This is a genomic window from Mycoplana rhizolycopersici (assembly GCF_013378445.1).
In the GTDB taxonomy this organism is placed as follows: Bacteria; Pseudomonadota; Alphaproteobacteria; order Rhizobiales; family Rhizobiaceae; genus Mycoplana; species Mycoplana rhizolycopersici.
The window spans coordinates 57672-114636 of record NZ_JABXYK010000007.1 but is presented as its reverse complement, the minus strand read 5'-3'; the positions used below and the strand labels follow the sequence as shown (position 1 = coordinate 114636).

The following is a 56965-nucleotide window of genomic DNA, read 5'->3' as shown; positions in this document are numbered from 1 at the left end:
GCTTCTGCGTGTGGATGAAGTCGGGGAACTTGTAGGGATCGCGGACGAAGAAGACCGGCGTGTTGTTGCCGACCAGATCCCAGTTGCCTTCCTCGGTGTAGAACTTCAGTGCGAAACCGCGCACGTCGCGCTCGTGGTCGGCGGCCCCAAGTTCGCCCGCGACGGTGGAGAAGCGGGCGATCATCGGCGTCTCGGCGCCGGGCTGCAGCGCCTTGGCGCGGGTATATTTCGAGATGTCGCCGGTGATCTTCAGCGTGCCGTATGCACCCCAGCCCTTGGCATGAACGACGCGCTCGGGGATGCGCTCGCGGTTCTGGTGGGCGAGTTTCTCGAGGAGCTGGTAGTCCTGGATCATCACGCCGCCGCGCGGGCCGGCCGTCAGCGAGTTCTGGTTGTCACTTATCGGCGCACCGGCCGTGGTGGTCATTGTCGGTCGATCTGACATGGGATCCTCCTGTTTCTCGTCGCATCCATTGCCGAAAGGCTGCCCGGCCGAAGCCGCGGCCCTTCCAACCTAGGGCAGGCTTTTGGCATTGCCATGAAGCCCGGCCCACTCTGGAATTTTTCTAACAAGTCTTTGTCCCACCGCGAGACGATAATTTCCAATTGTATTTCCCTTTATTTTCGATCAGAAAATCCTATCATGATTACCGTTCGTCAAATGCGCTATTTCGAGGCGCTCGCCACCACCCTGCACTTCGGCCGGGCCGCCGAGCTTGCCCATGTCAGCCAGCCGGCACTGTCGGCGCAGATCCTGGAAATGGAGGCGAACCTCGGCGTCAAGCTCGTCGAACGCAGTCGCGGCAACACGCTCTTGACCCGCAAGGGCGAGGAGGTGTTGGCGCATGTGCGTTCCATCCTGGTAGAGCTGGACCGGCTGGAACAGACAGTCCGGCGCAGCGACGGCCTGCTGGGCGGGCTGATGCGGCTCGGGATCATCCCGACGGTGGCTCCCTATCTCGTGCCGCGCCTGGTGCCGCATCTGCGCGCCGCCTATCCGGCGATCCAGATCGAACTGCGCGAGGCGGTGACCGATCGCCTCGTCACGGCTCTCTCCGAGGGTCGGCTCGACCTCGTGATCGTGGCACTCCCGATCGAGAACGATACGATCGCAACGCGTCCGCTCTTCCGCGACCGCTTCTTCATGGCGATGGCAGAGAATGACAGCGACGTGCTGATGTCGCCACTTTCCGAATCCGACGTCGACGTCGATCGGCTGCTGCTCCTGGAGGAAGGGCATTGCCTGCGCGATCAGGCGCTTGCGGTCTGCGGAACGGCGGGCAAACGCAGCCTCGTCAATTTCGGCGCGACCTCGATGGCGACGCTGCTCCAGATGGTGTCGCACGACATGGGCATGACGCTGATCCCGGAGATCGCGGTGCCGACCGAGACGCTGCGCAACCCCATCCGCATCGTCCCCTTCGCCGACCCGCAGCCCGCCCGCGAGATCGGGCTAGCCTGGCGGCGGGGGATCCTGCAGGCGGAAGAAACCGATGCCATCGCCGAAGCGGTGTGCGCCTGCGTGGAGGTGCAGGGCGGCGGGAGGTAGTCCTACGGGCTATCCCAGGTTCTTCTTCAGAAACGCCACCGTTCGCTGCCAGGCGAGTTCCGCCGCGGCCTTGTCGTAACGGGCGGCGGAGGTGTCGTTGTTGAAGGCATGGTTGACGCCTTCGTAGACGAAGAGCTCATAGGGCTTGCCGCTGTCGTCCAGCGCCTTCTTGTAGACATCGATGCCCGCGTTGATGCGCTCGTCGAGGCCGGCATAGTGCAGCATCACGGCCGCCTTGATCTTCGGCACGTCCTCCGCCGGCGGCTGGGCGCCATAGTAGGCGACGCCAGCCTTCAAGTTGGGATCGGCGACGGCCAGTTGGTTGACCAGCCCGCCGCCCCAGCAGAAGCCGATCGCGCCGACCTTGCCGTTCACCCAGTCGAGTTCGGACAGATAGGCGACGGTGGCAACCGCATTTTCGACGGTGACGGCGCGGTCGAGCTTACCGAACATCTCGCGCGCCTTGTCCTCGTCTTCCGGCGTTCCACCTTCCAGAGACAGGAAATCGGGGGCGAGTGCCACGAAGCCTTCCAGCGCCATGCGGCGGGCGACATCGCGGATATGCGGATTGAGGCCGCGGTTCTCGTGGATGACGATGACGCCGCCGAGCGGTCCCGGCGCATCCTTCGGCCGGGCGATATATCCCCTCATCTGCCCCTTGGGCGCTGCCCAGCTGACCTCTTCGGTGGTGAGCCGCGCATCGCTTTCGGCGACGATCTGCGCACTGGCGCTGTTGGCAGCCAGAAGCGGCGCGATGGCAGCAGCGCCCGCTGCCGATCCAGCAAGCGCCGTCAGCCGTTCCATGAAGCGACGGCGGTCGAGCGAGAGGTGGGTATATTCGTCATAGGCGTCGATCATCGCCTGGGTGATCTTCGGCGTCCGTTCCATGATGGCTTCTCCCGTGATCTCCTCGCGCCCTGCCGGCGCGCCAATACCAAAATCGATGATAGGCGATGGAGAGGCGAATGCCAGACGGGCATCCTCACGGTTGCGTGATTCCATGCCACGCCGACCAAGCGCCGGCGTGGTCCGCAAATGATCACGCCCTCAGGCGTTCAGGTCGAGCACGATGCGTCCGTCGATCTTGCCCTGCTCCATACGTTCGAAGATGTCGTTGATGTTTTCGATCTTGTCCCAGGAAAAATGGGAGGCGACCTTGCCGTCGCCGGCGAACTCCAGCGCTTCCTCGAGGTCCTGACGGGTCCCGACGATCGATCCACGCACCGTGATGCGCTTCAGCACCGTGTCGAAGACCGGCAGGGAGATGAAGCCCGGCGGCAGGCCGACCAGCGCCATCGTTCCCCTGGAGCGGAGGAAACCATAGGCCTGCTCCATCGCCTTGGGCGAGACGGCCGTCACCAGCGCACCGTGCACCCCGCCGGTTTCCTTCTGCACCGTCTGGATCGCATCGGTCTTGCGCGCATCGACGACGAGGTCCGCGCCGAGCTTCTTGGCGAGCGCCAGCTTGTCCTCGAAGATATCGGAGGCAACGACCTTCATGCCCATGGCCTTGGCATATTGCACGGCCATGTGGCCCAGCCCGCCGATGCCGGAAATGACGACCCATTCGCCTGGCCTGACCTCGGTTTCCTTCAACCCCTTGTAGACCGTGACCCCGGCGCAGAGCACCGGCGCGGCAGGGCCGAATTCGAGATTGGCCGGCAGATGGCCGACGAACGCGGGATCGGCGAGGCCGTACTGGGCGAAGGTGCCGTTGACGGAATAACCCGTGTTCTGCTGTTCGGCGCACAGCGTCTCCCAGCCGGTATTGCAATAGCCGCAGCAGCGGCAGGCCGTATGCAGCCACGGCACGCCGACACGGTCGCCTTCCTTGATCCGCTTGGAACTGACCTTGGAGCCGATCCTGGCGACATAGCCGACGCCTTCGTGGCCTGGAATGAAGGGCGGGTTCGGCTTTACCGGCCAGTCGCCGTTGGCGGCATGCAGGTCGGTGTGGCAGACCCCCGTCGCCTCGTACTTGACGAGGATCTGGTCCGGGCCGGGCTCGGGGATGTCAAGCTCCTCGATCACCAGCGGTTTGCCGAACTCCCGCACGACGGCGGCCTTCATCTTGCTTGCCATGGCTCTCTGCTCCCTTAAGCGTACGCGCCTGCCTGATACGTCCGGCATGCAGGCCGCCTCGTTCGTGCAGCGGATCGACCGGGTGTCGTCCGCCTGCCGGTGGCGCCGCCGATCCTTGCGGCGGGCCTGTGAACACTATGGGCGATGTCGAGCGATGGGAAGTTGACCGAGGTCAAGGGGATGCTGTGCCTGTCGCAGATGTGCGACGGCGGCCGTCGATCAGATCGACGGCCGCCGTGCGGAAGGTTTGGCTTTCAGGGACAGGACCTGGCGATCAGCCGGCGCCACCGGGATAGTTCGGGCTTTCGCGCGTGATCGTCACGTCGTGGGCGTGGCTTTCGCGCAGGCCCGCGCCGGAGATGCGCACGAAGGTGGCGCGCTCCTGGAACTGCTTGATGTCGGCGCCGCCGACATAGCCCATCGACGCCCTGAGGCCGCCGGCGAGCTGGTGCAGGACGCCGGAGACCGGTCCCTTGTAAGGCACCTGGCCCTCGATGCCTTCCGGCACGAGCTTCAGCGTGTCACGCACCTCGGCCTGGAAATAGCGGTCGGCCGAGCCGCGCGCCATCGCGCCGACGGAACCCATGCCGCGATAGGCCTTGAAGGAGCGGCCCTGGTAGAGGAACACTTCGCCCGGGCTTTCGTCGGTGCCGGCAAGCAGCGAGCCGACCATGACGGCCGAGGCGCCGGCTGCGATTGCCTTGGCGAGATCGCCCGAGAACTTGATCCCGCCATCGGCGATGACCGGAACGTCGGCGTGCTGCCCGGCTTCGACTGCCGACATGATGGCTGCGAGTTGCGGCACACCGACGCCGGCGACGATGCGCGTGGTGCAGATCGAGCCCGGGCCGATGCCGACCTTGACTGCGTCCGCACCCGCGTCGATCAATGCCCTGGTGCCGTCGGCAGTGGCAACGTTGCCGGCCATGATGCGCACCGAGTTGGAGAGCTTCTTGACGCGGCTGACGGCGTCGAGGACGCGCTGGGAATGGCCGTGCGCGGTATCGACGACGAGCAGGTCAACGCCCGCATCGATCAGGCGCTCGGCACGCTCGAAGCCGTCGTCACCGACGGAGATCGCCGCGGCGGCGCGCAGGCGGCCCTGCGCATCCTTGGAAGCATTGGGATTGAGCTGCGACTTCTCGATGTCCTTCACCGTGATCAGGCCGACGCAGCGGGCGTCACCGTCGATCACGAGCAGCTTCTCGATGCGGTGCTTGTGGAGCAGCCGCTTGGCTTCCTGCTGGTCGACGCTTTCCTTGACCGTGATCAGATTTTCACGCGTCATCAGTTCGTAGATCTTCTGCTTCGGATCCGAAGCGAAACGCACGTCGCGATTGGTCAGGATGCCGACGAGGCGGCCGGCGACGCCGGCCTTGGCGTTCTCGACGACCGGAATGCCGGAGATGCCATGCGCCTTCATCAGCGCCAGCGCCTCGGCGAGCGTCGCGTCGGGACCGATCGTCACCGGATTGACGACCATGCCGCTCTCGAACTTCTTGACCTGGCGGACTTCCTCGGCCTGTTCGGCCGGGGTGAGGTTGCGATGGATAACGCCGAGGCCGCCGGCCTGGGCCATGGCGATCGCCAGCCGCGCCTCGGTGACGGTGTCCATGGCGGACGACAGGATCGGCAGGTTGAGTTCGAAATCCCTGGCGATGCGGGTGGCGATATTGGTCTGCCCCGGCATGACCTCGGAGTGGCCGGGCTGCAGCAGCACGTCGTCGAACGTCAGTGCTTCCAGTCCGGTTGCGGTTTCTATGATGCGCGCCATGGCCAATTTCCTTCGGTGTAAAAGGCTGCGGTCCAAGGGACCTCTTGGGAACGGTCCACCTGGTCGCTTGCAAGATAAGTCTTGGAAGTTGGCGAGGGCTCGTAACACGTTCATGACGGAATGGAAATAGCAAAAACGCCCGGGACCGATCCCGGGCGCACTGGGGCCGTTGCTGAATGTTCCGTCGTTCGACCGGTCAGATATCGAACTGGTAGCTCATCGGCACGAAGCGGTAGCCCTCGCCCGCCTTTTCAACGTAGCCGATTGCCGGAAACGGCATGTGGTAGCCGACGAAGGGGAGCCTGTCGGTGGCGATCATGTCGAACACCGTCTTGCGGGTGGCGGCGGCCGCGGCCTTGTCCATGTCGAACCGCACTTCCCAGTCCGGCCGCTGCAGCGACAGCACAAAGTGATTGGCGGTATCGGCCGTGAGCATCAGGACCTTTCCGTCCGATTCGATGCGATAGATCATGTGCCCCGGAGAATGGCCGAAAGCGTTCATGCCGGTGATGCCGGGCACCACCTCGCCGCCGTCCTCGATGAAGGTGATCTTCTCGGCCAGCGGCTTGACCTTGGCGAGCACGCCCTGGTGCCCCTGCTCGGCGCCGGTGCCGACGCGATCGGCGCTGACCCAGAAATCGTACTCCGTCCGGCCGGTCACGTAGCGCGCGTTGGCAAAGGCGGGCTTCCCCTGCTCCATCAGGCCGCCGATGTGGTCGCCGTGCATATGGGTCAGCACCACCACCGTCACCTGCTCCGGGGTGTAGCCGACGGCGCGCAGGCCTTCCGCAAGGCGGCCGAGGCCATTCTCACGACCGCCCTCGCCCATGCCGGTGTCGAACAGGACGACCTCCGAGCCGGTTTCGACGACGGTCGGCGTGAAGCTGTTGACGAAGCTGTCGGCAGGCAGGAAGTTCTCGGTCAGCAGAGCGCCGACGGTATCGGCCGACTGGTTCGTGCCGAACGTCTCGTTCGGCGCGCCGGAAGCGCGCATGCCGTCGCGGACGGCGGTGACGCGGAACCCGCCGAGCTTGAAGCTGCGGGCCTCGACTGGCGAAACGGTCATGTCGGTCTTGGTCTCCGAGGCAGCGCGTACCATGCTGCCGTTCAGGATGAAGGGGGCTGCCAGCGTGCCAAGGCCGGCCGTGTAGAACAAGGACCTGCGTGAAATATTCATGGTCGCGGCACCTCCCGCAAGAGTGAACACAGAACTGTGGTCGCGGCGCCGAAAATGCGCCAACGGCTCGCAAAGATGGCATGTCTGCAGGTTGAAGGGAGGTCACGAATGCCACCTTTGGCATCACGGGTTTGTGAGAACGCGTATCCCTGGCGGGTTTGACAGATCCCGGCCGCAGGCGCACAAGCGGCAGGCCGGAACGAAACCGGGCATAGCCCGTTCACGTCCAGTCCTCCGGCGCTCCTGCCGACCCGTCCGCGTTCGTCACCATGAATCGTATTGTTCCCCTGATCCTTGCCGTCGCGCTCTTCATGGAGCAGATGGATTCCACCGTGATAGCCACGTCGTTGCCCGCGATCGCCCAAGACCTCAATGTCGGGCCGATCACGCTGAAGCTCGCGTTGACGGCCTACATGGTGTCGCTTGCGATCTTCATCCCGCTGTCCGGCTGGATGGCGGACCGGTTCGGGGCAAAGCGCGTCTTCCGGCTGGCGATCCTCGTCTTCATCTTCGGGTCGATCCTCTGCGCAGTTGCCGACGGCCTCGTCTTCTTCGTCGTCGCCCGCTTCATCCAGGGCATGGGCGGGGCGATGATGACACCGGTCGCCCGCCTCGTGCTCGTGCGCAGCACTTCGCGCAGCGAGCTCGTATCGGCCATGGCCATGCTGACGATACCCGCCCTTGTCGGGCCGCTCGCAGGCCCGCCGCTCGGCGGCTTCATCACCACCTATTTCACCTGGCACTGGATCTTCCTGATCAATGTTCCGGTCGGCATCCTCGGTTATGTTCTGTCGGGGATCTATCTGCCCGACATCCATTCCGCGCCACCCGGGCCGCTGGACCTGAAGGGTTTCGTGCTCGGTGCGATCGCCGCAGGCGGCACGATGTTCGGCCTCTCCGTCATAAGCCTGCCCGCCCTGCCGCCCGCCGTTGGCCTGGTGTCGACGCTGTCAGGGCTTTTGGCCGGCTGGCTCTACGTGCGGCACGCGAAAAGGCATCCCTCGCCGCTGCTCGACCTGAAGCTCTTCCACGACAGCGCCTTCAGGGCGGCGGCCATCGGCGGGACGCTCTTTCGCATCTCGATCGGCGCCATCCCCTTCCTCATGCCGTTGATGCTGCAGGTGGGCTTTGGGCTTTCGCCCTTCCAATCGGGCATGGTCACCTTCACCGGTGCGATCGGTGCGATCACGACGAAGTTCATCGCCAAGCGCGTGCTCTCGCTTGCCGGCTTCCGCACCACGCTGATCATCGCCAGCCTCAGCGGCGCGGCCTTCACCGCCGTCAACGCGCTGTTCACGCCGCAGACGCCGGTGTGGATCATCTCGCTCGTCCTGCTTGCCGCCGGCTTCGTCCGTTCGTTCTTCTTCACCAGCGTCAACGCGCTGTCCTTCGCCGACATCGCCGACAGGGACGCCAGCAAGGCAACCTCGATGAGTGCGGTGCTGCAGCAGATGAGCCTGGCGCTGGGCGTCGCCGTGGCCGGCACCATCCTGGAGATCGAGACGACAATGTCCGGGACGCCGCTGAGCCTTGAGGACTTCCACCTCGCCTTCGTCATCATTTCGGTGCTGACGCTTGCGGCGGTCGTGCCCTTCCTGACAATGGCCAAGAGCGCCGGCGCCTCGGTATCCGGACACCGGCTGATGCAGAAGGAAGAGGAAGTCACCGCCGTCAAATAGCGCGGCCGGGCCTGTCGCTGCCGGAACTTGCGCTACTCGGGCCGCTCGCAGACGGCAGACAGCTTGTTGCCGTCGAGATCGCGAACGAAGGCGGCGTAGAAGTTGGGATGGAACGGCCTTATCCCCGGCGCCCCCTCGTCGGTTCCGCCATGGGCAACAACTGCCGCGTGAAAGGCATCGACAGCCGCACGGCTCGGCGCGTCGAAGGCCACCGTCGCACCGTTGCCGAACGTCGCCGGCTCACGGTTGAAAGGATCGACCACCCAGAAGCGACAGCGCACGTCTCCATCCGCCGCATAACCGATCTCGCCTTCCGCCTGCTTCTGCCTGACATAGCCGATGAGCGGCAGTACCGCGTCGTAGAAACGGCCGGCGCGCTGCAGATCGTTCGTGCCCACGGTGACGTAGAGAAGCATCACGCCTCCAGCTCGGCGGCTTCGCCGGGCGCTTCGCCCGCCGCCTCATCAGTGGCGCCGTCAGCGGAGACGGCCTTGCGTCCCTTGAAACCCTTTGCAAGCAGGAACATCTCGACCGATTCAGCGCGCGAGGCACCCGGCTTGACGTGGATGACCTGCTTGAAATTCTGCTTCAGCAGGTTCAGGAGGTCGCGCTCCGTGCCGCCCTGGAAGGTCTTGGCCAGGAAATGGCCGCCTTCGGCCAGCACCTCGATGGCGAAGTGGGCCGCCACCTCGCACAGGTGCATGGTGCGGATGTGATCGGTCTGGCGGTGACCCGTCGTCGGCGCCGCCATGTCCGAGATCACCAGGTTCGGCGTGCCGCCCACCGCTTCCTTCAGCTTTTCCGGCGCCTGCGGATCGAGGAAATCCATCTGCAGGATCCGCACGCCCGGCAAGGGATCCATTTCCAGGAAGTCGATTGCTGCCACGCGCGGATCGGCATCCGTCGAGTTGGTCACCTTGGCGGCGATCTGCGACCAGCTGCCGGGTGCCGCACCGAGGTCGATGATGCGCCGGGCACCGTCGAGAATCTTGTGCTTCTCGTCGATTTCGAGAAGCTTGAAGGCAGCGCGTGCGCGATACCCTTCCAGGCGGGCGCGCTGCACATAGGGATCGTTGATGTGCCGCTCGATCCAGCGCCGCGACGACGCCTTCAGCTTGCCCTTCTTGACCTTCTGGCCGAGTTTTCTTCCGGTGCGGCTGCCGCCGGCTGGGGGCTTCGTCATGTCTCAAGTCCTTCGGGCCGGAACGGGTGGCGGAAGCCGCTGCGGTTCTGCCGGCGGCTGCGGCCGCGCCGCCACACGCCGTCATCGGCCATCATTTCCGTCAGGAGGCCTTCGCGCAGGCCGCGGTCGGCGACGCGCATGCGCGTCGAGGGCCAGCGGTTGCGGATCGCCTCCAGAATGGCGCAGCCGGCAAGCACCAGGTCGGCCCGGTCCGGACCGATGCAGGGGTTGGCGGCACGGGTGGAGAAATCCCAGGAAAGCAGCCGTGCCTGCATGGCGCTGACTTCCGCATCCATGAGCCAGACGCCGTCGACCTGACGCCTGTCGTAGCGCGGCAAGTCGAGATGGACGCCGGCCAGCGTCGTCACCGTTCCCGAGGTTCCGATCAGGTGGAAGTCCTCCGGCGCCTCGACGTGGGCATGCGACGGGCAGTCAAACCCGGCCAGCATGGATTCGACTTCGCGGACCATGCCGGCAAAGCTCTCCGGCGTTACATCGCGGCCCCCATGCCGCTCCGACAGCGTCACGACGCCGACCGGCAGTGACGTCCAGTGTGTGATATGGTTCGCAAGCCGGTTGGAGCGGTTCTCGCCGATGCGGATCACCGCGATCTCGGACGAGCCGCCGCCGATGTCGAACAGAACGACCGACTTCGCCTCGCGCCCGACCAGCGAGGAGCAGCCGGAAACGGCCAGCCTTGCCTCTGTCTCGCGGTTGATGATCTCCAGTTCCAGCCCCGTCTCCGCCTTGACGCGGGCGAGGAAAGCCTCGCCGTTTTCCGCCCGGCGGCAAGCCTCGGTGGCGATCAGCCGGCTGCGACGGATATCGCGGTTGCGCAATTTCGCAGCGCAGATCCTGAGCGCCTCGATCGAGCGGTCCATTGCCTCGTCCGACAGGCGGCCGCTGGCGGCAAGCCCCTCGCCGAGCCGCACGATACGGGAAAAGGCATCGACGACGCGGAACTGGCCCGGCCGCGTCGGCTGGGCGATTAGCAGCCGGCAATTGTTGGTGCCGAGGTCGAGCGCGGCATAAAGCGGCGCGTCGTTGAACTGAAACTCGCCGCGCGCAGCACCCGGATTTGCCCCCTCGCGACTGCCGGCGGGCTTGCCTCCCTGCGTTCCACTGGCGGCCGGCGCCGCCTTGGGCGCCGGGGAAACGAAGGCGGGCAACTTTTCGGCGGGCCGCATCGGGCGGCCCTGCAGTCCGCGCTGGTGGTGCGCCTTCCTGCGGCCGGCTGCCCCCTGCCCGGCTCCGCCCTGCCTGCCGCCCACGTGCCCAGCACGCGCCTGGGCGTCGGCCGAATCGCGATCGCTTTCAACGGAATGAGGCTGCGGCTTCGCACCGCCCTTGCCGCGGCGGCGACGCTTGCGCTTGCGCACGGCTTCGCCATCCTGGGCGACAGGCTGTGCCTGCGCGGTCTGCTGGGGGCGCGTCTCCGGGCCGTTGCGGCCGGATTCGTTGCTCGGTCCAAGGGAGGCGGAAGACGGAGCCTTGGCCCGCTTGTCCTTTCCCTTGCGGCGGCGCGACCGCTTGGGTCCTGCCGGTCCGCCCGTGCCCTGCCCCCCGGATACGGACGGCTTTGCGCCGTGTTCGGGGTCGCTCACGTGTCTGCCTATCGCGCCGCGCAATTCCGTTTCCGGCTGCAGCAGGCGCTTTCTCGATTTTTCGTTGCCGCGACCTTACCAGCGACCGTCGTTTTCGACAATTGCTTTGTTCGACAACGTTCGACACGCATTCGACAACCGTCGGCATGGGCGCAGATCACATTGTCAGGCTACGCACGGTACCAGGGTGCGAAGCAGCCGGGCCTGCCCGTCCGAGCGGCGTCCCACCACGCAAACGAACCGCCACCAGACGCCCCATCCGCAGCCATCCACATAATTCAAAAAAATCGAAAGAAACCTATTTGCAACTTCCGACCTTTTGGTTATAAGCCCCGCACACCGACGGGACGCCGCTTCGCAGCGCCTCTTGTTGGGGAATAGTTCAATGGTAGAACGGCGGACTCTGACTCCGTTAATCTTGGTTCGAATCCAGGTTCCCCAGCCAATCGCTTTCTAACTCACTGAAATCGTTAGAATACCTCACGCCAACGTCGGCGGAGCGAGGCTTTTTGCTACAATCCGCGGCTACAAGATGCCGCCACCCCTTCGCCCGCCTCGCCGTCGCCCAAAACCGAACCGGCAGCGCAGACCGGGCCGATATTCTCCACAATCTATCCAGCCTTCACGAAAGCGCAGGTGGCGCGTGGCGACTGGCGGCAGCAGATGGCCAATCAGGCAGATGCCACATATCGATTATTCGTGGGCATCTGTGGTGACCGCCCCCTTTCCGACTACAGCCGCGCGGATGCCATGACGTTCCGCAAGACCGCCGAAAGGATGCCTTTCGACTACGGAAAAGCAGCGGCCTACCGCGACCTCAGCCCCGCCGAGGTTATTGCGCGATACGAAGCCCTTCGGAAGCGATTTCCGGTGGCGACGTAACTGCCAACATCTTCTCCAGCTTCAAGTTCGCTGGGACAATCTCCGCACCTGCCCGCGAAATGCGATTGATCGCCGACCACAACATGAACATCTGGTCGAGGGGAGCCACGACGAAATCCGTGTGGTTCGTCGGATGTAAACCCCCATCGATCGCATCGCGAACCGGACTGATGTACATCGCCTGTTCCTTGCCACATTTGGCGATGTGGGCATCGGCATAGAGCATCTGACCCGCCCTTGTAGCAGCAATCTTTTCGTTCGGCGTCATCGGCTCGGATTGCTCCAAGGCCTGCATGAAGGCGCTCTCCATGATCAGACCGTACAGCTCGTTGGAACCATCCTTGCGCACGATCACGCCGCCTGGGGGCGTCACGGTCACCTTCGTGCGCAACCTACTCCTCGAAACGGCTTGTGGCGTCACGATCGCGGTCGTATTGCTTCGTCATCGGAAAAGGCGGCAGCCAGGTTTCGCGACGGATGGTCCAGAGTTCATAGGTGGGCGTCAGCTGGCCGGGGGCGTCCAGGGACCCCAAATTCACCTCGACTTCGTCGCCGCTGCGCCCGAAAACGGGCGACCCGCAACGCGGACAGAAAAATCGCCCGGCGTAGTCGCTCGTTTCGCCACTAACCGTCACGGCATCCTGCGGAAATATAGCGGAGGCGTGAAAAAGGGCTCCGTGATGCTTGCGGCAGTCGAGGCAATGGCAGAGGCCGACCCGATACGGGCGCCCCGACGCTATAAATCGAACGTTGCCACACAGGCAGCCCCCGGAAAACTGGTCCATGCTGCATCTCCTCCACAGTCGAGCGGCTCTCATCTATGACGAACGGTGCAGTCCGTGCAATTTTCCGCAGTCTGCGCGCATCCGGCTGAACCTTGTCGGCCTTGTCGACGGGTCTTTCCGGTCGGGACGTCAGAAGGCGCTAGCGCCGCATAGGGATCTCATGCGGATCATGACCTTCGCGAGCCAAAGGGAATTTGGCCGTTGCCAATGAACACGGCAAGACCGTTCCGGTTCCGATATCGCGGAAAATGCGAATGGCATTTTGATTTGGCAGTGCGCCGCTCGGAAATTCTGCAAGCAGACCATCAAGAACCATTGGTAGCGCAGCCGGCGCGAAAACCGCGCCGGCCCGCACACTGTCCCGCAGAGTGTTCCGCCACTCAGCCGGCTTGCGCCTGCCGGCCGGGGCGGCGGATGGCGCGGATCCTGCCGCTTGGCCCGCCGCCGCAGTAGAAGCGGTCGCGGCCATCGGCTTCCAGCCCGGATACGCCCGTGTCAGCCGGCATGTCCAGCCGCTCCAGCACCGCGCCGGTGTCGGGATCGATCCGCCGCACGTCGCTTTCGCCGCCCTCCCATGTGCCGTGCCACAGCTCGCCGTCGCACCACGTCACGCCGGTGACCATGCGATCCGACTGGATGGTGCGCAGGATCTTGCCGGTCTCCGGATCGATCTCGTGGATCTTCCGCTCGCGATGCTGCCCGACCCAGAGCGTGCCCTCGGCCCAGGCAAGGCCGGAATCGCCACCGTTTCCGGGCGCGGGGATCGTCGCCAGCACCTTGCCGGTCGCCGGTTCGATCTTGCGGATCACGTCTTCGCCGATCTGATACAGGTGCTTGCCGTCGAAGGCGGTCCCGGCATGGGCCGCAACCTCTATGCTCTGAACCGTGGCGCCGCTTTCCGGATCGAGCGCGTTGAGGCTCTCACCGGCCGCAAACCAGACGTTGCGGCCGTCAAAGGTTACGCCCGCGACGTCATTACCTGGGAAGGGGCCGTATTCCCTGAGGATTTCCGCTTGTGAACGCTTCATGTCCTGCTCCTTTCGTCAGGCATGACACCGTCATGCCGAAGGGTTGATGTTCGACGCTTCAAGCCTAGCCGCCCGGGAGCGGACCGGGGAGTAACAAGACTGTCGGGAAGCCGGCGACGGGCGCTGTCAGCCAGCGCCGTGCCCTGCCCTTGCCGAAAAACTGCACCTTGCCGCTTCGTTCCAGATGCTCCAGTGCGCGCTGAACGGTGCGCGGGCTCGCCCCGAGCGCGATCGAAAGCGCGGAACTGGACCAGGCCTCGCCATCGGCAAGCAAGGCGAGCACGGCCGAAAATCTGTCCTCCTGTGGCGGGGCAATGACGACGACGCCCTCCTTGCCCGAGGGCGTCAAGGCGAAGCCGTGCTTCGTCGCCCTCACCTCAGCAAGGCCCTTCAACTCCGCCCGCAGGCGGCCGATCTCCACCCGCAACCGGGCGCGATGGGATTCGTCGGCATGCTTTCCGCGGAAGGCACGCGCGATCAGAAGGCTGCGCCTCTCATCGTTGGGCCAGGCTTCGGCCAGGGCGCGCGCAAGCGAAAAGAGGACCGGACGGCTTGCAAGCGAGACGAGCGCGCCACCCCGGCGGACGACATGCCTGCAGGCATCGACGACCAGCGCCCCCGAGGCGAACTGCGCCTCCACGTCCCGGAGCTGCAGCAGGCGCTCCGTGCCGAGGCTGATGAGGCGGGCCGCAGGTGCGTGCAGGATGCGGGCGGCATTGTCGATCTCCGCCGACAGCGCCGGAATGCCGGCCGCGCGCGCGGCAAGCCTCGCCTCCTCGAATGAAGCGGCGGCCGCACGCGTCCGCAGGCGCCGCACCATGATGCCCGCCGTCACGAGCGCGCAGGCTGCCCGGGTCGCCGGCGGCAGCAAGGCAGGCTCCAGGCCGTCCAGCGCCCGCTCGGCCTCGTCGAGCCGGCCCACGAGAAGCAGGCGGCGAACCTGCAGGATACGGGCATGGGCGGCATTCACCGGGTCGCCATGCGCCTCGAGCGTCGCGCGTGCAGCGGCGAGTGCTGCTTGCGGCCAGCCGAGGTCGCGCGAGACCAGCGCGATCTCCGACTGGGCGACGACGCATCGCGCCCTTGCGACGGCTTCGCGCGAACCGAAGGCGCGGGCAGCGCTTTTCAAAAGGGCGCGGGCGCGCACGAAGTCGCCGAGTTGCGCCATCGCGATACCGCGCAAGGCGAGTGCCGGCGCATCGTCGCGCAGCGCCACCCGCTTCAGGGCCGAAAGCGGATCGCCCGCGGCAAGCGCCCTTGCTGCAGCCGTGATCAGCGAGTCCATCGAAATCCCGCCAGACTTGTAACTCCCACCGCAGGCCCGACCGACGCTAAGCCTTTAGGGGGCGGGCAATCGCCGGAAGCATCGTTGGCAAAATGGATAGCCGAAAATGACGCAATGGATAAGCACCGGACATCAAGACGAATGCAGAAGCCGCCAGACTTCCGCAGCCGGCACTCTCGCCTGCGGGCTGGCACTGGCAGCGGCACCGGTCTTCGCGCTGATGGCGCTGGTATCTGCGGTGAGCCCGGACACCGGCGCAGCCGGAATGCTGTGCTCTTCGGCATCAGGGTGGGGATCCTGGAGCGGCATGACGTTCATGTATCTCCTGATGAGCCTGTTCCATTGCGCGCCGTGGCTGAAACGCTTCGCCGATCGCCCGACACCCTCGAAACATCTATCGACAGGAGGCTGATGATGGAAAACCAGGTGGTTTCACACGAGCAATGGCTGCAGGCGCGGATCGACCTGCTGGCAGCCGAAAAGGAACTGACGCGGCAGCGGGACGCCGTGAGCCGGCGGCGCATGGCGATGCCCTGGGAGAAGGTCGAGAAGACCTATCGCTTCGAAGGGCCGAAAGGCGAGTTGACGCTCGAAGAACTCTTCGACGGGCGTTCGCAGCTGATCGTCTACCATTTCATGTTCGGCCCGGACTGGGAGGAAGGCTGCAAGTCGTGCACCTTCTGGGCGGACAATTTCGACCGCATCCCGATGCACCTCAACCACCGCGACGTCACGTTCACGGCGGTTTCCCGCGCGCCGCTTGCGAAGATTGAAGCCTACAAGAAGCGCTTCGACTGGAGCTTTCCGTGGGTTTCAGCACTCGGCAGCGACTTCAGCTTCGACTATCAGGCGGCCGTCACGCCGCAGCAACTGGCGGAGGGCAAGGCCTACTACAACTACGAGATCCAGCGCACGCACGCCTCCGACATCGTCGGCATCAGCGTATTCGCCACGAATGGGACCGGCGAGGTCTTTCACACCTACTCCTGCTACGGACGCGGCGTGGAAATGGTGAACGGCGCCTATGCGTTTCTTGATCTCGTCCCCAAGGGACGGGATGAGGACGGCCTCGACTTCCCGATGGCATGGGTGCGACGGCGCGACCAATACTGAAGCGGGCAATGAAGGTTCGGCCCGGCTTGCAACAGGCCGGCTCGAGATCCGGGGCCGCCGTCGCTCAGGCGGCCTTGCTGTATGTCCGGCCCGAGGTGCCGAGATAGGCATCGAAGGCTGCGGCAACGGCGCGGACGACGAAGCGGTACCGCTCCTCGACCTCGACCGTGGCGCCATCGATCACAACAAGCCCGTCGCTTCGCAGGGCATCCAGCGCGACGTTGCCGGACAGGATGGTGGCAGCATCGAAACCGTGCCTGCCGGCGACGGCTGCGACATCGACGCGGAAGTCGCACATGACGCGTTCGATCAGTTCGGCCCGGAAGCGGTCTTCCGCCGTAAGACGATAGCCGCGCGAAGCGGCGAGCTCGCCGCGCCTGACATGCTCCTGATACTGGCCGATCGGCACGGCGTTCTGGACATAGCCCTGCTCGAACCGGCCGATCGCCGAGGCGCCGAAGCCGATCAGGGTGCGGCACTCGTCGGTGGTATAACCCTGGAAGTTGCGATGCAGGCGGCCGGTACGCTGCGACACGCTGAGCTCGTCTTCCGGCAGGGAAAAATGATCGAGCCCGATCCGCTCGTATCCCGCCGCCACGAGTGCCGTGGCGATCGCCTCCGCCTGCTCGTGGCGCGCGTGTGCGTCGGGCAGCACCGTTTCGTCGATCAGCCGCTGGTGCTTCTTGAAACCCGGCACATGCGCATAGCCGAAGACGGCGAAGCGGCTCGGGCGCAGCGCGATCGCGGCCTCGACCGTTTCGATGCAGGATTTCACCGTCTGATGCGGCAGGCCGTAGATCAGGTCGAAGCTGAGGCTGGAAATGCCGGCATGCCTCAATCTGTCGACGGCCCGGGCGGTGGCATCGACGCTCTGGATACGGTTGATCGCCTTCTGCACGACCGGATCGAAACTCTGCACGCCGAGGCTGGCGCGGGTGACGCCGGCGGCGCCGAGCGTCTCGGCCATGTCTGCCGTCAGCGTGCGTGGGTCGATCTCCACTGCGATATTCACATCGCCGGCAAAACCGAGCCGGTCGCGCATCGCCGCGATCAGGGCTGCAAAGGCATCAGGCGGGATGATCGTCGGGGTGCCACCGCCGAAGTGGATCTCGCCGATCGAAAGCGCCTCGCGGCGTGCGGCGGCGACAAGATCGATCTCGTTATGCAGGCATTCGAGATATTCGAGGATCGGGCGATCGCGTGCCGTGATCGTCGTATGGCAGCCGCAGTACCAGCACATGGATCGACAGAAGGGAATGTGGAGATAGGCGGATACGCGTTCGCCGGCGTCGACGGAGCGGAGCCAGTCGGCATAGGCCAAGGGGTCTTCGAGGGCTGCGAAGTGCGGGGCGGTCGGGTAGCTCGTATAGCGCGGCAGCCGGGCCTCGCCGTATTTCTCCAAGATGGCCTGCGACATCGGATTTCCCTGCGTTCATTCTGATCCGGGCGCGAACCTAGGAAGGACGCTGCCGGCGGTCATTGACGAATCTCAAACGGCAGACGGAACGCGGCCCGTTCGCGCGACTGCCTGCCAGGAAAAGAGGACGGCCGCGGGAGACACCCGCGGCCCGTCCAAGCCGTCAATCCGGCACGCCGCTCAGATCAGGATGAAATCGCTGGCCGAAAGCGAACCCACCTTGCTGAGGGTGGCGACAAGGACACCATCGGCCTCGTTGCCGGTGCCGTCGGCATCGTACCAGAGGCGGCCGTTGTCCTTTTCAAAGAAGAACTGCGGGGCGGAGCCTGTGGCCTTCAGATCGTTCCCGGAATAAAGGGCGAGCTTGGAGAAGCCGAAGATGCTCTTGTCGATCACCAGCTTGTCCTGGCCGCGCTTGAAGTCGGTGATCAGGTCGCCGGAACCGATCGCCTCGGAGGAGGCGTAGATGAACTGGTCGGCCCCCGCCCCGCCCGTCAGCGTGTCGCCGTCGCCACCACCCTCCAGCTTGTCGTTGCCGGCGCGGCCGTCGAGCTTGTCGTCGCCGAGCCCGCCCCTCAGCGTGTTGCTCGACGCGTTGCCGAGGATGGTGTCGTCGGTGTGGCGGCCGGTGACGTTCTCGATGCTCGACAGCGACAGGCCGGTGGCGACGCCGCCGTTGCGGGCGTTGTTTTCCAGGTCGATGATCACCGACTTGTCGGAGACGATGTCGAAGTCGAGCGTGTCGACGCCCGATCCCCCGGAGAAGTAGTCGGTGCCACTCTCGTCGGTGTAGCGGGTAAACCAGTCGTTGCCGGCCTCGCCATAGAGCCTGTCGTTGCCGGCGCCGTCGACGAGATAGTCGTTCGCGCCGCCGCCCTTCAGCGTGTCGTTGCCGGCGCCGCCGTGGAGGTAGTCGACATCGCGGCCGCCGGTCACCACGTCCTTGCCGCTGCCGCCGAGATAGTCGATCGCCTCCATGCCGGCAAACGAGGTCTTCGCATTGACCTTGACCAGGCCGTCAGTCAGCACGAAGGAGACGTCGAAGGTCTCTTCCTTCAGGTCGACGACGACGCGATCTTCCCCGCTGCCGCCGGAGGCGTAGTCGTTGACGTTCGTGAAGATCACGTCGTTGCCTTTTTCGCCGTAGAGCATGTCGCGGTCGTTGTCCTTGATGCCGCCACTGCCGTAGATCGTGTCGTTGCCGTCGCCGCCATAGATCTTGTCGGCACCGTACCATCCGGTCAGTTCGTCATTGCCGCCAAGCCCCTTCAGCGTATCGTTGCCGCTCATGCCGTTCAGGTAGTCGGAAAGCTTGCCGCCTGTCAGCGTGTCGTGGCCCTGGCCCGAGGAAATGTGCACGCTCTCAAAGTTCTTCGCGGTAACACCACCATTGACGAGGGTGGCCTTGGAAGACAGCGTGAACGACAGGTTGGCCTTGCTGTCATAGCGGTTGATCCAGAGGATATCCGTGCCCGAGCCGCCGTCGGCGGTGAACCGGCCCGCCGTGGAGCCGCCGGCATTGTTGATGGTGACGGTGTCGTTGCCCGCCCCGCCCAAAAGCGTCGAGAGCCCGTTGCCGGTTTGCGTTTCCGCAGAGAGATAGTCGTTGCCATTGCCGCCGTCGAGCAGGTTGGTGCCGCCACCGGAATCGATGAGGCGATCGTCGCCGTCACCGCCCCTCACGGTGTCGCTGCCCGAGGTGGAATAGAACTGGTCGTTGCCCCTGCCGCCGGTCATGCGGTTATTGCCGCTGCCCGCGTTGAAATCGACGTGCGTCGCCGTTCCGGCGGAGAGGACGTCGTTGCCGCTGCCCGTGACGACGGTGAAGCTCTCGCCGCCGGTGACCACGCTGCCGTCGGAAAGCTTGGCAGTGTTACCCGAAACGCTGAAGGTGAGATTGCTCTTTATGTCGGAGCGGGTGATCCACACTGAATCGTAACCCTTGCCGGCCTTGATCGTATCCTTGCCGCCGCTGCCGACGATCAGCAGGTCGTTGCCGTCACCGCCGTCGAGATAGTCGATGCCAAGCCCGCCATCCAGATGATCGTTGCCGCCAAGCCCGATCAGCTTGTCGTTGCCCGACATGCCGGAAAGCGTATCGTTTCCGGCCCCGCCGGTGAACTTCTCCGCCTTCTCCGTCCCACTCAGCGAATAGTTTTCGAAATTGACGAACGTCGTGCCGTTGGAGAGCGTCTGCTTGATCGACGAAGCCTTCGCGGTAAAGGTGCCCGAGAGGCCGCTGAGGACGAGGGTATCGGTGCCCGTGCCGCCATCGAGGATGTCCTTGCCGGCGCCCGCCCAGCTTTCCATGCTGTGGCTGATCGTGTCGTTGCCCGAGCCGCCGCGCACCGTGTCGTCGTCGCTGTCGCCCGACAGGAAGTCGTCGCCGGAGCCGCCGTCGATCACGTCGCGGCCGCGACCGCCCTGGATCGTATCGTTGCCGCTGTCGCCGAACATCTTGTCGTTGCCTTCATGGCCGTAAATGTAGTCGTCGTTGCCGCCGCCATAGAGGGTGTCGTTGCCGTCTTCGCCGGAGAGCCAGTCGCGCCCGTAGCCGCCGTAGATGGTGTCGTCGCCGGCCTCGCCCAGAAGCGAATCGCTGCCGTTGCCACCGTAGATCCTGTCGTTTCCATTGCCGCCGGCGAGCCAGTCGTCGCCGATCTCGCCCTTCAGGACGTCGTTTCCGGCACCGCCCTCGAACCAGTCCTTCCAGCGGCCGCCGACGAAGGTGTCGTTGTAGTTGCTTCCGGTGAGGTCGAAGCGCTCGACATTGACGATGGTGGCACCAAGCAGCGATCGGGAGACGGCGGGGTCGAACGCGGTGAACGAGACCCCCTTCGTGGAGGCGGAAAAATCGATCGCAAGCTCGTCGAACCCGAGGCCGCCGTCGATCCTGTCGCCCGCCAGCGTGCCGACGGAAAGGTTGACAATGCTATCGTCGCCGGTGCCGGCATTGATCTTGTCCGCCCCGAGGCGGCCCTCGATGGTGTCCTTGCCGGAACCCGTGCTCAGGGTGTTGCCGAGGTCGTCACCGTAGACGACCTGATCGCCGACACCGGGGATGGTATAGCCCGTGGCGGCGGCGGAGGCTTGTGCGGATGTCGCCTGCAGCTGGGCGATCAGCTTCAATTTCTTGCTCATGGCATCCTCGATCGTTAGGGTTGCAACGCCGATACGACGTGCGTCCATTGCTAGAGTGCGGGCGAGCAGGACGTTGTTACTGGGGTAACAGGAGGGGACGGGCGCCTTTTTACGTTGCGCCGCGACTTGGCGAATCTTATCAATGGGATCGCGCTCGAACTTGCCGAGAGCGGTCCATCGGGCCGTTCATTGCTGGATGCCGGCGCGGGCGGCGAGGAACACAAGGGGCGCGGAATGGCGGACAGCGACAGGGACGTTGCGGCTGTGCCGAAGAAGTGGATGTGGCGGGGATCGCTGCGGACACTGCTCAGCGCCGTGATGGTTGCGATCCTGCTTGCAGTCTCCGGCAGCCTGATCGGGCTCGACTACTACCGCGCCCGCAACGCCGCCATCGACGCCGCGGAAAACCACATGCGCGGCTTCGAGGACCGGCTGATTTCGCGCATGCAGAGCCTGTCCGGCGACACGGCGGGGCTCGTAAACCTGATCGTATCGATCGCCAACTCCTTCCTCGCAGATCCCTCCGAGCGGATCAATGACAAGGTGACCATTCTACGGGCGGCGCTCGCGCGGTCGCCGCAGATCGACGGCATCTATGCCGGCTATCCGGACGGCGGCTTCTTCCATGCCGTCAACCTGTCATCGAGCGACTGGCGCGCCGTCCTGAGGGCGCCGCCGAACGCGTCGATGGCCATTCGCATCCTCAACCCCGGCGAGAGCGGGCCGATCGCCCATGTTCTCTTCTTCGACGCCGCCGGCAAGCAGCTGCTTCGCCGGACCCTCACCGGCTGGGACTACGACCCGCGGCAGCGCCCGTGGTATCGCGCAGCTGCGGGCGGTACCGGACCGGTCGCGACCGGCCCCTACAGCACGGCGACGACGAAATCGCTCGCGATGACGATTTCGCAGGCACACAAGGGCAATCCGGAGATCGTCGTCGGCGCCGACGTGGTGCTCGACCGCATCACCCGCTTCATCGCCAGCGAACGCCTGACGCCGACGGCGGTGGCCTTCGTGGTCGATGCCGACAAGAAGCTGCTCATCCACTCCGACCGCCGGCTGATGCAGGCGGTCGCCACATCGAAAAGCGAGCGCGACTTCGATCCCGCCGACCTGCAGGATCCGCTGATCGAGGCGATCAGGGCGCATCCGCCGCCGCTCGACGAGATGGGGCTGGTCGAGGCGGCGGGAAGACGCTGGGTCGTGCTCGGATCCGAAGTCGACGGGGCGATGCTGTTTCCCGGCCACATCGCGGTCATCGCCGCCCCGGTCGATGAGCTGATGGCGCCGGCGATTCGCGGCCTCTATCAGGGCCTTGCCATCTCCGGCGCGATCGTCATTCTCGCCATTGCCGGTGCGCTGCTGCTGGCGCACCTCATCACAAAGTCGCTGAACCAGCTGACCGACAGCGCCCATCGCCTGCAGGACCTGGACTTTCGTACCCCGATCGACGTGCCGACGCATGTAAGCGAGATCGCCACGCTTGGCGGCGCGATGAACCGGGCACGTGATGCGATCTTCACCTTCGGGCTCTACGTGCCCAAGGAACTGGTGCGCAAAGGCATGGAATCCGGCGAGTTTTCCGGACGGACGGCGCGGCGCCAGGAGGTTACCGCCCTTTTCACGGATATCTATGATTTCACGACGATCAGCGAACGACATTCGCCCGAAGACGTCGTCGGCATGTTGTCTGAGTATTTCGACATCCTGAACGACACCGTGAATGCGCATCGCGGCACGATCATCCAGTTCCTCGGCGATTCGATCTTTGCCATGTGGAACGCGCCGGAACCTGATCCGGACCATGCGGCGAACGCCTGCCGCGGCGCGCTTGCCATGCGGACCCGCATCGAAGCCTTCAACGAGAGCCAGCGCCGGCGGGGACTGCCGGAATTCCGCACCCGCTTCGGCATCCATTCGGGAACAGCCGTGGTCGGCAGCGTCGGCGCCAACGACCGTCTGCAGTACACGGCGATGGGCGACAGCATCAACGTCGCCTCGAGACTGGAGGGGATGAACAAGAGCTACGGCACGGTGATCCTTGCCAGCGGCGCTGTCGTGGCGCAGTGTCGCGACAAGATCCGCTTCCGCCCGCTCGGACAGGGGCAGGCGAAGGGCCGGAGCACCGCACTGGAACTCTACGAGGTCATCGGCGTCATTGAGGGTGCGGAGAGCAGGCAGCCCATCGAGGAAGCCTCGCACGGCGCGCCCTCGCGCCAGTAGAGCCTTCGGCTCACGCGTCTCAGAACGTCGGCGGCGTGCAGGCGCTGATGACCTCGCAGGGCACCGGCCCGACGCAGCGGAAGCGATGGGGGCGCCGGCTTTCGAAATAGTAGGCGTCGCCCGGGCCGAGGATGCGCCGTTCGTCGTCCACCGTCACTTCGAGACGGCCGGAAAGTACGATTCCGCCCTCCTCACCCTCATGCACCAGCGGAACCTTGCCGGTATCGGCGCCCGGCTGATAACACTCCTTGAGGATCTGCAGGCTGCGGCCGAACAGGTTTTCGCCGACCTGCCGGTAGGAGATCGGCCCCTTGCCGATCTCGACAAGCTCGTCGGCGCGATAGAAGGCCTGCTTGGGGCGATCGGGCTCGAAGGCGAAAAACTCCGCAAGGCCGATGGGAATGCCGTCCAGTATCCGCTTCAGCGCGCCAACCGAGGGATTGGAGGCATTCGACTCGATCAGCGAGATTGTCGAATTCGTCACGCCGGCGCGCTTGGCAAGCTCGCGCTGGGAGAGATTGTGCGCCATGCGCAGGCTGCGCAGCCTGTTTCCTATGTCGACCGACATGCGACCTCCCGCTGTACAACCACCGCCTGTTTCGATTGTTCGAAATATCGAAACATTTGAATTGCAGGCCCATATTTTTCAATGACTTCATAACAGCCAGAAAAGGACTTGTTCAAGATCGCAAATCATGGCCTCAATCGCGCCAGCCAGAGGAGATCTCCATGAACGTCCACAACAAGCCCAACGCGCCGGTGCTCGACAGCTACTGGATGCCGTTCACCGCCAACCGCCAGTTCAAGGCGGCACCCCGCCTTCTCGCCGCGGCGGAAGGCATGCACTACACCACCAATGACGGCCGCAAGGTTCTCGACGGCACGGCGGGGCTCTGGTGCGTCAACGCCGGCCACGGCCGCCGGCAGATCGCAGCCGCCGTCGAGCGGCAGCTGTCGACCCTGGACTACGCGCCCTCCTTCCAGATGGGTCATCCGATCGCCTTCGACTTCGCCGAGCGGCTGGCGGAGATCGCGCCCGGCCCTGCCGGCGCCAAGCTTGACCGCATCTTCTACACCGGTTCGGGTTCGGAATCGGTCGATACGGCGCTGAAGATCGCCATCGCCTACCAGCGCGCCATCGGCCAGGGCACCCGCACGCGCCTGATCGGCCGCGAGCGCGGCTACCACGGCGTCGGCTTCGGCGGCATCTCGGTCGGCGGCCTCGTCAACAATCGCCGCGTCTTCCCGCAGTTGCCCGGCTCCGACCACCTGCGCCACACGCACGACCTTGCCAAGAACGCCTATGTGAAGGGCCAGCCCGAGCACGGCGCTGAACTGGCCGACGACCTCGAGCGGCTGGTGGCGCTGCACGGCGCGGAAACGATCGCCGCCTGCATCGTCGAGCCGGTTGCTGGCTCCACCGGCGTTCTGGTGCCGCCGAAGGGATATTTCGAGCGGCTGCGGGCGATCTGCGACAAGCACGGCATTATCCTGATCTTCGACGAAGTCATCACCGGCTTCGGCCGGCTGGGCGCGCCGTTCGCCACCGACTTCTTCGGCGTCACCCCCGATATCGTCACCACGGCCAAGGGCCTGACGAACGGCGCGATCCCGATGGGCGCGGTGTTCACCAGCCGCAAGGTGCACGATGCACTGATGCAGGGTCCGGAAGGCGCGATCGAGCTGTTCCACGGCTACACCTATTCCGGCCATCCGGCCGCCTGTGCTGCCGGCCTCGCCACACTCGACATCTACCGCGACGAGGGCCTGCTCACGCGCGCCGCCGAACTGCAGGACGACTGGCACACTGCGATGCACTCGCTGAAGGGCCTGCCACACGTCATCGACATCCGCACCATCGGCCTGATCGCCGGCATCGAGCTTTCCTCGCGTGAGGGCGCCGTGGGCGCACGCGCCTACGATGTCTTCGTCGACTGCTTCGAAAAGGGCCTCCTGATCCGCGTCACCGGCGACATTATCGCTTTCTCACCACCACTGATCGCCGAGAAGACGCACTTCGACGAGATCGTCTCGGTGCTCGGCGAGGCGCTGAAGCGGGCGAAGTAGGCAAACGAAAGGGCCGGCTTCGAGAGGCCGGCCCTTCTTATTCAGCCTGAAGAGCGAGGCTACGGCCTCGCTCGCAATTTTCAGAAGTTCACCACCAGCCCAAGGATGGGGCCCTGCTCGACTACGTCGAACTTGAAGCCGTCGTTGCTGTAGTCGACGCCGAGCGCACGATAGCCGACCACGGACGAAAATGTGTCGTTGAACTTGTAACCGACCGTGCCTGCGACGTCCCAGTCGATATTGGCACCGCCGCCACCGACCATGCCCCAGCCGGTCAGGAACACGTTCGGCGTGAGGAAATAGGTTCCCTTGAAGCCGCCCAGCGCGTCGACCCAGGTGTCGCCGTCGCTGCGCGAACGGCCATCGAAGACGCCGCCGCTGATCGAGATCGTGGTATCGACCGACCAGACCCGGATGCCGCCGACGACATCGAAGTGGCCGTTATTGTCCTGCAGCAGCGAGTATCCGGCACCGACAAATCCCGCAAACGTCTCCGAGTCGACCTCGATCCTGTCGGCGAGGAACCCGCGCGGCGTTGCCGAACTGCCCGAGAGCTTGGTGTACATCAGGTCGGTGAAGACGCTGTAACGGCCGTAGCGGGCTTCGCCGATCGCCATCGCGGCGAAATCCAGATGATCCCAGACGTCGCCGAACGAAGAATCCACGTGAACAGTGCGTTGGCCGAAGGCAGTCAGGTCGCCGGAAAGGCCTGCCGCCCAGAAATAGGGCGCAAAGGAGAAGGTCCAACCGCTTTCGGTTTCGACCTGCTTGGCCTCCGGGGTCATCGCGACAGGAGCAATGTCTGCTGCCGCGGCGCTTTGGCCGAGCATGCATAGCCCCGCGCAGAAGAAGGTCGATGCAATGCGATGCTTCATATGGCCCTCCTGGATCGCCTCACGCGAGCGATCATATGTCCCCTGTCGCTCCGATGCGGCCCGGTCCCCAATGGCCCAGTAACCAGCCCACATCCGGAGCCTCCGCCACAGACGATTCGCCGTGACTGATGCCGGGCATGACAACAACAGAACGGGCATTTGACAAGAAAATCCGCCTGCCTGCCCGTCGCAGCCGCGCGTTCGGCTGAAAGATGCGACAGAAATCACGCACTTGGGCGACGGCGACGGCTGCAAGCGCGGGAAGTCGGCGCATTCTGATTGCAAAATGCAATCAGTTTTGTTAGTCTGGTAGCATTAGGGAGACTGATGGGAGGACGACGTGAAACCCATTCTCTACGCCCACCCTTTCTCGGCCTATTGCCAGAAGGTGCTGATCGCGCTCTACGAGAACGAGATCCCATTCGAGTTTCGCCTTCTGGCGCAGGAGCATCCAGACGTACTCGCCGAGTTCGAGGCGCTGTGGCCAGTCCAGCGCTTTCCCATCCTGGTCGATGGGGCAAAGACGCTGCTTGAGGCGACCATCATCATCGAGTATCTCGACCAAGCCTTTCCCGGGCCGTTCAAGCCGATCCCGGCTGATGCCGATGCGGCGCTTGAGGTGCGGATGCTCGACCGGATCTTCGATAACTACATCATGACCCCGATGCAGAAGATCGTGTTCGACGCGATCAGGCCGCCGGCCGACCGCGACGCCCACGGCGTGGCGGATGCCCGCACGATGCTCGACCGCGCCTATCTCTGGCTCGACCGGAAACTTCAAGGACGCGCATGGGCCGCCGGCGACCGTTTCAGCCTGGCGGATTGCGCGGCCGCCCCGGCGCTCTTCTATGCCGACTGGACGCACGCGATCGACCGCAGGTTCGAGAACCTGCGCGGCTACCGCGACCGCCTGCTCGCCCGCCCCTCCTTCGCCCGCGCGGTTGAGGAGGCAAGACCGTTTCGCAAACTGTTCCCGCTCGGAGCACCGGATCGCGATTGAGGCGGGTCCCTATCCCGCTCCGCGGCCGGCTTCCGCCCCTCATCCACCTGCCGGCACCTTCTCCCCGCGAGCGGGGCAAGGACCGCGACCGCGACGCTGGCCACCAACGCAACGTCTGAGCAGACTTATCCCCTCACCCTTGCCCTCTCCCCGCTCGCGGCGAGAGGGCAAGGGTGAGGGGCAATCATCGCGCCCCGGCGGTGGCGAACCATCTCAATCCGCCCTGCTCCCCGTCTCGTCGAAGACGTGCAGGTGCTTTTGCGGAAAATCGACACGGACCGTGGGGCCAGCAGAGAGCGCGTCACGGTCGAGGGTGAAGATCTTGAAGGGCAGGCCGTGCAGCGACAGGTGGAGGATGATGCCGAAGCCCGTCGGCTCGACGAGATCGACGGTCGCCTCCAGCATGCCGTCCTTGGCGATGACGACGTGCTCGGGGCGGATGCCGAGCGTGACTGTGGTTTCCGGCGCGAGGCCCGCGCGGGGTGCGACCGGGACCACCGTGCCGTCCGAAAGCCGGACGCCGGCGCCCTCGCCCGTTTTCACGTAGCGGCCCTCGAGAAAATTCATGCCCGGCGAGCCGATGAAGCCTGCGACGAACAGGTTGGCGGGGGTGTCGTAGAGTTCCAGCGGCGTGCCCACCTGCTGGACGACGCCGCCGTGCATGGCGACGATGCGGTCGGCGAGCGTCATCGCCTCGATCTGGTCGTGGGTGACGTAGATCGAGGTCGCCTTCAGGTCGGCATGCAGCTTCTTGATCTCGGCGCGCATCTGTTCGCGCAGCCGGGCGTCGAGGTTGGAGAGCGGCTCGTCGAACAGGAAGGCCTTGGGCTGGCGGACGATGGCGCGGCCCATGGCGACGCGCTGGCGCTGGCCGCCGGAGAGCGCCTTCGGCCGGCGCTCCAGAAGCGGATCGAGCCCGAGCTTGGTGGCGGCGCTGCTGACGGCGCTGGCGATCTTGTCCTTTGCCGTCTTTCGGAGCCGCAGGCTGTAGCTCATGTTGTCGGCGACAGACATGTGCGGGTAGAGCGCGTAGGACTGGAACACCATGGCGATGTCGCGGTCCTTGGGCGCCAGATCGTTGACGCGGTTGCCGGAGATGCGGATCTCGCCGCCGGTCACCTCCTCCAGGCCCGCTATCATGCGCAGCAGCGTGGACTTGCCGCAGCCGGACGGGCCGACGAGGACGATGAATTCGCCATCCTTGATGGCAAGATCGACGCCGTGCAGGACCGAGACTGGGCCGTAGCTCTTGCGGACGCTTTCGATATCGATGGAAGCCATGGTCATTATCCCTTAACCGCGCCGGCCGTCAGGCCCTGCACGAGATAGCGCTGGATGAGGAGGAAGAACAGGCAGGCCGGGATCAGCGCGAGCACGCCGGCGGCCATCATCTGCCCGAAGTCGACGGAGAACTTGGAGACGAAGGTGAGAAGCCCCACGGGGAACGTCGCCGCGTCGTTGCCGGAGATCAGCATCAGCGCGAACAGGAGCTCGCTCCAGGCGGCGGTGAAGACGAAGCCGAGCGTGGCGGCGATGCCCGGCAGGGTCAGCGGCAGGATGATCTGGCGGAAGGCTATGAACTGGGTGGCGCCGTCGATCATCGCCGCCTCCTCCAGGTCCTTCGGGATGCCGTCGAAGAAGGACTGCATCAGGAAGGTGGCGAAGGGAACGTTGAAGGCGGAGTAGACGATGACGAGGCCGGTCAGGCTGTTGGTCAGTCCCAGCGGCGACAGCATCTTGAAGATCGGCGCCACCAGCATGACCAGCGGGAACATCTGGGTGATCAGCATCAGCGCGACGATCCAGTACTTCGCCCGGAAGGAGAAGCGCGACAGCGCGTAGCCGGAGAGCGAGGCAAGGACGGTGACGACGACGGCAGTGGCACCGGAGACGATCAGGCTGTTCTTGAAGAAGGTCGGAAAGGCGCTGTGGGCGATGACGAAATTGAAATGCTCGAAGGTCATGCGCGAGGGCCACATGCGCACGCCCTCGCTGTAGAGCAGGTCGTTCGGCGTGACCGACACCTTCAGAAGCCAGAACAGCGGAAACAGCGCGAAGACGACATAGGCGAGGATCGCGAGACGATGGGCGCCGGTGAGGAGGAGGCTGCGGGATTTCATCGTCTTAGCCCTTGTTCAGCATGGTCTGGCGGAGCAGCACGATCAGCATCGAATAGACGAGCAGCAGCGCCAGCAGGACGAGCGCGATCGCCGAGGCATAGCCGAAATCGAGCCGCTTGAAGGCCTGGGTGAAGATGTAGCTGGCGACGATCTGGGTGCGGTCGGCCGGGCCGCCATTGGTCATGACGACGATCAGGTCGGCAAAGTTGGAAATCCAGACGGTGCGCAGGAGAACGGTGATCGCGATCGTCGGCGCGAGAAAGGGCAGCGTGATCGACCAGAAACGCTGGACGGGACCTGCGCCGTCGATGCTTGCCGCCTCGTAGAGGTCGCGCGGGATCGCCTGCAGGGCAGCCAGCAGGGTGATGGCGAAGAAGGGAATGCCCCACCAGACGTTGGCCGCGATCGGCCCCCACATGGCAAGATGCGGGTCGGAGAGGATGTTGTGGGGCTCATCCATCAGGCCGAGCGCGTAAAACCAGTGCGGCAGCGGGCCGATGACCGGATTGAACAGCCAGGCCCAGTTGAGGCCGGCGAGGAAGCTCGGCACCGCCCAGGGCAAAAAGACCAGCGCCTGTACCAGGCCGCGACCATAAAACGGCTTGTCCAGCAGCAGCGCAAGGATCAGGCCGAAGGTGAACTGCAGGAAAACGGAGGCGCCCGTCCACCACAGCGTGTTCCTCAGCGCGCCGTAGAAGGCCTGGTCCTGCCCCAGCGCACGGAAATGGTCGAGACCGACAAAGCCTCCGGAAAACGGGTTCAGAAGCTGGATGTCCCGGAACGCATAGGAGATGCCGACGACGAGCGGCACGAGCATGACCGCGACGATCAGGATCAGCGCCGGCGCACTGTAGAGATAGGGCTCCGAGGCGTCCGCGATCCGCTTCATCATCGGCGGTCGGTTGTGCTTCATCGGTTGGTGCATCATCGGCAGTCGTTCCATTGGCGTTTTTCGTCGACGCGCCGTGCGTTGGCAGCGTGCCGGAGGAGTTGGACCGAAGCAATCGGGGAAGATTGGGCGCGGCGGCCCCTCATCCGCCTGCCGGCACCTTCTCCCTGCGAGCAGCGGGTTAGTCGGACGTGGTGAAAGCCCCCTCCCCACCCTCCCCACAAGGGGGGAAGGCTTAAGCCGTCAGCTCCGCCATCGATCCATCGGAGCGGACGGGCGCCGCTGGTCTTCTCCCCCCTTGTGGGGGAGATGGCCGGCAGGCCAGAGGGGGACTTTCCCTATGGATCGCCCTACTTCTTCGCCAGATACTTCTGCTGCGCCTTGGTCAGGTACTCGGCCCACTGGTCGGCGAGTTCCTGTGGCGTGATCTCGCCGAGAAGCGCCTTCTGCGAGGTCTGGATAACGAGCGAATCCTTGAAGAAGGCGAATTCCTCCAGGTAGGTCGGCATCACGGTCGGGACCGCGTCCTTGTCCTCCAGCTCGGCGAACCAGCCCTTGAACTGCTCGCTGGCATAGAAGGGGTCCTTCTCGGCGGAGGTATGCACCGGCAGCGCGCCGGTGCGCTTGTTCCACTCGATGTTGCCTTGCGGGCCTTCCAGCGCCTCGATCAGCTTCCAGGAGAGGTCCTTGTTCTCGCTGGCCGCCATCATCGACCAGCCCGCATAACCGATGGTCGGGAAGGTCTTGCCGGACGGGCCCTTCGGCATGGTCATGATGCCGTAGTCCTCGGCCTTCATGCGCTCGGCGATCGCGATCAGCGCGTCCGGATCCTGGTCGAGGAAGGCGCAGGTGCCGCTGTAGAAGCCGGCGACGATCTCGTTGAAGCCCCAGTTGACGCTGTCCTTCGGCGCGTAGCCGTTCTTGTAGAGGTCGATCAGCCAGGTCAGGCCCTTGACCCAGCCCTCGCTGTTCATGGTCGAGGTGCCGTCTTCGTTGAAGAACTTGTTGTCGCCGGCCATGGTGGCGCCGAACATCATCCAGCCGTTCAGGCCGCCCGGGCCGCCGCGCAGGCAGTAGCCGGACTTGCCGGGGAGTGCGGAGACCTTCTTGGCGGCCTCGGCGAATTCGTCCATCGTCTTCGGCGGCTCGGAGACGCCGGCCTCTTCCAGCAGCTTCTTGTTGTAGAACATCGCGCGCAGATAAAAGCCGTAGGGCAGCATGTAGGCGGTATCGTTGACGTCGCGGCCGAGTTCGAGCGCGCGGGCGGTCAGGCCCGAGGTGTGCTCCCACTTGGAGAGATAGGGCTCGAGGCTCTCCAGCATGCCGTTATTGGCATAGAGCGAGAGCCAGGTGTCGGGCATTTCCATCACGTCGGGGATTTCCCCGGCGGAAACCATGGTGGCGAACTTCTGGAAAGCCTCGCCCCAGGGCAGCGAGATGATCTCGACCTTGGTGCCGGGATTTTCGGCCTCGAACTTGCCGACGATGGACTTCAGCGTCTCGGTACGCTCGGGGCTGGTGATCACCTCCACGAGCTTCAACGTCGTATCGGCAAGCGCGGTCCCGGACATCATCGCGGCGAACAATGCGGCAGTCAGCAGTCTTTTCATGGTCGCTCCCCCTTATGGGCTTTGGTTTATTGCTCTTCAGGCTTGGGAGGCGGCTGCGATCGCCGCCTCCAGATCACTCCACAGGGCCCCGGTTCCTTCGAGGCCGACATGGAGACGCACGGACCGCGGATGGATGCCGAATGCGTGCGCGGAATTGGGCTCCGCCTTCTGCTGCAGCACGACCTGGCCCGGTACGATCAGGCTTTCGTGGCCGCCCCAGCTGACGCCGAGCTTGAACAGCCTCAGGCGATCGGCGAAGGCGCGGATGTCGATGCCTTCGCGGAAGATGAAGGAGAACAGGCCGGAGGTGCCTGTCAGGCCCGGCGGCAGGCGGTTGGCAAGCGCGGGATGCTGGACGCTTTCGACGATGTCCAGCGCCTGAAGGCGGCGGGCAATCTCCAGCGCCGAAGCCTCGTGCGCCTTCATGCGGATCGGCAGGGTGCGCAGGCCACGCACCAACAGCCACGCATCGAAGGGCGACAGCTTGCCGCCGAGATAGGGATAGGCCTCGGCACGGATGCGGCCGATCAGATCCTTCGAGCCGGTGACGACGCCGGCGACGACGTCGCTGTGGCCACCGAGATATTTCGAGGCCGAGTGCAGGACAAGGTCGACGCCGAGCGACAGCGGGCGCTGGAAGATCGGGCTTGCCCAGCTGTTGTCGATGACCGAGACGATGCCGTGCCGCCTTGCAAGGGCGGCGAGCGCGCCGACATCGTGGGCGTCCATCACCCAGCTCGTCGGGCTTTCCATGTAGAAGAGCTTCGCGCCCGGCAGCGCGCGGGCAACCGCCTCCTCGTCGCGCCCGTCGACATAGGTCACCTCGATCTTCATGCGCTTCAGGATGGTGCCGAACAGGCGGAAGGCATCGGGATAGACGTGCCTGACGGCGACGATGCGATCACCGGGCTCGACGAAGGAGAGAACAGTGGACGAGATCGCGGCCATGCCGCTGGCAAAGCCCATCGCGTCCTCGCCGCCCTCGAGCTTGGCCAGCATCTCCTCGAAGGCGCGCACGGTGGGGTTCAGGCCGCGGGTATAGATCGGCCGGACGATCTCGCCGCGATAGGCCGAGACCATCTCGTCATAGGAGGAGAAGGTGAACAGCGAGGTCTGCACGATCGGCGGCACCACCGCCTCGAAGGCGTTGGCCTCGTCATGGGCGACGATCAGCGAGGCGAGGTCGAACGGATCGGAGCCGTTGATCATTTTGACATTTCCTTGATGTCTTCCTCGACGACGTCGAGGATCTTTAGCGTTTCGCGGCGCGCGGCTTCCGTGTCCTGGGCGACGATCGCGTTGAACAGCGTGCGGTGGAAGGGAAAGGAGCGGCGGGCAAAGTCGGGCCGATCGAACGGCTCGTCCCAGAAACGCTCGAAGGCCTCGCGCATCTGCTCCAGAAGCTGGCGGAACAGCGGATTGTGGGTGGCATCGTAGATGGCAAGGTGAAAGGCGAGGTCTTCGGGTCCAGATGTGCCCTTCGCCAGGTGCACCCGCTCCATCGCGTCGAGCTTTTCCTCGATCGTCTTCAGGTCGCCTGCGGTGCGCCGGCGGGCGGCGACCATGTTGGCCTCGCATTCGATGCCGCGGCGGACCTCCAGCGTCTGCAAAAGCGCATCGCGCAGGTGCATGGCGTCGAAGGACAGCGGCATGTGGATCGTAGCGGTCGTGACGGGCTTCAAGAGATAGGTGCCGCTGCCCTTGCGCGTCTCCATGACGCCGAGGGCCTGGAAGTGGCGGATGACCTCGCGGATGGTCGATCGCCCGACGGCAAGTGCGGACATCAGCTCGCGCTCGGCCGGAAGCCGGTCGCCGGCCTTGAGGTTCGCCTGGCCGATATAGCTGGCAAGCGCCTCGGTAACCTGGCGCGCCCGGTCCATTGGCGGCAGCGGCAAAATTGCCGGCTTGGCATCCATTCTCGCCGTCATGCGGCCATTCCCCGTTTTTGCGTCAGCTTCTCATAATTGGTCTGACATCTGATCATTATGGAGGCGCGTCGCCGGCTGTCAAGGGCACAGAGAGGATTCCAGAATTTCGGGTAAAGAATCAATAAATCAATTACTTGAGGCAGTCCGCACAACATGGTGACGGCCAGCCGCCGGCGTTGCATTCGGCGGGCGCGCCAGCTAATCAATGTCATCCGAGTTACGCCACCGCGCAGGAACCGACATGAACATCATCGAAGAACTGACCGAAGCGCTTGGCACGGAAACCGTCCTCACGGGGGCTGCGATCGGCGAGCGCTATCGCAGCGACGAGAGTCTCACGGGACGCATCCTGCCGATGGCCGTCATCCGGCCACGAACCGTCGAAGAGGTCGCGACCGCGCTTCGCATCTGCAACAGGCACGGCCAGCCCGTCATCCCGCAGGGCGGGTTGACGGGACTTGCGGGCGGCGCAAACGCCTCGGGCGGAGAAGTCGCGATTTCGCTGGAACACCTCGCCGGCATCGAGGAGATCGATACGGCCGCGGGCACGATGACGCTCAAGGCAGGCACCGTTCTGGAGGTGGCGCAGAACGCGGCGGCAGAGGCCGGCATGCTGCTTGCGATCGATCTCGGTGCGCGCGGCAGCTGCCAGATCGGCGGCAACATCTCCACCAATGCCGGCGGCATCCGGGTGATCCGTCACGGCGTGACCCGCGACAACGTGCTGGGCCTCGAGGTCGTGCTCGCCGACGGCACCGTGCTTTCCATGCTCAACAAGATGACGAAGAACAACACAGGCTACGACCTGCGTCAGTTCTTCATCGGGGCGGAAGGCACGCTCGGCATCATCACGCGAGCCGTCGTGAAGCTGAAACCCCTTCCGGCCGGGCGGAGCACCGCACTGGTCGCGCTGGAAAGCTATGATGCAGTCGTCTCGCTGCTGACGCGTGCCCGGCGCGAACTGGAAGCGCTTTCGGCTTTCGAGGCCATGTGGGAAAATTTCGTCCGCTTCAATTGCGAGGCGGCGGGGATCAGGTTCTTCGAGACGGCCTATCCGTTCCTGGTGATCATCGAAGCGGATTCCGACGGGTCGGATGCGGCGCGCGACCGCTTCGAAGCCTTCCTCGGCGGCGCGCTGGAGGAAGGCCTGATCGTCGATGCGCTGATCGCCCAGTCGGAAAAGGAAACGCAGCGCTTCTGGTCCGTGCGCGAGGCCCATATGATGGGGCAGTTGCTGCCCGCGCTGATCAATCTCGACGTCAGCCTGCCGATCGGCAGCATCGGGGACTATGCACAGGCCTGCGAGACAGCCCTGCTGCAGCGCTTCCCCGACGCCCACGTCTCCTTCTTCGGCCATATCGGCGACAGCAACCTGCATGTCGCCATTTCCGTCGGCGAGGCTTCGGAAGAGGACCTGCATGCGGTCGACGGGATCGCCTACGATCTCGTGCAGGCCTTCAAGGGTTCGATTTCGGCGGAACATGGAGTCGGCACGCTGAAACGTCCGTATCTCGGCTGCTCGCGCAGTGCGGAGGAACTGGATGCGATGCGCCGGATCAAGCTGGCGCTGGATCCGAGGGGAATTCTCAATCCCGGCAAGGTGATCTGAAGCCGCAACGGAAAGATCTGCGCCAGGATTTGCGGCCATCCGGAAGGAACCAATCCCGGCCAGCGCCGTTACCGGCCAACGAAAGGAAGCTTCATGTCGGCAAGGATACTGCTGGTCGTGCTCATCCTGATGATCGGATCGATCATGAGCATCGTCTTCCTTCAACGTATATCCGGCGTCGGCGGCGACAAGCAGCCGCCCGAGGGCGAATTGCTCTCGACGCCGTCGCGCATGTCGAACGAGCAGTAGCCGCCTCCCCGATCGCCACCCCCCGGTCGCCACCCAAGCCCGTCCCTCCAACACCAGCCTTCAAATCGATGTCGGCAGGCGCTAAGGAGAACCGGGCAATCAGGGGATGCAACCGCAAGGACAGCCAATGACCAAGGAAAGCAGACGCGTGCTCGTGACGGGTGCAACGCGCGGCATGGGGCTTGAGATCGCGCGCGCCTTCGCGCGCGCCGGCGAACGGGTCGTACTGAACGGTCGGGAAGAGGTCACGCTCGAGGCGCATTGCGCCACGTTGAGGAACGAAGGCTTTGCTGCGGAAGCGCTTGCCGCCGACCTTTCCCTGGAGCCCGAGACGGCCGTCCGGCGCGCCAGCGAAAGCCTCGGCGGACTCGACGTCGTGGTCCATGCCGCCAGCATCCGCGACCGGCGCCCGACGCAAGAGCTGGACGGTGCGGCTTTCGCCTCGCTTCTGGACGTCAATCTCACCGCTGCCTATCGGCTGGCGCGGGCCGCCCTGCCGCTGTTGCAGCGCTCGCAGGCCGGCCGACTGGTCTTCATCACCTCGATCGCCGCCCGCATCGCCCGCGCGCCGGACCCGGCCTACACCGCCTCCAAGGGCGGGCTGGAAGCGCTCACCCGCTCGCTCGCGGTCGAGTTCGGCGCCAACAACCTGACGGTGAACGCGATCGCGCCCGGATGGTTCGTGACCGATCCGAACCGGGCGCTGTCGGAGGACCCGCAGGTGCAGGCGTTCGTGAACGTGCGCATTCCGCTGAAGCGCTGGGGGCGACCGGAAGAGCTGGCGCCTGCGGCGCTGTTCCTGGCCTCGCCTGCGGCGAGCTTCGTCAACGGGATCACGCTGACGGTCGATGGCGGCATGTCGGCGCAGATGTGACCGCGGCGATCGCCGAAGGTGTGCCGACGAGCTCCGCCTGAAGGCCGGAGAACCCGCCAATATGGCCATCAACGCATCGGACGCGATGGTCGCGGTCGACTGATCCCGGCCTTGCAGCAAAAGCCGTGGCGCGTCAGGCCTTCTGGCAGTACGCCGCCTTTTCGCCCGTCTCATCGTCGCCCGGCTGCGGCGCCGCGATCGGCTTGAACAGCGAACGATCCGGCTTCAGATCGAGCAGCGGCGTTCCGTCCAGGCAGTCGAGCCCGCGCACGAACAGGACGTTGCCCTCCACCCGGTCGAGCTGAACGATGGAGGTCCCGATCGGGTTCGGTCGCACGGGCGAGCGGAGCGAGAACGTGCCGTGCACCTTGCCGTTGCTGGCGGGGCTCTGCAGCACGAGGTCGCGCCTCGCACGGTCCAGCCAGTAAAGCACCTCCAGCCGCTCGAAGGCCTCGACGCCGCGCAGGGCCTGAGCCCAGGGTTCGAAAATCTCGATGCGGCAGAGCGGACCGTCGGCCCGCCCCTGACGCGGGCACAGCAGCCGTTGATCCCACGGCGTATGGATGCGCCCGATGAACACCAGGCCCGCATCGACCGGCTCCGGCGGCGTCACGGCGACTTCGTTCTCGCGGATCTCGTTTTCGCGCACCATCCCCTGCTCCCTGCCTTTGCCAAAATAGGCGCTGCCTGCGCTTCCGCGCAGGCGTCACTTTCGCCCGCTCTGCGTCCGCGCACAAGCGTTGTATATGCAAAAATATAGCACTAGCCATTCTCGGCACGGCGCTATATTCATTGGAATATCTCGCGCACCACGGAGAGGGATATGAGCATCAAACGTCGTCCCTGGCTGGGATTTGCTGCAGCCTCGCTCGCAGTCGCCTGGCTTGGCGTCGCAGCCATCGGCGCGCCGGCCATGGCGCAGGACAAGGTCACCGTCTTTGCCGCCGCCAGCCTGAAGAACGCGCTCGACGCCGCCAATGCGGCCTGGACCAAGGAGAGCGGCAAGGAAACGACGGTCTCTTATGCCGCGAGTTCGGCGCTGGCCAAGCAGATCGAGGCAGGAGCGCCCGCCGACGTCTTCATCTCCGCCGACCTCGCCTGGATGGACTATGTCGCCGGGAAGAAGCTGATCAGGGACGGCACGCGCTCCAACTTCCTCGGCAATCGCATCGTTCTGGTCGCACCGAAGGATGCCGCCAAGCGGGTGGAAATCAAGGAAGGCCTCGACCTTGCAGCCCTCGTCGGTGACGGCAAGCTTGCCATGGGCGCGGTCGATTCCGTTCCGGCCGGCAAATATGGCAAGGCGGCACTCGAGAAGCTCGGGATCTGGCCCTCCATCGAAGGCAAGGTGGCGGGCGCGGAAAGCGTGCGCGCCGCACTCGCGCTCGTCTCCCGCGGCGAAGCGCCCTACGGCATCGTCTACGCGACCGATGCCGCCGCCGATCCGGGCGTGTCCGTCGTCGGCACCTTCCCGGAGGATAGCCACCCGCCGATCGTCTACCCGATCGCCGTTCTCTCAGAATCCGAAAACGCCGGTGCCGGCGCCTATCTCGACTACCTGACGTCGGACAAGGCTGCGCCGTTCTTCACCGAACAGGGCTTCACCGTCCTGAAATAGCATCCTACTGCCGCCGCGCGCCGCGCACCGCTTGCCGGCGCGCGGCGGATCTTCCTCAAGCTATTGATCGCGATCGATTTCATGCCATTGTCCGGATTTCCCGGGCCCGTCGCGCCCTGATGGCCTGCCGCGTTCGTTGCGATCGAAAATGTGAGTTGCCCGAATTGGACTGGTTTACGTTGAGCGAAGAAGAATGGACGGCAATCCGGCTCAGCCTGCTCGTCTCCACCGTTGCGGTCGCCGCAAGCCTTCCGTTCGGCATCCTCGTCGCGCTGGCGCTGTCGCGCGGCCGCTTCTGGGGCAAGTCGATCCTGAACGGCATCGTCCACCTGCCGCTGATCCTGCCGCCCGTCGTCACCGGTTTCCTGCTCCTGATCCTGTTCGGGAGAAAGGGGCCGATCGGGGCGTTTCTCGACCAGCATTTCGGCATCGTCTTCTCGTTTCGCTGGACGGGGGCGGCCCTTGCCTGCGCGGTGATGGGCTTTCCGCTGCTCGTGCGCTCCATCCGCCTCTCGCTCGACGCCGTCGACCGCAAGCTCGAGGACGCCGCCGGCACGCTGGGCGCGAACCCGGCCTGGGTCTTCCTCACCGTCACCTTTCCGCTGATCCTGCCCGGCGTGATTGCCGGCATGATCCTCTCCTTCGCCAAGGCGATGGGTGAATTCGGCGCGACGATCACCTTCGTCTCCAACATTCCCGGCGAAACGCAGACGCTGTCGGCTGCAATCTACACCTTCACGCAGGTGCCAGGCGGCGACATGGGCGCAATGCGGCTGACGATCGTCGCCATCGTCATTTCCATGGCCGCGCTGCTCGCCTCCGAATTCATGGCGCAGGCGCTGGGCAAGCGGGTGAACTTCGAATGACGCTGCTGGTCGATGTCCGCCACCGACTAGGCGACTTCCGCCTCGATGCAGGCTTCGCCTCCGACGGCGGGGTCACTGCGCTCTTCGGCCGTTCCGGCTCCGGCAAGACCTCGCTGATCCGGGCGATCGCCGGGCTGATCCGCCCCGACGAGGGACGGATCGTGCTGGACGGCGACGTGCTGGTCGACACAAGTCGCGACATCTTCGTGCCCAAGCACAGGCGGCGTTTCGGCTACGTATTCCAGGAAGCGCGGCTGTTTCCCCATTTCACCGTGCGCGGCAACCTCGCCTATGGCCGCTGGTTCGCGCCCCGCGATGCGGTTTCAGACAGCCAGGATCGCGTGATCGAACTGCTCGGCATCGGCCACCTGCTGGACCGCCGTCCGGCCAATCTCTCCGGCGGCGAGCGTCAGCGCGTCGCGATCGGCCGCGCCCTGCTCTCCGCCCCTCGCCTGCTCTTGATGGACGAGCCGCTGGCTGCACTCGACGAGGAGCGCAAGGCCGAGATCCTCCCCTACCTGGAACGGCTGCGCGACGAAACGAAAGTGCCGATCGTCTATGTCAGCCATGCCGTGCACGAAGTCGCAAGGCTTGCCGACCGCGTCGTCCTCATGCGTGACGGGCGGGTTGTGGCGACGGGTCGCGTCTCCGATGTGCTCAGCGCACCCGCCATGAACTCGGGCATGGACCGCCGCGAGATGGGCAGCGTGCTTTCCGGCGTGACTGCGTCGTTCGACCCGCCGCACCGGCTGGCCACGGTGCAACTGCAAAGTAATGTCCTGCACGTGCCCAACAGCGACGTTGCCGAAGGCGCGCCCGTGCGCGTCCATATTCCCGCCCGCGACGTCATGCTGGCGATTGAGAGACCGAGCGGCCTCAGCGCGCTCAACATCCTCGATGGCAGGATCGAGACGATCGTGGAAGACAGCGATGGAATGGTCACCGTGCGGGTCGATTGCGGCGGGGACGTCGTCCACGCCCGCATCACCGGCCTCTCGGTGGAACGGCTCGACCTGCAGCCCGGCAAGCCGGTCTTTGCGGTCATCAAGACGGTCGCGCTGGATCCCCGTTGAGTCAGCCCTTGTCCTGCGGACCCTTGGCGCGGTTGGCCTCCAGCCATTCAAGGTCCGGTGCCAGCGCTTCCCGAGCCCTTTGCTCCATGGCGCGGAAGCGGGCCAGAAGTGCCTCGCCGAAGACCGTGATGGCCGCGCCGCCGCCCTGCTTGCCGCCGCGCTGCGATTCCACCACCGGCGAGGCAAACATGCGGTTCATCGCATCGACCAGCAGCCACGCGCGGCGATAGGACATGTCCATCGCCCGCCCGGCAGCCGAGATCGACCCGGTTTCCCTTATCTTCTCCAGCAGCATCATCTTGCCGCGGCCGAGACGGTCCGTTTCGGGAAAGTCTATGCGCAGGATCACAAGCAGATCGGGTGGCGCGCGGTCTGTCATGGGATCTGCTCCTCTTCTTTGCCGCGACGCTATCCAATCGCCAGTCCCCTGCCAATGCACTAGGCGCATGTCCACAGGCCGTAGGCATGAACGCGATTTTCATCGCCGCCCTTGCGCCGGCGCGCCGCCCGCGCAAAAGAGAAGACCGAAGAACGCAAAACCGGCTGGCAGACGCATGCAGGAAGTGGAAATCGCGATCGTCGGCGGCGGGCCGGCCGGGCTGATGGCGGCGGAGGTCCTGTCGGCGGCCGGCCGCGCGGTCACCGTGTACGAGGCGATGCCGACCGTCGCCAGGAAATTCCTGCTTGCCGGCAAGTCGGGGCTTAACATCACCCATTCCGAACCCTTCGCATTCTTCTCCGGGCGCTTCGGGGCGGCGTCGCCACACCTGCGCGCAGCACTCGACGCGTTTCCGCCGCAGGCCGTGCAGGACTGGTGCACAGCCCTCGGCATTGACACCTTCGTCGGCACGTCAGGGCGCGTCTTTCCGACAGCGATGAAGGCCTCCCCTCTTCTTCGGGCATGGCTGCGCCGGCTCGAGGCGCAGGGTGCAACCATTTTCACCCGGCACCGCTTCATCGGCTTCGAAGGCGACGCGCTCGTCTTCGACACGCCGGACGGGAAGGTGACGGTCAAAAGCCGCGCAACCTTGCTTTCGCTCGGCGGAGCGAGCTGGCCGCGACTTGGCTCGGATGCGGCCTGGGTGGATATGCTCGTCGAACGCGCAGTTGCTGTGGCGCCGTTCCGACCGGCCAATTGCGGTTTCGACGTCGATTGGTCGGAGGCCTTTGCGACCCGCTTCGCAGGCGAGCCGCTCAAATCCGTCACCGCCACCTCGGATGCCGGCAGCGTGCCCGGCGAGTTCGTGATTTCGCGACATGGCATCGAAGGCAGCCTGGTCTATGCCCATGCGGCTGCATTGCGCGACCGGCTCGCGGCAGGCGGCACAGCGAACCTCGTCATCGACCTGGCGCCCGGCCGCGGCATCGACAAGCTTGCGCGCGATTTCGCCCGACTGGGGACGAAGGCCAGCTTCACCAATCGCCTGCGCAAGGGAGCCGGGCTTTCGGGCGTCAAGGCGGCGCTGCTGCGGGAAATCGCCCCGGAGGCCGGTCGCCGCGGGCCGGAAGAGCTCGCCGCCCTGGTCAAGGCGTTGCCGATCCCGGTTCTGCGTCCCCGCCCGATCGCCGAGGCGATCTCGTCGGCCGGCGGCGTCGAATGGGCCGGTATCGACGCAAGTTTCATGCTCAAGGCGATGCCCGGCGTGTTCGTGGCCGGCGAAATGATCGACTGGGAAGCCCCCACCGGCGGCTATCTGCTGACCGCATGCCTTGCCAGCGGCCGCGCCGCTGCGCGCGGAATGGAAGACTGGCTGCGTGCCACAGCGTGAGCGGGATATGCGCACCACTTCATTTTATTGCAATATTCAGACCGACATACGCAATTTGACTTAAGTCTTCTTCAGCTTTCCCCATGATTAACGGCCAGCGGGACGTTAACCTTATGCCGAAACTCCATGTCGATATCGGCCAGAAGATACCTAATGAACGGTAAATGAGCGTTTAAAAATTCGCTGGATATGCTACAAGTTTCCCGGAACATACTGGGGTGTTCCTTGACTGACAGTAACAATTCCGACAATTTTTGCGGCAACAAGGTTCTATCCTCGCTGCATCCAGACGCTCGAGAATTCATGCTCGAGTGCGGGGAAATGCGTCCCCTGGAAACCGGAGACGTCATCTTCCGCGAAGAAGAGGCGATGAGCCATGCCGTCTTCCCTGTCGAAGGCGTCATCTCCTTCGTTACTGACGTGACCGGTGACAAGAACGTGGAGAAGGCTACGCTGGGACCGGAAGGTCTCCTCGGGCTCGCCTTCGTTCTGGAAGGAGACCGTGCGCTCGGCAAATCGGTCGTCCAGGTGCCGGGCAAGGCGCTCTGGCTGCCGGTCGAAGACTTCCGGACGGCACTGGACCGCTTCCACGATCTGCGCCCCGCCATCCTTCGCTATGTGCGTTCGCTCATCGTGCAGCTCATGGAATCGGCCGCCTGCAACAGCCTCCATACCGCCGAGCAAAGGGTCTCGCGCTGGCTGCTCCAGACGCATGACCGCGTGGCCGGCGACCAGTTCCACATCACGCAGGAGGCGATGTCGAAGCTTCTGGCGCTGCGGCGCGCGACCGTCAACGTCGTCTGCACGGAACTGATGGAAGCCGGCGCGATCAGCTACAACCGCGGCCGCGTCACCGTGCGCGACCGGCAGCAGCTGCATTCAAGAAGCTGCAGCTGCTATGATCGCATCCGGATCGCCTTGAAGAGCTGATAGTGTCCGCAAGTCTCAGAAGCCGCTGATCAGCTCGATCTTCGAGCCGTCGGTGAAACGCGAAAGGCGGAAATCCCTCGGATCCACCACCGGCGTTGCGCCGGTGACGATGTCGGCCATGAGCCGGCCCGCTCCTGGGCCGATACCGAAGCCATGGCCGGAAAAACCCGTCGCGATATGGAAACCGGGAATGCGGTCGACCGCGGAGATCACGGGAACCGCATCGGGCGTGACGTCCATCAGGCCGCCCCAGCGCTGGGCAACCTGCGCCCTCTCGAAGACAGGGAAGGCGCGGCGCAGGCTCGCAAGCGCATTGTCCGCCATCCTCCTGGACGGAACCGGATCGAGCACGCGGCAATATTCGAACGGGCTCGGCTCGTCCAGCGCCCAGCGGTTGGCGATGCGCGCCTCATCGAGAAAGCGCCAGCCGGCGCGAAACTTCAGCGACCGCCATTGCATCTTCAGCGCGGGCAGAAAATCGAACGCGAAGCGGAAGGACTTCGGCACGATGTCGACGATGTTCTCGTGACCGGAGGCCACCGTATAGCCGCCGTCCTGGCGCTTGCGGAAAGCGAAGCCGGAGGCCCACATCGTCTGCTCCGGCGCACCGTCGAGCGGCGTGGTGCGCAGGACCGAGTTCAGCACCTTCAATTGCGGCAGGTGGATGCCCAGCGTGCCGGCAAACAGGCTCGACCAGGCGCCGCCCGCAAGCACCACCGCCTTGCAGGCGATGGTGCCGCGCTCGGTAACGACCCCGGACACGGCACCGGCGGCCGTCTCGATGCCGCGCACCGCACATTCGGTCAGGATCGCCGCCCCGTTGGCCCGGGCCGCCTCGGCGATTGCTGGTGCTGCCTTCTGCGGCTCGGCGCGGGCATCGGTGGGCGTATAGAGCGCGCCCTTCAGGTTCATCGTCGTGCCCGGATACATCTCCCGGAATTCGCCGCCGCTCAGCATGCGCGCCTCGATGTCGTAGCCGTCGAGGTTCCGGATCCAGCGGCTGTGGTCGTCGAACTCCTTCTCGTTCGACGAGGTGAAGATGATGCCCGCCCGCTTGAAGCCGGTGTCGCGGCCGGTGCGTTCATTAAGCGTGTCCCAGATGCGCAGGGACTCCGCCATCAGCGCCACCTCGCGCGGGTCGCGGCAGGCGATGCGGACCCAGCCCCAGTTGCGGCTCGACTGCTCCTGCGCGATCCCGCCCTTCTCGCACAGCGCGACACGCAGGCCGCGTTCGGAAAGCTCCAGCGCGGTGGACGTTCCGATGATACCGCCGCCGATGACGACGACATCGACCTCCTTCGGCAGATCGGCATCACCGTGGACGGGAACAACATAGGGACCGGGCATTTTCGGGGAGTCCTTCGAAAGGCGGGAGGAGAATTCGACGGCACCGGTCGTCACGCAGCCGCGCTGCGATGTCAAGCGGGGAACGCGGCGGTGACTACTTCAAAGGCGTGCGTTCCACCGGCCTTGTGACTGACGTATTTGCCTGGCTTCCCAGCCTGACGCCCCTGCCCGGCGCCCCTGCCCGGCGCTCCAGGCGAACGGCGATCGAAGCGAACGGCTCCGCCTGCTCCTGCGCCCGTTTCCTCCCGTTGCGCCCCGCAACCGATTGCCAATTGCGGGGAAGGCGTTTTCAGCGCGACCAGGTCCAGTCGCGGATTTCAGGCATGTCCTCGCCGTAGGCGCGCACGTAATGATGATGCGCGTCGAGCTTGCCCTGCAGTTCGGCGACCACCTCGGAAGCGCGCACCTCCAGGCCCGGCACCCATTTAATGGCGGCAAGGGCGAGGTGATAGCGGTCCAGCTCGTTCATCACGGTCATGTCGAAGGGCGTGGTCGTCGTCCCTTCGTCGAGGAAGCCATGCACGTGGATGTTGTCGTGGTTCCTTCGCTTGTAGGTCAGGCGATGGATCAGGTAGGGATAGCCGTGATAGGCGAACACCACCGGCCGGTTCTTCGTGAACAGCGCGTCAAAAGCCTCATCGTCCAGCCCGTGCGGATGACGGTACTGCGGCTGCAGCGCCAGAAGATCGACGACGTTGACGACCCGGATCTTCAGGTCGGGAATATGCTCGCGCAAGAGATCCACGGCCGCGAGGGTCTCCATCGTCGGAACATCGCCGGCGCAGGCCATGACGACGTCCGGCTCGTCTTCGCCCTCGTTGCTGGCCCAATCCCATCTGCCCATGCCCGCCTCGCAGTGCCGGACGGCCTCCTCCATCGTCAGCCATTGCGGCTCGGGCTGCTTTCCGGCGACGATGACGTTGATGCGGTCGTAAGTCTTCAGGCAATGGTCGCCGACCCACAACAGCGTATTGGCATCGGGCGGCAGATAGATGCGGACGATGTCGGCCTTCTTGTTGGCGACCAGATCGATGAAGCCCGGATCCTGGTGGCTGAGGCCGTTGTGATCCTGCCGCCAGACATGCGAGGTCAGAAGATAGTTCAGCGACGAGACGGGCTTGCGCCAGGGCAACTCGCGCGAGACCTGCAGCCACTTGGCGTGCTGGTTGAACATCGAATCGACGATGTGGATGAAGGCCTCGTAGCAGGAGAAGAAGCCGTGCCGGCCGGTCAGCAGGTAGCCTTCCAGCCAGCCCTGGCACAGATGCTCGCTCAGCACCTCCATCACACGGCCGTCGGGCGAAAGGTGGACGTCGTAGGGCTGGATGTCCTCCATCCAGACGCGGTCGGTCGCCTGGAATACGTCGCCCAGACGGTTGGATTCGGTCTCGTCGGGGCCGAACACGCGAAAGTTCGAATATTTCGCGTTCAGCCGCATGACGTCGCGCAGATAGCTGCCGAGCACCTTGGTCGATTGCCCGAGATCGCGGCCGGGGCTTTCGACGGCGACGGCATAGTCGCAGATGTCGGGCACCTCGAGCGTGCGTCGTAGCAGGCCGCCATTCGCATGCGGGTTGGCGCCCATGCGGCGTCGTCCCTCCGGCGCCAGCGCCCGCAGCTCCGGTCTGAGCCGGCCCGCCTCGTCGAAAAGGTCGTGCGGAGCATAGCTCTGCATCCATTCCTCAAGGATCTTTCGATGGCCGGCATCGCCGCGGCAATTGGAAACGGGCACCTGGTGCGAACGCCAGAAATCCTCCACCTTTAGGCCGTCCACTTCCTTCGGCCCGGTCCAGCCCTTGGGGCTGCGCAGCACGATCATCGGCCAGCGCGGGCAACCGTGCCCCGCATCGCCGGATCGCGCCTTCGCCTGGATTTCGGCGATCACATCGAACACCTCATCCAGCACCTCCGCCATGCGGGCGTGCATCTTCGCCGGCTCGTGGCCTTCGACGAAATAGGGATGGTAGCCGTAGCCCGAAAACAGGCTGCGCAGGTCCTCGTCGCTCATGCGGGCGAGAACGGTGGGATTGGCGATCTTGTACCCGTTCAGGTGCAGGATCGGCAGTACCGCGCCGTCGCGGGCGGCATTGAGGAACTTGTGCGACTGCCAGCTGGTGGCGAGCGGACCGGTCTCCGCCTCACCATCGCCGACCACGCAGGCGACGACGAGATCGGGATTGTCGAATGCGGCACCATATGCGTGGACCAGCGCATAGCCGAGCTCGCCGCCCTCATGGATGGAACCCGGCGTCTCCGGAGCCACGTGGCTCGGCACGCCGCCGGGGAAGGAGAACTGCTTGAACAGCTTCTGCAGACCTTCCGCATCCTCGCCGATCGCGGGATAGACCTCGCTGTAGGTTCCCTCCAGATAGGTGTTGGCGACCATGCCCGGTCCGCCGTGGCCGGGGCCGCAGACGTAGATCACATCGGCGTCGCGCGCGCGAATGACGCGGTTCAGGTGCGCGTAGATGAAGTTCAGCCCCGGCGTCGTGCCCCAATGGCCGAGCAGCCGCGGCTTGATGTGCTCGGGCTGCAGCGGCTCGCGCAGGAGCGGATTGTCGAGCAGGTAGATCTGCCCGACGGAGAGATAGTTCGCAGCCCGCCAGTATCGGTCGATCAGGGCGATTTCCGCCGCATCCGGCCTCTGCCTGTGCGCTTCGGTCGTTTTCGGTGTCATCGGATATCTCCTTGAATGGCAACTATATGCGAACGGGCAGCGGCCGCTAACCCTAGCGCAGGAACTGGCGGAACCGGCGCAATGAAATATAGAAGAAGACCGCGCCGATCGCCGTCAGCGCCAGGAACTGCGGCCAGACGACAGAGAGCCCCGCCCCGCGAAACAGGATCGCCTGGGCGAGGATGACGAAGTGGGTGTTGGGGGCTGCGAACATCAGCGTCTGGATGAATTCGGGCATGCTTTCGCGCGGCGTCAGCGCGCCGGAGAGGACCTGCAAGGGCAGAAGCACGAGCATCAGCAGCAGGCCGAACTGCGGCATGGAGCCGGCCACGGTCGCAAGGAAGATGCCCATGCAGGTGGTGGCAAAGAGCTGCAGTGCCGTCCCGGCAAGAAAGAGCGCCAGCGATCCCTCGATCGGAACACGCAGGATTCCCTGCACGACGATCGCCAGTGAGAGGCCCGAGGCGACGAGAACGACGGCTCCCATCGACCAGATCTTGCTGACCATGATCTCGGTCGGGGTGACCGGCATGACCAGAAGATGCTCTATCGTGCCGTGCTCGCGCTCGCGAATGAGGGCTGCCCCCGTCAGCACGATCGCCAGCATGGTGATCGCCGTGATCACGTTGGAAATCGGCATGAACCAGCCCTTGTCGAGCTGCGGATTGAAGCGGGCGCGCAGCACGAGTTCGACAGGCAGGCTCGTCTCGCCGCGGTAACGGTTGAGATATTCGTCGATCTCGCCCGATACGATCGACTGGACATAGCCGCCGCCGCTGAACGCCTGCGACATGCGGGTGGCGTCGACGTTGAGCTGGATCGCCGGCGACTTTCCGGCCAGGAGGTCGCGCTGGAAATTCGGCGGGATATCGAGCGCGAAGGTATCGAGCCCGGCGTCCATGCGGCTGTCCATCTCCGCCTGGGTGATCAACTTCGGCACCGAGAAATAGGGCGGATAGAAAGCGGTGATGATGCGCGAGGAGATCGGCGATTCGTCTTCGTCGACGATCGCGATGGCCGCGTGGTTCAGCGTGTCCGGCGTGGCGTTGGAGGCGGAATAGATCGACAGCGAGAACGAATAGAGGATGAGGATCAGCAGCACGGGGTCACGCATGAGCCCGCGCAGTTCCTTGACGCCCAGCTGGAAAACGTTGGCTAGCCGCATGTCACGTCGCCTGCTTCTTGAGGAGCGCCACGCCGAGGCCGAAGAGCACGGGGACGGCGATCAGCAGCGGAACGAAGGCTGCGCCGAGATCGGCAAAATCGAGGGCCTTCGAGAACGAGCCGCGCGAGATGGTGATGAAATAGGTGGTCGGCAGGATGTTGCCGACGATGGCGCCGAAGCCGCGCAGCGACGAGACCGGGTCGATCATGCCGGAATACTGCACCGCCGGAACCAGCGTGATCAGCGCCGTGCCGAAGATCGCCGCGATCTGGCTGTTGATGAAGGTGGAGATCACCAGCCCCATGCTGGTCGTGACGACGACATAGAGGAGTGCCGCCGTGCCGAATACCAGGAAGCTACCGGTGAAGGGCACGCGAAAGACGAATATGGCAAAGGCCGTCAGCAGAACGACATTGAGCGCGGCGAGCACGATATAGGGGATCTGCTTGCCCAGCAGGAACTCGAAACGCGTCACCGGCGTCACGTAGAAATTGATGATCGACCCCAGTTCCTTTTCGCGCACGATGCTGAGAACCGTCAGCATGGACGGGATCATCAAGAGCAGGATCGGCATGACGGCGGGAACGATCGCGATCAGGCTCTGCACATCGGGATTGTAGCGGTAGCGGATTTCCAGCTGGTAATCGCCTTGGGCGGCGGCATCGCCGTAGCGCTGGCGCGCCTTCTGGCTGAGCCAGTTGGCGTGCATGCCCTGCACGTAGCCGCGCACCGTCTCCGCACGCGTCGGCATGGCGCCGTCGATCCAGGCGCTGACCTGCGCATCGTTACCGCGGGCAACGTCGCGCCCGAAGCCCGGCGGGATTTCGATGGCAAGGCTGAGTTCACCATTGCGCATGCGCCGGTCCATGTCCTCGTAGTCGGTGATCGGCGCCTTCTCGGTGAAATAGCGGGAGCCTGCGATCTGCAGCGTGTAGTCGCGGCTGATCGTCGTGTCGTCGCGGTCGAGAACCGAAAAAGACAAGTTCTCCACGTCGAGATTGATGCCGTAGCCGATGACGAACATCAGGACGAGGCTGCCAATCAGGGCTAGCGTGGCGCGGATCGGGTCGCGCTGCAATTCCAGCGTCTCGCGCCTGGTATAGGCGAACATGCGGCCGAAATCGAAGAAGCGCCGCGCGCGCGCCTCGGCCTTTGCTGCCTCGGCCACCGGCGTCACGGCCTGCGGCGGTTCGGCTGCAGCCTCGGACGGCGGCTCGTCGATCGCCTCCTCGAGATATTCGACGAAGGCCTGCTCCAGGGTCTGCGCATTGCGCAACTTGACGATATTGGCAGGGGTATCGCTGACCAGCACCTTGCCGGCGTGCATCAGCGAGATGCGGTCGCACAGTTCGGCCTCGTTCATGAAGTGGGTCGAGACGAAGATCGTGACGTTGTCCTTGCGCGACAGGTCGGCCAGGATCGCCCAGAAACCGTCGCGCGCGACCGGGTCGACGCCGGATGTCGGCTCGTCGAGGATCAGGATTTCCGGCGAATGGACCATCGCAACGGCCAGCGAAAGCCGCTGGCGGATACCGAGCGGCAGCGCGTCCGGCATGGCATCCATCACATCGGTCAATTCGAAGCGCTCGGCCATTTCCGCAACGCGCCCGGGGATCGCGTCCGCCGGCATCTGGAACAGGCGGGCGTGCAGTTCGAGGTTCTGCCGGACAGAGAGTTCGCCATAGAGCGAAAATGCCTGAGACATGTAGCCGATGCGCTGGCGCACGGCCATGTCGTTGGGATCCACCGCCTTGCCGAACAGCCGTGCGGTGCCTTCGCTGGCAGGCAGCAGGCCGGTCAGCATCTTCATCGTCGTCGTCTTGCCGCAGCCGTTGGAGCCGAGGAAGCCGAAGATCTCGCCGCGCGGAATGCGAAAGCTGACATCGCTGACGGCGGTGAAGTCGCCGAAGCGCATGGTCAGATGCTCGGCCTCGATGGCGATCTGCTCGTCCGCGCCGGGCTTTCGCGGCGGGATCGTCAGCTCGACGTGGCCGCGGCGTCTTTCCTCCGGCAGCAGCGCTACGAATGCGGCATCGAGATTGGAGGTGCCGGTCCGTTCCAAAAGCTCGGCCGGCGTGCCGGTGGCCAGCACCCGGCCCGCATCCATCGCCACCAGCCAGTCGAAGCGTGCCGCCTCCTCCATGTAGGCGGTCGAGACCAGCACGCTCATGCCGGTGCGCTCGTCGCGGATCTTGTCGATCAGCTCCCAGAACTGACGCCGCGACAAGGGATCGACGCCGGTGGTCGGCTCATCGAGGATCAGGAGGTCGGGATCGTGGATCAGCGCGCAGCAGAGGCCGAGCTTCTGCTTCATGCCCCCGGAAAGCTTGCCGGCGGGTCGATCCTCAAAGGGGCCAAGCCCCGTGCTCTTCAGAAGCGAGGCAATGCGGGCCTTCCGCTCCTGTGCACCCTGACCAAACAGGCCGCCGAAGAAATCGGCATTCTCGAAGACCGACAGCGTCGGATAGAGGTTTTTTCCCAGCCCCTGCGGCATGAAGGCGATGCGCGGCGAGGTCAGGCGGCGATGGCGCGCATCCGCGATATCGCCGCCCAGCACCTCGATGCGCCCCTGCTGCATGGCGCGGGCACCGGCGATCAGCGACAGCAGGCTCGACTTGCCGACGCCGTCCGGGCCGATGAGGCCGACCATGCAGCCGGAAGGAATATCCAGCGTTATCCCGTCCAGCGCGCGTGTCTTGCCGTAGGAGAGGCCGACAACCTCGATACGCACGACGGCGCTGGCTGTCGCATCCTTCGTCGCGGCGACGCTCATTTCACCACGTTTCCGAGCGCGGCAGGCCACTCGGCATCCTGCGCGATCTTCACATAGGCCACGCCCGGCAAGCCGGTCTTCACCTGGCGGATGTATCGCTTGAGAAGCTCCGGCTCGATCCTCGCCTTGATGCGGAACATCAGTTTCAGCCGTTCTTCCTGCGTCTCGACCGTCTTCGGAGTGAACTGGGCGACGTCGGCGACGAAGGTGGCCTTGGCCGGGATCACGTATTGCGGAATGGCGTCCAGCACGAGCCTGACCTCGCTGCCGAGCGCGACGCGGCCGGCCTGCTCCGTCGGCAGGAAGAAGGTCATGTAGACGTCAGTCAGGTCGACCAGGTTCAGGACGCGACCGCCGGCGGAAAGCACCTCGCCCGGCTGGGCGACCCGGTACTGGACGCGTCCGGCGCGCGGCGACCGCAGCACGCTGTCGTTCAGGTCGGCGTCGATGCTCTCGATTGCGGCCTCGGCCGCCTCGACTGCGGCCTTCGCGTCCACCACCTGCGCCTGCGCCGTGCTGACGGCAGCCTCGGCCGCTGCGAGCTGCGCCTTGGCGGCAGCGACCGTTGCAACCGCCGCCTGATAGTTCGCCCGGTCGTCGTCGAGAACCTGCTGCGAGACGGTATTCGTCCGCAACAGCTGCTCGGAGCGGTTCCTTCGTGTCAGCGCGGCATCCAGTTCGGCCTCGCGCTGCGCGATCAGGGCGGCGGCGGCCTCCTTCTGAGCTTCCTGCTGCTTGACCAGGCTTCCCGCCGTCTCCACGCCGATCTTTGCCCGCGCCAGTTCCGCTTCCGCCTGACGGCGCCGGGCGTCCAGCTGGGCGGTATCCATCCGCGCCAACTCCTGCCCCGCTTCGACGAAATCGCCTTCGTCGACGAGGATATCGGCAATACGACCGGCGATCTTGGTGGAGACGTCGATCTCCACGGCCTCGATGCGACCGTTGCCGCTCGCAATGCCCGCAGGAAGGCGCGAAGCGGTGAGGCTGGTCCAGCCGTAATAGGCACCCGCCGCAACGACAGCCACCACCAGCGCTGCGACTATCCAACCCTTCCTGGTCATCAATCGGAATCCTTCACGTCATGCCCGTTGCTCGGGGCTATTGGCTGGAGCAGCCGCAGCCGGACATCCGCTGCGGCCTCAAGGGAACAGCGGCTCAGGCGGCCCGAGCGGGCGGATATCGCCGTGATGGAGGCACGCGCGGCGGCGGCGTGCGCACGGGAGCGGGATATTGAGGCGGACGGACGGGGCAGCCCATTGTGGCGGCACCTGCAGAGGTTGCACGGGCAGCCCGGCTCCGGGCGGAACGCTGTGGCAGGCAAATCCCGTCCGCCGCCAGAAGGCCTGTCGTCATCCCGTTCACGATCGTCATTGCAGAAACTCCTGAATTTCAAATCATGCGATGCAAAAGACCTATTGTGCGGTGCTCTCTCCAGCCTTGATCAAGGTCAACGTCGGTTGACCGGCTTCGATACTAGGAATAGCGTTTGATGGTGGCAATCGATTTCTGCGGCAACCAGGAGCCGAGGCAGGTTGTGCCGCACTATCGCGGACGAACGATACCGGAACTTCCGGAAACCATGCAAATGCAATCGGTTATCGCCGTCGCCTGCGTTCGCAACCTGCTTTGGGCGGTTGCGGCGGATAAAATTTCGGAGGCGCATATGACCGGCGGTTTTCTCAGGAACCGGGCATTCAATGAAATCTCCCCGGGAGATACGGCGTCGCTGACGCGGGTCGTCGGCCGCGACGACATCGACCTCTTCGCCATGGTCTCTGGAGACGTCAATCCGGCGCATCTGGATGCGGCATTCGCCAGCACCGACATGTTCGGGCACATCGTCGCACACGGCATGTGGACGGGCGCGCTGATCTCGGCGGTGCTCGGCACGAAGCTGCCCGGCCCCGGAACGGTGTATCTCGGCCAGGAGCTCAAATTCCTCAAGCCCGCCTCGATCGGCGACACGATCCTTGCCAGCGTCACGGTGAAGGAGCTGCGGCCGGCGAAGCGCATCGTCGTGCTCGACACCACCTGCACCAACCAGAAGGGTGAACAGGTTCTTTCGGGCACGGCAACCGTGATCGCGCCGGAGCGAAGCATCGAGTGGCCACGCACCACGCTGCCCGACGTGTCGTTGCGCCGCCATGACCGCTACGAGGCGTTCGTCAGGGCTGCGGCTGAAACGCCTGCCTTGCCCGCCGCCATCGTTCACCCCTGCTCGCCCGAGGCCATTCTCGGTGCGATCGAAGTCCGGCGCGCCGGCCTGCTCGAGCCGCTGCTGGTGGGGCCGAAGGAAAAGATCCGCCGCGCGGCGGCACTCGCCGACGTCTCGCTCGACGGCATGCCGATCGAACACACACCGCACAGCCACGCAGCAGCCGCGCGCGCAGTCGAACTTGCCGCTGCCGGCAAGGTCGCTGTCCTCGTCAAGGGCAGTCTCCACACGGACGAACTTCTCGCCGCCGTCGTCTCGGCGACCGGGGGACTGCGCACGGAGCGGCGCATCAGCCACGTCTACGCCATGGACGTCCCCGCCTATCCGAAGCCGCTCATCGTCACCGACGCTGCGATCAACATACAGCCGACGCTGGAGCAGAAACGTGACATCTGCCAGAACGCGGTCGATCTCCTGCGCGCGCTCGGCATGGCCGAGCCGAAGGTGGCCGTGCTGGCCGCCGTGGAAACGGTGAACCCGGCCATGCCCGCCACGCTGGACGCCGCCGCACTGACGGTGATGGCGGCGCGCGGACAGATCACCGGCGCGCTCGTCGACGGGCCGCTCGCCTTCGACAATGCCATCAGCCCCGACGCCGCGCGCACGAAAGGCATCGTATCCGCCGTCGCCGGGCAGGCCGACATCCTGCTCGTCCCGGATCTCGAAGCCGGAAACATGCTGGCAAAGCAGCTGATCTATTTCGCCGGCGCCACGGCGGCCGGCCTCGTGCTTGGCGCGCGCGTGCCGATCGTGCTGACCAGCCGGGCCGATCCGCTGACGGCGCGGATCGCCTCGGCTGCCCTTGCCAAGCTCGCGGCCCGGCCGCAGCCGTTGACGGGATTGATGCGCCTATGACCAAGCACACAACCCAGGACCTGCTTCTGACCTTCAACGCAGGATCGTCTTCGATCAAGATCGGGCTGTTCGAGCTGTCCGACGGGCATCCGCGCCGGATCGCCAAGGCGGTGATCGACCTGCGAAAGCGGCCGCCTACCTTCCACCTCGCCTCGGAATCGGCAAGCTTCGACGCCAGCTTATCTGCGCAGGTGAGCGAGGACCTGCACGACATTCTCGTCGAGGCGCTCGACATTTTCAGCCGGCATTTCGACGTCCAAAGGGTCGCCGTCGTCGGCCACCGGGTCGTTCACGGCGCGGACCTGTTCGACGGGCCGGTGCCGCTCGACGAGGACACCATCAGCAGGATCGAAGACCTGATCCCGCTGGCGCCCCTGCACCAGCCGCAGAGCCTGCGGCCCATACGCGCCATTCGCCTGCTGAAGCCGGAACTGCCGCAGTTCGCCTCCTTCGATACGGCGTTTCATCGCTCCAACGCGGACGTCGTCCGCCGCTTCGCGATACCGCGCGCGCTGCATGACGAAGGTGTCAGGCGCTACGGCTTTCACGGGCTTTCCTACAAGTTCATCGCCGGCGAACTCGCCCGCCGCGCGCCGAAGGATGCGAAAGGCCGGGTGGTCGTCGCCCATCTCGGCAGCGGCGCGAGCCTGTGCGCGCTCGACGACGGCAGAAGCTGCGACACCAGCATGGGCTTTTCCACGCTCGACGGAGTTCCGATGGCGACCCGCTGCGGGGCCATCGATCCCGGCGTGCTGCTTCACCTGATCAACGAGCGCGGCAAAAGCGCAAAAGAGGTGGAACACATGCTCTACCATGACTGCGGCCTGCTCGGCATTTCCGGCATCAGCGCCGACAGCCGCGAGCTGCTGACCGACGACAGGGCGGAGGCAAGGCAGGCGATCGGCGTCTTCGTCTTCCGTATTGCCGGCGAGATCGGCCGCCTTGCCATGAGCATCGGCGGGCTGGAGACGCTGATCTTCACCGCGGGGATCGGCGAAAACCAGCCGAAGGTGCGCGAGGGCGTCTGCCGGCGGCTCGGCTGGCTCGGTCTCAAGCTCGACGACGCGGCCAATGCGGAAAACGCTCTCCTCATCTCCTCGCCGGAGAGCAGCATTGCCGTCCACGTGATGGCGACCGACGAGGAACAGGTGATCGCCGACGAGGCCTACGGCCTGCTCCACAGAGGCTGATTTCGGGATCGCCTGCGGGCGAATGTGCGCCACCGGAACATTGGCGTCCGACGCGACGTTTGGATGTCGATATCCAACGGAGGATCATTGCCATGCAGATTGTCGGAACACAGGTTCATTCCGAAGCCGGCCGCCGAGGTGCCTTCACAGTAGAGTTCGTGGGCGATCACGGCGAAGTCATCAGCGTCCAGCTTACCGGCGACGGCGGTGGACGGCGCAACCGGGTGAACGCCGTCGACGAGGCGCGCGCGCTTCTTGCCGATATCGCCGCCACCAGTGGCGCTCTCCCCGAAATGGACGACGAGAAGATGCGCGTCCTGCGAAGCGCCCGGGAAGCCGGCGATACCCAGGCGCTGGAGGAAGAGCTTGAAGCCGGCCTGCTGGGGTCCTTCCCGGCGAGCGACCCGGCATCGGCGACCACCTCGACCATCCCGGCCGGACGCGCTGGCAAGCGGGCGGCGAAAAAGGGCTGACGCCCTCGATGGGCAGAACAAGAAACGCCGCGGCACGCATGCTGCCGCGGCGTCTCTTCTGAATTCCATACATGTCGATCGAAGCCCTGCAGGGCCCGATCGGATTTTTTCGATCTCACGATTCTTGCGACGAGCATCCCGCCGCGCCCGGTGCGATCGCGCCGTCATTCGCACGCAGGCGGCGCAGCTGCCGCATCAGCATGAGGGCGCTCGAGGTGCGGGCCGACGAGGCCTGCGAACTTCCCCCAATCACCTGCAAGGCGACTTCCGCCTCGTCGGTGGAAACCACGCCACGGGTCGCCAGATCGCCGATGAGAAGGATCAGGGCGCGCTCTACGGCAAGCGCTCTCCTTTCGACTTCGTGATCGTTCGTTGCTTCCTGCATCAGACTGTTCTCCTTCCTTGCCACAGGTCAACGACGGGTCCGGGCAATGGTTCCCCCTTTCGGGGCATGCCTGGGGCGGGACTGCGCCTGCAAACCTCCCTTTGGCATCCAGCAGGAACGAGGCATTCGGCCGCGTGTACGCGACATAAAGAAAGATCGACGAGAGTGCTGACGACCGGGTTTCCCCGTCATTGTTCGCTGCGCTGCAAAAGAAAATTTGCTGCAGCGCGTTCAATCTCAGGGACGTGATTGGCAATGGCGCTCGATATGTGCTCCATTCGCGCTCATGGCCGTTCTTCCTGGGTTCAAGTTCCAGAACTTCCCAAGCCACGAAGGCTTCGCCTTTACTGAGGCGACTGAGCGGTTCGCGCGCGCCCTCCAATCACACAAATCGCCACATTGGCTCATTATTGTGAAGGGAACACTAAGCCATGAAATCCGTTTTCCTGTATAGTGTTTACACAGGCACTGATTCCATCCGACTTCAGCGGGTTGTCCTAGGAGACGAACATGCAAAGGGGTGAGTCCGACGTCTTCAATCTCTTCTCGGAGATTTACTCCAGCACGGCGCGCGAGGAGATGTCTCTTCAGGAATACCTGTTAGCGTGCCGAGATGACAAAAGCATGTACGCCACCGCCCAGGAACGGATGGTGGAAGCGATCGGCGAACCTACCCTGATCGATACCAGCGCCGACGAACGGCTCGGGCGCATCTATTCCAACCGAACCATCAAGATCTACCCGGCCTTCTCCGAATTCTACGGGATGGAAGACACGATCGAGCGTATCGTCGGGTATTTCCGCTATGCGGCGCAGGGTCTGGAGGAGCGCAAGCAGATCCTATACCTGCTCGGACCGGTCGGCGGCGGCAAGTCGTCTCTGGCCGAGCGGCTCAAGAAGCTGATGGAGCTTCGGCCGATCTACACGCTGATGGTCGACGGCAAGGTCAGCCCGATCTTCGAAAGCCCGCTCGGCCTGTTCCACCCCGAACGCATGGCCGACCTGCTGGAAGACAAGTACGGCATCAGCCGGCGACGCCTCACCGGACTGATCTCTCCCTGGGCCGCGAAACGGCTCGACGAGGTCGGCGGCGACATCTCCAAGTTCAGCGTGGTGAAGATGATGCCGTCGCGGCTGCGACAGATCGCGATCGCAAAGACGGAGCCTGGAGACGAGAATAATCAGGATGTCTCCTCGCTGGTCGGCAAGGTCGATATCCGCCAACTGGAAAACTTCAGCCAGGCCGATCCGGACGCCTACTCGTATTCGGGCGGCCTGAACCGGACGACACAGGGCCTTCTCGAATTCGTCGAAATGTTCAAGGCGCCGATCAAGGTGCTGCATCCGCTGCTGACGGCGACCCAGGAAGGCAACTACAACGGTACGGAAAACTTCGGCGCCTTCCCCTACCAGGGCATCGTGCTGGCACACTCCAACGAATCCGAATGGCTGCAGTTCAAGAACAACAAGAACAACGAGGCCTTCC

General features: G+C 64.7%; 49 protein-coding genes and 1 tRNA gene (2 of these 50 only partly in view). 19 read left to right on the top strand and 31 right to left on the bottom strand.

Annotation, left to right across the window (positions count from 1 at the left end):
• A protein-coding gene (gene katA, locus HV823_RS13130; RefSeq protein WP_176950176.1) for a catalase KatA crosses the window boundary here: on the bottom strand, positions 1-445 show its 5' portion. 1040 nt of this gene lie to the left of the window's left edge; 445 of the gene's 1485 nt are visible here — the first part of the coding sequence; its start codon is at positions 443-445; its stop codon lies beyond the left edge, outside the window.
• A 198-nt stretch (positions 446-643) separates the two neighbouring features.
• Between katA and HV823_RS13125 the strand changes: the two genes are divergently transcribed.
• Positions 644-1549 carry a hydrogen peroxide-inducible genes activator gene (locus HV823_RS13125; protein WP_176950175.1) on the top strand — a complete coding sequence of 302 codons (906 nt, stop codon included), beginning with the start codon at positions 644-646 and terminating at the stop codon, positions 1547-1549.
• A 9-nt stretch (positions 1550-1558) separates the two neighbouring features.
• On the opposite strand, the gene HV823_RS13120 is transcribed toward HV823_RS13125, so the two are convergent.
• From HV823_RS13120 to HV823_RS13105, 4 genes are all read right to left on the bottom strand, one after another.
• On the bottom strand, positions 1559-2437 hold the full coding sequence (locus tag HV823_RS13120; RefSeq protein WP_176950346.1) for a dienelactone hydrolase family protein: 879 nt from the start codon (positions 2435-2437) through the stop codon (positions 1559-1561).
• Positions 2438-2596: 159 nt separating this feature from the next.
• Positions 2597-3631: an alcohol dehydrogenase AdhP gene (gene adhP / locus HV823_RS13115; RefSeq protein WP_176950174.1), complete on the bottom strand. Its 1035-nt coding sequence runs from the start codon at positions 3629-3631 to the stop codon at positions 2597-2599.
• Positions 3632-3905: 274 nt separating this feature from the next.
• Entirely contained in the window at positions 3906-5405 is a 1500-nt protein-coding gene (gene guaB, locus HV823_RS13110; RefSeq protein WP_176950173.1) for an IMP dehydrogenase, read from the bottom strand.
• Positions 5406-5601: 196 nt separating this feature from the next.
• A complete protein-coding gene (locus HV823_RS13105) occupies positions 5602-6582 on the bottom strand; it encodes an MBL fold metallo-hydrolase (protein WP_176950172.1) in 981 nt (326 codons plus the stop codon).
• Between the two features lie 269 nt (positions 6583-6851).
• Between HV823_RS13105 and HV823_RS13100 the strand changes: the two genes are divergently transcribed.
• A complete protein-coding gene (locus HV823_RS13100; RefSeq protein WP_176950171.1) occupies positions 6852-8261 on the top strand; it encodes an MFS transporter in 1410 nt (469 codons plus the stop codon).
• Positions 8262-8293: 32 nt separating this feature from the next.
• On the opposite strand, the gene HV823_RS13095 is transcribed toward HV823_RS13100, so the two are convergent.
• Genes HV823_RS13095 through HV823_RS13085 form a run of 3 tightly spaced genes read right to left on the bottom strand, consistent with a single transcriptional unit; the run spans position 8294 to position 11048 of the window.
• Positions 8294-8677 (bottom strand): VOC family protein, encoded by a 384-nt coding sequence (locus HV823_RS13095; RefSeq protein WP_176950170.1) that lies wholly within the window; start codon positions 8675-8677, stop codon positions 8294-8296.
• Positions 8677-9444, bottom strand: a complete 768-nt coding sequence (locus HV823_RS13090; protein WP_176950169.1) for an RlmE family RNA methyltransferase — start codon at positions 9442-9444, stop codon at positions 8677-8679. Before HV823_RS13090 ends, HV823_RS13095 begins: the two co-directional genes overlap by 1 nt.
• Positions 9441-11048: a Ppx/GppA phosphatase family protein gene (locus tag HV823_RS13085; RefSeq protein ID WP_176950168.1), complete on the bottom strand. Its 1608-nt coding sequence runs from the start codon at positions 11046-11048 to the stop codon at positions 9441-9443. Before HV823_RS13085 ends, HV823_RS13090 begins: the two co-directional genes overlap by 4 nt.
• Positions 11049-11419: 371 nt before the next feature.
• Between HV823_RS13085 and HV823_RS13080 the strand changes: the two genes are divergently transcribed.
• Positions 11420-11493, top strand: a tRNA-Gln gene (locus HV823_RS13080).
• Between the two features lie 387 nt (positions 11494-11880).
• Here the strand turns inward: HV823_RS13080 and HV823_RS13075 are convergent.
• The 5 genes from HV823_RS13075 to HV823_RS13055 all read right to left on the bottom strand — a co-directional run bounded on the left by HV823_RS13075 (position 11881) and on the right by HV823_RS13055 (position 15346).
• Positions 11881-12321: a hypothetical protein gene (locus HV823_RS13075; protein WP_176950167.1), complete on the bottom strand. Its 441-nt coding sequence runs from the start codon at positions 12319-12321 to the stop codon at positions 11881-11883.
• A gap of 1 nt (position 12322) precedes the next feature.
• The gene (locus HV823_RS13070; protein WP_176950166.1) at positions 12323-12715 is read right to left on the bottom strand and encodes a GFA family protein; all 393 of its coding nucleotides are present in this window, start codon (positions 12713-12715) and stop codon (positions 12323-12325) included.
• A gap of 380 nt (positions 12716-13095) precedes the next feature.
• The gene (locus HV823_RS13065) at positions 13096-13743 is read right to left on the bottom strand and encodes a Vgb family protein (protein WP_176950165.1); all 648 of its coding nucleotides are present in this window, start codon (positions 13741-13743) and stop codon (positions 13096-13098) included.
• Between the two features lie 64 nt (positions 13744-13807).
• Positions 13808-15028, bottom strand: coding sequence for a helix-turn-helix domain-containing protein (locus HV823_RS13060; RefSeq protein WP_176950164.1), 1221 nt, complete (start codon positions 15026-15028; stop codon positions 13808-13810).
• 132 nt (positions 15029-15160) lie between these two features.
• Positions 15161-15346 carry a hypothetical protein gene (locus HV823_RS13055; RefSeq protein WP_176950163.1) on the bottom strand — a complete coding sequence of 62 codons (186 nt, stop codon included), beginning with the start codon at positions 15344-15346 and terminating at the stop codon, positions 15161-15163.
• A 96-nt stretch (positions 15347-15442) separates the two neighbouring features.
• On the opposite strand from HV823_RS13055, the gene HV823_RS13050 reads away from it, so the two are divergent.
• Positions 15443-16141 carry a DUF899 domain-containing protein gene (locus HV823_RS13050; RefSeq protein WP_176950162.1) on the top strand — a complete coding sequence of 233 codons (699 nt, stop codon included), beginning with the start codon at positions 15443-15445 and terminating at the stop codon, positions 16139-16141.
• A gap of 64 nt (positions 16142-16205) precedes the next feature.
• Here the strand turns inward: HV823_RS13050 and hemN are convergent, their stop codons facing one another.
• Positions 16206-17558 carry an oxygen-independent coproporphyrinogen III oxidase gene (gene hemN / locus HV823_RS13045; protein WP_176950161.1) on the bottom strand — a complete coding sequence of 451 codons (1353 nt, stop codon included), beginning with the start codon at positions 17556-17558 and terminating at the stop codon, positions 16206-16208.
• Between the two features lie 180 nt (positions 17559-17738).
• Positions 17739-20699 carry a calcium-binding protein gene (locus HV823_RS13040; RefSeq protein WP_176950160.1) on the bottom strand — a complete coding sequence of 987 codons (2961 nt, stop codon included), beginning with the start codon at positions 20697-20699 and terminating at the stop codon, positions 17739-17741.
• A 234-nt stretch (positions 20700-20933) separates the two neighbouring features.
• Between HV823_RS13040 and HV823_RS13035 the strand changes: the two genes are divergently transcribed.
• Entirely contained in the window at positions 20934-22922 is a 1989-nt protein-coding gene (locus tag HV823_RS13035; protein ID WP_176950159.1) for an adenylate/guanylate cyclase domain-containing protein, read from the top strand.
• A 19-nt stretch (positions 22923-22941) separates the two neighbouring features.
• Here the strand turns inward: HV823_RS13035 and HV823_RS13030 are convergent, their stop codons facing one another.
• Positions 22942-23490, bottom strand: a complete 549-nt coding sequence (locus tag HV823_RS13030) for a cupin domain-containing protein (protein ID WP_176950158.1) — start codon at positions 23488-23490, stop codon at positions 22942-22944.
• 161 nt (positions 23491-23651) lie between these two features.
• Here HV823_RS13030 and aptA point away from each other — a divergent pair, with 161 nt between their 5' ends.
• The gene (gene aptA / locus HV823_RS13025; RefSeq protein WP_176950157.1) at positions 23652-24989 is read left to right on the top strand and encodes an omega-aminotransferase AptA; all 1338 of its coding nucleotides are present in this window, start codon (positions 23652-23654) and stop codon (positions 24987-24989) included.
• An 80-nt stretch (positions 24990-25069) separates the two neighbouring features.
• Here the strand turns inward: aptA and HV823_RS13020 are convergent, their stop codons facing one another.
• A complete protein-coding gene (locus HV823_RS13020) occupies positions 25070-25864 on the bottom strand; it encodes a hypothetical protein (RefSeq protein WP_176950156.1) in 795 nt (264 codons plus the stop codon).
• Between the two features lie 340 nt (positions 25865-26204).
• Between HV823_RS13020 and HV823_RS13015 the strand changes: the two genes are divergently transcribed.
• A complete protein-coding gene (locus tag HV823_RS13015; protein ID WP_176950155.1) occupies positions 26205-26864 on the top strand; it encodes a glutathione S-transferase N-terminal domain-containing protein in 660 nt (219 codons plus the stop codon).
• Positions 26865-27077: 213 nt separating this feature from the next.
• Here the strand turns inward: HV823_RS13015 and HV823_RS13010 are convergent, their stop codons facing one another.
• The 6 genes from HV823_RS13010 to HV823_RS12985 all read right to left on the bottom strand — a co-directional run bounded on the left by HV823_RS13010 (position 27078) and on the right by HV823_RS12985 (position 33411).
• Positions 27078-28145, bottom strand: a complete 1068-nt coding sequence (locus HV823_RS13010) for an ABC transporter ATP-binding protein (protein ID WP_176950154.1) — start codon at positions 28143-28145, stop codon at positions 27078-27080.
• Positions 28146-28150: 5 nt separating this feature from the next.
• Complete coding sequence (locus HV823_RS13005; protein WP_176950153.1) at positions 28151-28984, bottom strand: carbohydrate ABC transporter permease; 834 nt, start codon at positions 28982-28984, stop codon at positions 28151-28153.
• A gap of 4 nt (positions 28985-28988) precedes the next feature.
• Positions 28989-29912 carry a carbohydrate ABC transporter permease gene (locus HV823_RS13000; protein WP_176950152.1) on the bottom strand — a complete coding sequence of 308 codons (924 nt, stop codon included), beginning with the start codon at positions 29910-29912 and terminating at the stop codon, positions 28989-28991.
• Positions 29913-30223: 311 nt separating this feature from the next.
• The gene (locus HV823_RS12995; RefSeq protein WP_176950151.1) at positions 30224-31483 is read right to left on the bottom strand and encodes an ABC transporter substrate-binding protein; all 1260 of its coding nucleotides are present in this window, start codon (positions 31481-31483) and stop codon (positions 30224-30226) included.
• Between the two features lie 36 nt (positions 31484-31519).
• The gene (locus HV823_RS12990) at positions 31520-32692 is read right to left on the bottom strand and encodes a PLP-dependent transferase (RefSeq protein ID WP_176950150.1); all 1173 of its coding nucleotides are present in this window, start codon (positions 32690-32692) and stop codon (positions 31520-31522) included.
• Positions 32689-33411, bottom strand: coding sequence for a FadR/GntR family transcriptional regulator (locus tag HV823_RS12985; RefSeq protein WP_176950149.1), 723 nt, complete (start codon positions 33409-33411; stop codon positions 32689-32691). Before HV823_RS12985 ends, HV823_RS12990 begins: the two co-directional genes overlap by 4 nt.
• Positions 33412-33652: 241 nt before the next feature.
• Here HV823_RS12985 and HV823_RS12980 point away from each other — a divergent pair, with 241 nt between their 5' ends.
• From HV823_RS12980 to HV823_RS12970, 3 genes are all read left to right on the top strand, one after another.
• Complete coding sequence (locus HV823_RS12980; RefSeq protein ID WP_176950148.1) at positions 33653-35020, top strand: FAD-binding oxidoreductase; 1368 nt, start codon at positions 33653-33655, stop codon at positions 35018-35020.
• A 93-nt stretch (positions 35021-35113) separates the two neighbouring features.
• Positions 35114-35269: a hypothetical protein gene (locus tag HV823_RS12975; RefSeq protein ID WP_176950147.1), complete on the top strand. Its 156-nt coding sequence runs from the start codon at positions 35114-35116 to the stop codon at positions 35267-35269.
• A 127-nt stretch (positions 35270-35396) separates the two neighbouring features.
• Positions 35397-36143, top strand: a complete 747-nt coding sequence (locus tag HV823_RS12970) for an SDR family oxidoreductase (RefSeq protein WP_176950146.1) — start codon at positions 35397-35399, stop codon at positions 36141-36143.
• A 133-nt stretch (positions 36144-36276) separates the two neighbouring features.
• Here HV823_RS12970 and tsaA read toward each other — a convergent pair whose 3' ends face one another.
• Positions 36277-36795 carry a tRNA (N6-threonylcarbamoyladenosine(37)-N6)-methyltransferase TrmO gene (tsaA, locus tag HV823_RS12965; RefSeq protein ID WP_176950145.1) on the bottom strand — a complete coding sequence of 173 codons (519 nt, stop codon included), beginning with the start codon at positions 36793-36795 and terminating at the stop codon, positions 36277-36279.
• Between the two features lie 171 nt (positions 36796-36966).
• Here tsaA and modA point away from each other — a divergent pair, with 171 nt between their 5' ends.
• The 3 genes from modA to modC all read left to right on the top strand — a co-directional run bounded on the left by modA (position 36967) and on the right by modC (position 39700).
• The gene (gene modA / locus HV823_RS12960) at positions 36967-37761 is read left to right on the top strand and encodes a molybdate ABC transporter substrate-binding protein (protein WP_176950144.1); all 795 of its coding nucleotides are present in this window, start codon (positions 36967-36969) and stop codon (positions 37759-37761) included.
• Positions 37762-37880: 119 nt separating this feature from the next.
• Positions 37881-38627 carry a molybdate ABC transporter permease subunit gene (gene modB, locus HV823_RS12955; protein ID WP_176950143.1) on the top strand — a complete coding sequence of 249 codons (747 nt, stop codon included), beginning with the start codon at positions 37881-37883 and terminating at the stop codon, positions 38625-38627.
• Entirely contained in the window at positions 38624-39700 is a 1077-nt protein-coding gene (gene modC / locus HV823_RS12950) for a molybdenum ABC transporter ATP-binding protein (RefSeq protein ID WP_176950142.1), read from the top strand. Before modB ends, modC begins: the two co-directional genes overlap by 4 nt.
• A 1-nt stretch (position 39701) precedes the next feature.
• Here the strand turns inward: modC and HV823_RS12945 are convergent, their stop codons facing one another.
• Entirely contained in the window at positions 39702-40079 is a 378-nt protein-coding gene (locus HV823_RS12945) for a winged helix-turn-helix domain-containing protein (RefSeq protein WP_210270779.1), read from the bottom strand.
• 175 nt (positions 40080-40254) lie between these two features.
• On the opposite strand from HV823_RS12945, the gene HV823_RS12940 reads away from it, so the two are divergent.
• Together HV823_RS12940 and HV823_RS12935 are read left to right on the top strand one after the other, a co-directional pair.
• Positions 40255-41469, top strand: a complete 1215-nt coding sequence (locus HV823_RS12940) for a TIGR03862 family flavoprotein (protein WP_176950140.1) — start codon at positions 40255-40257, stop codon at positions 41467-41469.
• 225 nt (positions 41470-41694) lie between these two features.
• Entirely contained in the window at positions 41695-42399 is a 705-nt protein-coding gene (locus HV823_RS12935) for a Crp/Fnr family transcriptional regulator (protein WP_176950139.1), read from the top strand.
• 15 nt (positions 42400-42414) lie between these two features.
• On the opposite strand, the gene HV823_RS12930 is transcribed toward HV823_RS12935, so the two are convergent.
• The 5 genes from HV823_RS12930 to HV823_RS12910 form a co-directional block, all read right to left on the bottom strand.
• Positions 42415-43746: an NAD(P)/FAD-dependent oxidoreductase gene (locus tag HV823_RS12930; protein WP_176950138.1), complete on the bottom strand. Its 1332-nt coding sequence runs from the start codon at positions 43744-43746 to the stop codon at positions 42415-42417.
• A gap of 289 nt (positions 43747-44035) precedes the next feature.
• Entirely contained in the window at positions 44036-46423 is a 2388-nt protein-coding gene (locus HV823_RS12925) for a phosphoketolase family protein (RefSeq protein ID WP_176950137.1), read from the bottom strand.
• A gap of 52 nt (positions 46424-46475) precedes the next feature.
• Complete coding sequence (locus tag HV823_RS12920) at positions 46476-47588, bottom strand: ABC transporter permease (RefSeq protein WP_176950136.1); 1113 nt, start codon at positions 47586-47588, stop codon at positions 46476-46478.
• 1 nt (position 47589) lies between these two features.
• Positions 47590-50361 (bottom strand): ribosome-associated ATPase/putative transporter RbbA, encoded by a 2772-nt coding sequence (gene rbbA, locus HV823_RS12915; protein ID WP_176950135.1) that lies wholly within the window; start codon positions 50359-50361, stop codon positions 47590-47592.
• Entirely contained in the window at positions 50358-51422 is a 1065-nt protein-coding gene (locus HV823_RS12910; RefSeq protein ID WP_176950134.1) for an HlyD family secretion protein, read from the bottom strand. Before HV823_RS12910 ends, rbbA begins: the two co-directional genes overlap by 4 nt.
• Before the next feature lie 602 nt (positions 51423-52024).
• Between HV823_RS12910 and HV823_RS12905 the strand changes: the two genes are divergently transcribed.
• From HV823_RS12905 to HV823_RS12895, 3 genes are all read left to right on the top strand, one after another.
• Complete coding sequence (locus tag HV823_RS12905) at positions 52025-53431, top strand: bifunctional enoyl-CoA hydratase/phosphate acetyltransferase (RefSeq protein WP_176950345.1); 1407 nt, start codon at positions 52025-52027, stop codon at positions 53429-53431.
• Positions 53428-54621 (top strand): acetate/propionate family kinase, encoded by a 1194-nt coding sequence (locus tag HV823_RS12900; protein WP_176950133.1) that lies wholly within the window; start codon positions 53428-53430, stop codon positions 54619-54621. The genes HV823_RS12905 and HV823_RS12900 overlap by 4 nt, the downstream gene beginning before the upstream one ends.
• Before the next feature lie 92 nt (positions 54622-54713).
• Entirely contained in the window at positions 54714-55094 is a 381-nt protein-coding gene (locus tag HV823_RS12895; protein ID WP_176950132.1) for a hypothetical protein, read from the top strand.
• 115 nt (positions 55095-55209) lie between these two features.
• Here the strand turns inward: HV823_RS12895 and HV823_RS12890 are convergent, their stop codons facing one another.
• The gene (locus tag HV823_RS12890) at positions 55210-55479 is read right to left on the bottom strand and encodes a hypothetical protein (protein ID WP_176950131.1); all 270 of its coding nucleotides are present in this window, start codon (positions 55477-55479) and stop codon (positions 55210-55212) included.
• Positions 55480-55989: 510 nt separating this feature from the next.
• Between HV823_RS12890 and HV823_RS12885 the strand changes: the two genes are divergently transcribed.
• On the top strand, positions 55990-56965 hold the 5' portion of the coding sequence (locus HV823_RS12885) for a PrkA family serine protein kinase (RefSeq protein WP_176950130.1). The gene runs 974 nt beyond the window's last position; the window shows 976 of its 1950 coding nt (coding positions 1-976); its start codon is at positions 55990-55992; the stop codon falls past the right edge of the window.

Bases quoted from the DNA above. Each gene is read 5' to 3' on its own strand.
- HV823_RS13125 (WP_176950175.1), top strand. From the start codon at position 644: ATGATTACCGTTCGTCAAATGCGCTATTTCGAGGCGCTCGCCACCACC.
- HV823_RS13120 (WP_176950346.1), bottom strand. From the start codon at position 2,437: ATGGAACGGACGCCGAAGATCACCCAGGCGATGATCGACGCCTATGAC.
- adhP (WP_176950174.1), bottom strand. From the start codon at position 3,631: ATGGCAAGCAAGATGAAGGCCGCCGTCGTGCGGGAGTTCGGCAAACCG.
- guaB (WP_176950173.1), bottom strand. From the start codon at position 5,405: ATGGCGCGCATCATAGAAACCGCAACCGGACTGGAAGCACTGACGTTC.
- HV823_RS13105 (WP_176950172.1), bottom strand. From the start codon at position 6,582: ATGAATATTTCACGCAGGTCCTTGTTCTACACGGCCGGCCTTGGCACG.
- HV823_RS13100 (WP_176950171.1), top strand. From the start codon at position 6,852: ATGAATCGTATTGTTCCCCTGATCCTTGCCGTCGCGCTCTTCATGGAG.
- HV823_RS13095 (WP_176950170.1), bottom strand. From the start codon at position 8,677: ATGCTTCTCTACGTCACCGTGGGCACGAACGATCTGCAGCGCGCCGGC.
- HV823_RS13090 (WP_176950169.1), bottom strand. From the start codon at position 9,444: ATGACGAAGCCCCCAGCCGGCGGCAGCCGCACCGGAAGAAAACTCGGC.
- HV823_RS13070 (WP_176950166.1), bottom strand. From the start codon at position 12,715: ATGGACCAGTTTTCCGGGGGCTGCCTGTGTGGCAACGTTCGATTTATA.
- HV823_RS13065 (WP_176950165.1), bottom strand. From the start codon at position 13,743: ATGAAGCGTTCACAAGCGGAAATCCTCAGGGAATACGGCCCCTTCCCA.
- HV823_RS13060 (WP_176950164.1), bottom strand. From the start codon at position 15,028: ATGGACTCGCTGATCACGGCTGCAGCAAGGGCGCTTGCCGCGGGCGAT.
- HV823_RS13055 (WP_176950163.1), bottom strand. From the start codon at position 15,346: ATGAACGTCATGCCGCTCCAGGATCCCCACCCTGATGCCGAAGAGCAC.
- HV823_RS13050 (WP_176950162.1), top strand. From the start codon at position 15,443: ATGGAAAACCAGGTGGTTTCACACGAGCAATGGCTGCAGGCGCGGATC.
- hemN (WP_176950161.1), bottom strand. From the start codon at position 17,558: ATGTCGCAGGCCATCTTGGAGAAATACGGCGAGGCCCGGCTGCCGCGC.
- HV823_RS13040 (WP_176950160.1), bottom strand. From the start codon at position 20,699: ATGAGCAAGAAATTGAAGCTGATCGCCCAGCTGCAGGCGACATCCGCA.
- HV823_RS13035 (WP_176950159.1), top strand. From the start codon at position 20,934: ATGGCGGACAGCGACAGGGACGTTGCGGCTGTGCCGAAGAAGTGGATG.
- HV823_RS13030 (WP_176950158.1), bottom strand. From the start codon at position 23,490: ATGTCGGTCGACATAGGAAACAGGCTGCGCAGCCTGCGCATGGCGCAC.
- aptA (WP_176950157.1), top strand. From the start codon at position 23,652: ATGAACGTCCACAACAAGCCCAACGCGCCGGTGCTCGACAGCTACTGG.
- HV823_RS13020 (WP_176950156.1), bottom strand. From the start codon at position 25,864: ATGAAGCATCGCATTGCATCGACCTTCTTCTGCGCGGGGCTATGCATG.
- HV823_RS13010 (WP_176950154.1), bottom strand. From the start codon at position 28,145: ATGGCTTCCATCGATATCGAAAGCGTCCGCAAGAGCTACGGCCCAGTC.
- HV823_RS13005 (WP_176950153.1), bottom strand. From the start codon at position 28,984: ATGAAATCCCGCAGCCTCCTCCTCACCGGCGCCCATCGTCTCGCGATC.
- HV823_RS13000 (WP_176950152.1), bottom strand. From the start codon at position 29,912: ATGATGCACCAACCGATGAAGCACAACCGACCGCCGATGATGAAGCGG.
- HV823_RS12995 (WP_176950151.1), bottom strand. From the start codon at position 31,483: ATGAAAAGACTGCTGACTGCCGCATTGTTCGCCGCGATGATGTCCGGG.
- HV823_RS12990 (WP_176950150.1), bottom strand. From the start codon at position 32,692: ATGATCAACGGCTCCGATCCGTTCGACCTCGCCTCGCTGATCGTCGCC.
- HV823_RS12985 (WP_176950149.1), bottom strand. From the start codon at position 33,411: ATGACGGCGAGAATGGATGCCAAGCCGGCAATTTTGCCGCTGCCGCCA.
- HV823_RS12980 (WP_176950148.1), top strand. From the start codon at position 33,653: ATGAACATCATCGAAGAACTGACCGAAGCGCTTGGCACGGAAACCGTC.
- HV823_RS12975 (WP_176950147.1), top strand. From the start codon at position 35,114: ATGTCGGCAAGGATACTGCTGGTCGTGCTCATCCTGATGATCGGATCG.
- HV823_RS12970 (WP_176950146.1), top strand. From the start codon at position 35,397: ATGACCAAGGAAAGCAGACGCGTGCTCGTGACGGGTGCAACGCGCGGC.
- tsaA (WP_176950145.1), bottom strand. From the start codon at position 36,795: ATGGTGCGCGAAAACGAGATCCGCGAGAACGAAGTCGCCGTGACGCCG.
- modA (WP_176950144.1), top strand. From the start codon at position 36,967: ATGAGCATCAAACGTCGTCCCTGGCTGGGATTTGCTGCAGCCTCGCTC.
- modB (WP_176950143.1), top strand. From the start codon at position 37,881: ATGGCCTGCCGCGTTCGTTGCGATCGAAAATGTGAGTTGCCCGAATTG.
- modC (WP_176950142.1), top strand. From the start codon at position 38,624: ATGACGCTGCTGGTCGATGTCCGCCACCGACTAGGCGACTTCCGCCTC.
- HV823_RS12945 (WP_210270779.1), bottom strand. From the start codon at position 40,079: ATGACAGACCGCGCGCCACCCGATCTGCTTGTGATCCTGCGCATAGAC.
- HV823_RS12940 (WP_176950140.1), top strand. From the start codon at position 40,255: ATGCAGGAAGTGGAAATCGCGATCGTCGGCGGCGGGCCGGCCGGGCTG.
- HV823_RS12930 (WP_176950138.1), bottom strand. From the start codon at position 43,746: ATGCCCGGTCCCTATGTTGTTCCCGTCCACGGTGATGCCGATCTGCCG.
- HV823_RS12925 (WP_176950137.1), bottom strand. From the start codon at position 46,423: ATGACACCGAAAACGACCGAAGCGCACAGGCAGAGGCCGGATGCGGCG.
- HV823_RS12920 (WP_176950136.1), bottom strand. From the start codon at position 47,588: ATGCGGCTAGCCAACGTTTTCCAGCTGGGCGTCAAGGAACTGCGCGGG.
- rbbA (WP_176950135.1), bottom strand. From the start codon at position 50,361: ATGAGCGTCGCCGCGACGAAGGATGCGACAGCCAGCGCCGTCGTGCGT.
- HV823_RS12910 (WP_176950134.1), bottom strand. From the start codon at position 51,422: ATGACCAGGAAGGGTTGGATAGTCGCAGCGCTGGTGGTGGCTGTCGTT.
- HV823_RS12905 (WP_176950345.1), top strand. From the start codon at position 52,025: ATGACCGGCGGTTTTCTCAGGAACCGGGCATTCAATGAAATCTCCCCG.
- HV823_RS12900 (WP_176950133.1), top strand. From the start codon at position 53,428: ATGACCAAGCACACAACCCAGGACCTGCTTCTGACCTTCAACGCAGGA.
- HV823_RS12895 (WP_176950132.1), top strand. From the start codon at position 54,714: ATGCAGATTGTCGGAACACAGGTTCATTCCGAAGCCGGCCGCCGAGGT.
- HV823_RS12890 (WP_176950131.1), bottom strand. From the start codon at position 55,479: ATGCAGGAAGCAACGAACGATCACGAAGTCGAAAGGAGAGCGCTTGCC.